Genomic DNA, 45,523 nt, shown 5'->3' with positions numbered 1-45,523 from the left:
GTCTCCTCTTCTATGCCAGTTATAACTGTTACCCATGTATCCGGTCTAAAGTGTTACCCATGTTTCCGGTTCATACCCTTCGCTTACCGGGCCTACGGGCGACTTTGTAGGCCGGGTAAGGCGAAGCCGCCACCCGGCAATGTTCAGAGCACCCACTCGCTCCCTTCAATCCCGTTCACCCGCAGCGTACGTTTTTCCCCCGCCGGTAATGACACCTTCAGCACTTTCCACGCCGGACGATAGTCACCGCGCGCATTCACCTTCAGGTTGATGGTTGATCCGTCACAAATCATCTCCCATTCCACCCACAGCGCGTTGCCGTTCCGGTAGCCCCAGCTTTCGCCGTCGTCTTCAAACAGCATCCCTGTGGTGGTGCCGACGCCTTTCACCGGGAACAGCTTCAGCTCACGGGTATCGTCTTTATCGGCGCTCATGTGACGGATGCGATCGCTGAGCGGCAAACCGGCCCCGGCGCGCACCAGCAGCGGCAGTTTTTCCAGCGGCGCGTCGAGAACGATCGACTGGCCGCCGGCGAACCACGCGTGGGTGTAAAAATCGTACCAGCCGGTGTCGTTGTCCGGCAGCCAGACGCGGCGCTTGCGCTGCCCGGCTTCGACGACGCTTGCCACCAGCAGGTCGCGGCCCAGCAGGAAGTCATCGCACTCTTCAAACGTCTGCGCGTCGTGCTCGTGATCGAGGAAGGTCGGGCGCAGCATCGGCTCGTCGTCGGCGTGCGCCTGCCAGAGCAGGGTGTAGAGATACGGCAGCAGGCGATAGCGCAGTTCAATGGCGCTGCGGATCGCAGGGGTCACGCCCGGGTACATCCACGGTTCGTTCACGGTGCGATCGTCATTCCAGGAATGGATGGTGAAGCGCGGATGCATCACGCCGTTCTGCACCCAGCGCACGAACAGCTCGGCGTCCGGCTTATCACCAGAGAAACCGCCCACGTCGTGACCGACGTTGAACAGCCCGGACAGGCTCATGCCCAGCCCCATGCGGATGTTATAGCGCAGGGTGTCCCAGTTGGTGCGGTTGTCGCCGCTCCAGGTCTGAACGTAGCGCTGCATCCCGGCGCAGCCGGAGCGGGAGATCAGATACGGACGCTTCTCCGGCGCAAAACGCTGCTGCGCTTCCAGCGAGGCGCGCATCATCAGCAACGGCATCACCGGACGAATGTGCTTGATGGCAATCTCCTTGCCGAAACCATAGCAGCGCGCTTCCCCGTCCCACACTTCGTACTCGTTGTTATCGTTCCAGGTGGAGTCGATGCCCATCTCCAGCAACTGCGTGGTCACGCCGTTCTGCCACCACTGCACCGTCTGCGGGTTGGTGAAGTCGAGGTGCGAGCCTTCGTCATCCCAGAAGCTTGAACGTTCAGGCGCATCGGTTTCTGAATCACGAATGAACAGGCCGCGTTCCGCCACTTCGCCGTAGCGGGGATGATCCTGCAACAGGCACGGCTTGATGTTGGCCGCAAGCTTCAGCCCCGCATCGTGGAATGCCTGGCTCATCTCCTTCGGCTGCGGCACCTTATCGTAATTCCAGTTGAAAACGTAGCGCTTGCCGTTAATCGAGGTATAGCCGGAGGAGAGCTGGAACGAGTCGCACGGAATGGCGTGCTCATCGCACAGGCGGATGAAGTTCATCAGCTGGTTCTGGGCGTCCGGCGCGTCGGTGTAGTGCATGGTCGAGCCGCTGTAGCCCAGGCTCCATTTCGGCCCGAACAGCGTTTTCCCCGTCAGGCGAACGAAGGCTTTGGTGACGTCCAGCGCGCGCTTGCCGGTAAAGAGGTAGTAGTCGATATCGCCCGCTTCCGCCTGCCAGCGGCGATAGGCGGTGTGATAGTTGTCGATCTCGTTACCCAGGTCCAGCCAGCAGCTGCTCAGGTTATCGTAGAACAGGCCGTAGCTCACGTCATCGCGGCGGGTGAGGGTGAACGGGATGTGCTTGTACAGCGGATCGGTGCTGGCGGCGTTGTAGCCCATCGCGTCCAGGTTACGCATCTCATAGCGTTTGCCGTTGCGCTGTAAATCACCCGCTTTCTCGCCCAGCCCGTAGAAACGCTCGTCCTTGCGGCGGCTGAGATAGTGCGCCACGCCGTCGCCGTGGGCATCCAGCAGGTAGGCGCTGGTCGGGCGATCCTGGACCAGCGGCTGCCATTCGCCCGCATCATTGCGGTAGTGCCACTCCAGCCACAGGGGCTGGTGGACGGTGACGCGCAGCTTCTCGGTTTCCACCGTTAACGTGTCATCCTGCTGCGTCAGGGTCCAGGCCGGGCAGGAGAAACCGCTTATATCGTCACGACGGCGGCCTTCCCACGGCACGTCTTGTTCCGGGGCGATACTCCAGGTGCGGTCCAGCGCCAGCTCGCCTTTGCGTTTGATTAGCACGCGGAACAGGTTCTGTTCCAGCACGTACAGGCACAGGCGGTGCTGATTATCCACCAGCAGTTCCAGATGATTCGCAGACTGCGTATCGACGGTCCAGTTTTTCAGGGTTTTCATATGCAATACATCCACTATCAGGCGCGCTTGGCGCGACGTTCAGCAATAAATGCCACCAGGAAGAGAGCGCCAATCAGGTCAAAGAACCCCATGGCGATAAAGAGCGGGTTGAAGCCGATTTTGTCGGCGGTCACCCCGATTAACAGGGAGAACAGGAAGCTGGCGATCCACGCCGCCGAGCCGCGCATGCCGTTGACGGTCGCCATCTGGCCCTTATCAAAGGACTCCACCACCAGCGCGCTCAGCATGCAGGAGATAATCTGGTGCCCGAAGCCGCCGATGGAGATCAGCACGATGGTGATATACGGGTCGCGAGTCACGGCGACGATGGCCAGCGAAATCATCAGGAACGCGCCGGTGACGGAGCTGGCCACCACCGAGTTGACGCGGGAGCAGCCGAACCAGCGGGTGTAGAGCCGGGTAAGGTAGCCGCTCGCCACGCTGCCGAGGTCGGCGGCCAGGAACGGCAGCCAGGCGAACATCGCGATCTGCTTTAAATCCATGCCGTGCTCTTTAGCGAGGTACAGCGGCACCCAGAAGCTCAGCACTGCCCAGGCCGGTTCCGCCATAAAGGCCGGAATGGCAATACCGTAGAAGCGTTTGTTCTTCGAGACGGTTTTCAGCGCGGTCAGAAAGGGCAGCCTGACCGGCGCAGGTTCGTTATCCTGCTTGATAAACGCCAGCTCGTCGCGGCTCAGGTTCGGGTGCTGTTCCGGGTTGTGGTAGAACGCCCACCAGAGGATCACCCACAGCAGCGCCAGCACGCCGGTAAACATAAACGCGCCCTGCCAGCCAAACGAGGCGTGGGCAAAGTAGATGATAGGCGGGGCCAGCATCGCGCCAATGGAGAAGCCCACGCCCGCCCAGCCGGCGGCAACGGGACGCTCTGATTTCGGGAACCATTCACCGATGGTTTTGGCGTTCGCTGGGGTGGCGGCAGCCTCAGAAGCACCCATAAAGAAGCGCAGGATCGCGAGATGCAGCCAGCTTCCGGCGCCCGCGTGGAAGATACACATCAGCGCCCAGATCCCGGCGCAGACCATAAAGCCAATCTTGAGGCCGATAACGTCGATCAGCCAGCCGCACAGGGGCTGGAAAATGGTGTAGGCAATCTGAAACGCGCCGACGATCCAGGAGTACTGCTCGGTGGTGATACCAAGGCTCTCCTTCAGCTCAGGGGCGAGAATACCTAACGAGTTACGGGTGATGTAGTTAACGGTCACGCCAAGAAGAAACAGCACCAGTACATACCAGCGCAGGTTCTTAATGACGCGACGGGTTTTGCTTGTCGCAACGGTGTTATTGATGTCCTGACTCATTTTCTTCTCCACAAGACGGACGGTAGGGGACGTGGGTTCAGGTGTCACACAGCGTTACGCGGTTGAAAGTTATCTGTTTTAGAGTGCTAAGCTGCTATACAACTAGTATGGAAGTTGTGTGACAGGTTCACCTTATGAAAGAAAATGAGCAGGGAATAGTGGATTTTGTGCAAACTTTCTCATAACTGAGGTTCGTTTTTCGGCATTATGGCGTTCAGCTAAGTTATTACCTGACAAAGATGTTGTGAAAATTTTTTCATTTCACATCTGGAGCCAGATCACAAAATGGATAAAAGGCTTAAAATCACCGAAATCGCCGCCCGCACCCAGCTCTCCATCAGCACCGTTTCTCGCGTGCTGGCGGGGAAGGCAAACACCAGCGAAAAGGCGCGGGCGAAGGTGCTGGCGTGCGCGCGGGAACTGGGGGTAATGGACGGCATGGCGGCGGGGCGTCTGCTGTTAAATAGCCTGGTGGTTTTTGCCCCGCAGCGTGCTTTTGACGAGCGGTCCGACATCTTTTACTACCGCGTCATCCAGAGCGTCGGTAAAGGCCTGGCTTCGCACGAGGTTCGCCTGCGTTACTGCGCGCTGGAGGAGAACGACAGCGACGCGCAGCTGTTTCTGGCCCGGATGAACGAGCCGGATACCCAGGCGGCCATTCTGCTTGGCATCGACGATCCGCATATCCACGATCTGGCGGTGGACGTGGGTAAGCCCTGCATGCTGATTAACTGCCGGGACCGCCACATGCGCCTGCCTGCCGTTGCGCCGGATCATCGCGCCATTGGCGAGCGGGCGGCGGCGTACCTGTTCGAGATGGGGCACCGCGAGGTGATGAACGTGCTCTGCCTGCGCCGGTACACCATGGAGCTGCGCCTGTCGGGGATCCGCGACGCGTGGCACGCCCATAATCTCAGGTTTAACGACAGGCGCGACCTGTTGGTGGTGCCGAGCTTCAGCGCCAGAGAGACCGAACAGCTGGTGAGCGAGTGGCTTCACCAGCAGACAGGGAAAGATCTGCCGACGGCGTTTCTGGTGGGCGGCGATTTTATGGCGGCAGGCACCATCAGCGCGCTGCAAAATCACGGTCTGCGCGTGCCGCAGGATGTCTCGGTGATGAGCATTGACGGTTTTAATCTGGCGGCGATTCAGGATGTGCCCTTAACGGCGGTGCATGTCCCGCGCGATGAGCTGGGAACGGAAGCGGTGCATATGCTCCAGCAGCGGCTGATGCGCCCGGACGCGCCGGTCGGAACATTGCTGCTGAACGGCACGCTGGCCGTGCGGGAATCGGTACGGCGGATACGTCAGGGAAAACGACGCACCGCCGTTGAGCGGGAAGGGCTGTACGACAGTTAAGCCATGCCCAGCGCGCGCTTGCCGTGAATGTTCAGATCGTTCACGGTGAAGCGGTCCTGCCAGCTTTTCTCATAATCCTCGCGCGGGAAATCGCCCGGTGACGCCCCGGTTTCCAGCGCTTCCTTGACCTTTTTCGCGTAGGCGAGGTTTTTCTCGCACATCGGCGCGGCAGGAATATACATCACGTTGCCCCAGCCCTGCTGATTGTCCACCGGCGCGACGGAGTGGATCACGTCGCAGTGCCACCAGACAGAATCACCGGCTTCCAGCGCCGGAATGCTGGTTAATGCTTCGATCAGCAGCGGGTGCCACTTCTCGGAAATCGGCAGTACGCGCCCCGGCGCCACACCGCAAAGCTCGTCTTCCGGCACGTCGTCCAGCAACGGACGCAGCAGAATGTACGCCATCGCTTCCGGGATCGGCACCACGTGCAGCAGCCCCTGTCCAGGGATCATATCCGACAGCGCCGTCCAGCCCTGGAAGGTGCGGAACACCGAGCATTTGGTGGTGTTATCCACGGTGTACTCTTCCACTTCGGTACGGTGTGCGGCGTTCCACGGATCGTATTTCTCGACGTTGCCGTCAAACACGCGGGCAAAGACCTGCTGATAAGCGGGCAGCAGCCAGCGCTCCAGCGCGCCGGAGTCGGTATGCGCGCCCAGTCCTTTGGAGGTGGTTCCCGGCGGACGACGGCGGATGCGGTCCGGGTAAATTACGCTCACGTCAGGATCGAACCACTGCTTGCCGTTGCTCTCGAATGTCCATAAACGGTTCAGGAACGACTGTACCTGCGCCATCTCTTCACTCTGGCGCGCCTGCATTTGCGCCTGTGACCAGTAGATCGGGTAAATCTCCGGACGGGAGGCGGTTAAGGTGCCGAAAAAGTTGTCGCCCGGCCCTTTGTACACCTCGTCAAACTTGTTCAGATCGAGGTAGTCGAGCATCGACTGATCCCATGCCAGCGCCTGCTCACGCGGGAAGTGGCCTTTAATCACCGCGCAACCGCGACGTTTAACGGCTTCGCGCTGGGCGTCGGTAATCGTGCCGTTTTTTACATCTGCAAAGGGAATTACCGGCCAGACGGTTTCGCCTTTATTCTTCAGCGCGTTGATTTCCGCCACGCGGGTGGCAATGCTGTCGCTGAGCCTGTCGAACACCGCCTGAACGTCGCCAATTTGGGCCCGTAGCTCGCGTTTCATCTGACGAATTGCCGCTTTGTGGTCCGCCGGCAAGGTTTCACTGGTAAAGGTCATAACTGCCTCGCATCTTTCATTCGAAAGTAAAAATGTCTACAAGTGATACTTTAAGTTAAAAATAAGTTAATGCAAGTTTAAAAACTTGACGCAAGCCACAGGACGGGAAAAGAGTGAGGAGCCGGAGCGAGGCTCCGGCGAGGAAAGGATCAGACGTCGAAAGGAGAGTGGTTGTCGAGCACGGCCTGAATCACGTTCAGCGCGCCCTGATGGTTGTTATCGTCGGTACTGTAGCGGCTAATGTCTTTAATGCTTTGCGCCGCGTTGCCCATCGCAAAAGCGTATTTCACCAGCTTCAGCATTTCCGCATCGTTGCCGCTGTCGCCAATAGCCACGCACTCCTGCGGGGAGATTTTCCAGCGTTTCAGCAGGCGGCTGATGCCGTTAGCTTTGTGCAGGCCGGGGATAATCAAATCGACAAAACCGAAGCCGCTGGTGACGGGCTTCATGATGCCGTCCAGGGAGACATGCAGTTTATCGACCAGGTTCGGGATATCGCTGTCCGGCAGGTTCAGGGAGAACTTAAACAGCACGTCGTCAATTTCACGGTAATCGCTGATGCGCTTTAAGCGATGATAGTGCTTTGACATGAGCGCCACGAAGGCGTCCGGGGCCTGGTCGCTGACGTAGGCGCTCTCCAGCCCACAGGCCACAAAGTTCAGCCCTTTATCCTTCAGTAGTTCGCCAATAACGATCTGCGACTCATGGCGCGTCAGCTCGCCGTGGAAAATTTGCTCACCGTGATCGAAGACCAGCGCGCCGTTTTCCGCCACGAAGGAGATCTGCTCTTTCAGCTCGGGGAAGAAGGAGATGAGCTGGTAATACTGGTTGCCGCTGGCGACAACGAATTCAATATTGCGGGCGTTAAGCTGTTCAAACTGTGCCTGGAAGCGGTCACGATCGTACTGCTTGGCATCATCAAGGAAAGTTCCGTCCATATCGGTGACGATAACTTTAACGGTCATACTGTGCTCCTGGGTCACTGCGTTTTGAAACATTCTAATAACAAGGTGACGGGGAGCACAAATTTAATTTCATTCGAAAGTAAAAGCAAAACGGCAACCTCGGTTGCCGTTTTTAGACTTGTAGGCCGGGTAAGGCGTAGCCGCCACCCGGCAAATATTTACAGCGTATGCTCAGTACGGGCAATAATATCGTCCTGCGCATCCGGCGACAGGGCGGTGAAGAATGCCGAATATCCCGCTACGCGCACCACCAGGTCACGGTACTGGTCAGGGTGTTTCTTCGCTTCCAGCAGCGTTTCGCGTGAGACGATGTTGTACTGAATATGCCAGCCTTTGTGTACCTCGAAGAAGGTGCGCAGCAGTACCATCAGCTTCTGACGGTCGCTGTCGTTTTCCAGGGTCGAGGGGTTCAGCTTCTGGTTAAGCAGCACGCCGCCGAGGATCGCTTCCGTAGGCAGTTTACCCACGGAGCCGATAACCGCCGTCGGGCCGAGGTGGTCCGTACCGGAGGCCGGGCTTGCCCCTTCCGCCAGCGGGGTGTGGGCTTTACGGCCGTCCGGCGTGGCCATTGTTGCCGCGCCAAACGGCACGTTCGCGGAGATAGACGACGTACCCGCGTAGTAGTTACCGCCAATCGGGCCGCGGCCGTAGCGCGGGTTGTGGTACTGCTTCAGCTCTTCAATGTAGGTTTCGTAAGCACGGGTCAGCAGCATGTCCACGCTGTCGTCGTCGTTGCCGTACTTCGGCGCGCCGTTGATCAGGCGCTGGCGCAGCTGCTCATGGGTCAGCCCGTCGAAATCATCCGCCAGCGCCGCCGCCAGCTGCTGCTGACCGATTACGCCCTGGTCAAACACCAGCTTCTTCACCGCCGCCAGGCTGTTGCCAAGGTTGGCGATCCCCACCTGTAGGCCGGAAACCCAGTCATACTTCGCGCCGCCCTGCTTGATGCTTTTCGCGCGTTCGATGCAGTCCTCCACCAGCGCCGAGCAGAGAATATCGTGGACGTTCTCTTCCAGCATGGTGTCCACCACGTACTCAATCTCAATGGATTTGCGGGTGTAGTAGCGGATCTGGTTATCCCACGCCGCCATCACCTCATCGAAATTGTCGAAGTTTCCGGCAGAGAGGGCTTTCTCCTGCGGCAGGAATACCTTGCCGCTGGTGGCGTCGCGACCGCCTTCAAGCGCCGCCAGCATCACGCGGGCAAAGTTGATAAAGCTCATGCCGGTGCAGCGATAGCCCCATTTTCCGCCCACTGCGGTTTCGATGCAGCCAATTGCGGCGTAGTCATACGCGTCGTCGCGCTCCACGCCAAGCTTGATAAATTCCGGGATCACGATTTCATCGTTGTTAAATGCCGGCATCCCGAAGCCGCAGCGGATCACCTGCACGCAGGCGTCGAGGAAGTCGTTGCTCATGCCGGCGTGGTAGCGCACGCTCAGGTTTGGCTGGGTGGAGCGCAGACGGCCGCAGGATTCCAGAATGGCGTAAGAGAGCGGGTTCACCGCGTCCATCGGCTCGCCGTTAACCAGCTTCTGGCCGCCAATAGTGACGTTCTGATACAGCGGGCTGCCCGCCGAGGCTTTGGAGTGCGAGCCGGAGCGGATCTTGTTCACTTCCAGCAGCTTCAGCCAGCAGCTGTGCAGCAGCTCGATGGCGTGCTCGCGATCAAGACTCTGGTCCAGCTCCACGTCGCGGCGATAGTACGGGTAAAGGTACTGGTCCATACGGGCGAAGGAAACGGAGTGACCGTTGGACTCAATTTGCAGGATCAGCTGAATGAAGTAGCACAGCTGAAGCGCCTGCCAGAAGGTTTTTGGCGGTTCGTGGGCGATGACGTCGCAGTTTTCCGCTATCGCCAGCAGTTCGTCGCGCCGGCTGTCGCGGGTTTCCGTGGCGGCCATTTCACGCGCCAGATCGGCGAAGCGCGAGATGTGCAGGCTTACGGCTTCCAGCACGATATCAATCGCCTTCAGGAACTGGTCGCCGTGCAGATCGTCCAGCACCGTCAGGTTGATGCGCGAGCGGCGCTCGGCCACTTTCGCACGCAGGCCGTCGAGGCCTTTTTCCAGCACCAGCGGGAAATTCACCGCCAGGTGCGCGTCACCGGAGGTCATGTTGCCTTCCGCCTTGATGATGCCGGTTTCCAGCAGGCCTTTCTGCTCGTCGGTGAACATGCCATAGCAGCGATCCTGCACCGTCTGGCCGCGCCACCACGGGCAGATCTCATGCAGAATACGTTTATTCTCTTCGCTCACCGCAAAGCCAGCACCCGGGCGGTCCGCCAGATCGTCAATCTCTTTCTCGATCCAGGAGACGGTGTATTCCGGGAATATCGGCGCGGCGCGGACTTCGCTTGCCTGGTTCCCAATAATCAGCTCGTCGTGCTTGATCCAGATGGTGCGTTTTGCCAGATGGTGAGCCAGGGCCAGCGCACGACGTACCGGGATCGGCTTGTCCATGTGCTGCTGATACATTTCGGTGTAATGCTGTGCGCGCTCGGTACAGACCGGCGGCTTAACGATATGCACCAGCGCCGTTTTGTGCGCCTTGATGCGCTCGCTGAGGGTGTTGAGATTCAGGGTGGTCATAGGTTTATCCTCGTAAGGTCGCAGTTAACCCTTTCTGGCAGGCATACTGCTGTGCGAAGTCCAGTAACGCAGGGTCATCCAGCGGTTTGTCAGGGGCAGAGTAGGGTTGGCCGAGCAGGGTGTATTTGTTCATGCCCAGCGTGTGATACGGCAGAAAATGAATATCCTCGACGCCGAGTTCGTCGGCGGCGAAATTGGTGATGGCGGTAACAGACGCTTCATCGGCGTTGAAGCCCTGGATCAGCGGCACGCGAATGGTGATGTTTTTCCCGGCGGCGGCCAGGCGCTTAAGGTTGTCCAGGATCCGTTTGGCCGAACCGTCGGTCCACTGTTTAAACACCTCGCTATCAACATGCTTGAGGTCGGCGAGGAACAGATCGACGAAGGGCAATGACGGTTCGAGGTAATGCCACGGTACGTGAAGGCAGGTTTCAACGGCGGTGTGGATCCCCTGCTCATGGCTGGCCTTAAGCAGGGCGTGCGCCAGGTCAGGGTTCATAAACGGCTCGCCGCCGGAAAGGGTGATCCCGCCGCCGCTGCGGTCGTAGAAGGGCTTGTCGCGCAGCACGGTGGCCATGATCTCTTCCACCTGCTTATCTTCCCCGCAGACGGTGAGCGCCTGGGTCGGACAGCAGTCGGTGAGGGCAGTGAGCGTCTCTTCGCTTAATTTTTCACGATGGATGACCAGCCCGTTCAGCGCACGTTCAATACACTCCGGCGCGGCCTGCTGGCACAGGTCACAGCCGTCCAGGCACAGCCGTGCATCAAACAGTACGTCCCGCGTACGGGAGCGGCTTTCCGGGTTCTGGCACCAGCGACAGCCCAGCGAGCAGCCTTTCAGGAATACCACGGTTCGAATACCGGGGCCGTCGTGGGTGGAGTAACGCTGTACATTGAAGATCATTTTTTTGCCCTCGAATTACATATGAAGATTAAATTACTTTCGAATGAAATTTATCTTGATATGGGTCAATTCATGAGCAGGTTTTCTCGTGATAGGGTAAGTGCAGGCTAATTTTGAGGGTGACATCATGGAACTTTATCTCGACACATCTGACGTTGCGGCAGTCAAAAAGCTGGCGCGCATCTTTCCGCTGGCAGGCGTGACCACCAATCCAAGCATTGTGGCGGCAGGGAAAACGCCCCTGGAAGAGCTGCTGCCCGCGCTGCACGACGCGCTGGGCGGCAAGGGCCGTCTGTTCGCTCAGGTAATGGCGACGACCGCCGAAGGGATGGTGGAAGACGCACGTAAGCTGCGCGCGATCGTTAACGACCTGGTGGTAAAAGTGCCCGTGACCGCTGAAGGGCTGGCGGCAATCAAAATGCTGAAAGCAGAAGGGATCCCGACGCTGGGTACTGCGGTATATGGCGCAGCGCAGGGGATGTTCTCCGCGCTGGCGGGGGCTGAGTATGTGGCTCCTTACGTGAACCGCGTGGACGCGCAGGGCGGAGATGGGATCCAGACGGTGGTCGAACTGCAACAACTGCTGACCCTGCACGCGCCGCAGTCAAAAGTGCTCGCCGCGAGCTTCAAAACACCACGTCAGGCGCTGGACTGCCTGCTGGCAGGGTGCGAATCCATCACGCTGCCGCTGGACGTTGCGCAGCAGTTTATTACCTCTCCGGCAGTGGATGCGGCGGTTGTGAAGTTTGAGCAGGACTGGCAGGGGGCGTTTGGACGGACGTCTATTTGATGCTGTTGCCGGGTGGCGCTGCCGCTTACCCGGCCTACGTTCGCATTGCTGTTGCCGGGTGGCGCCGTTCGAGCCGTTGTAGGTCGGGTAAGGCGAAGCCGCCACCCGACTTTTTACTGACTACACACCTCGCACCCCGGATTGCGCATCAGCTTCATCTCGCGGAACTGGCAGGTCATCGCGTCGTACATCACGATTTTACCCGCTGCCGGGGTGCCGTAGTGCGTCAGCACCTTAATCGCCTCGATCGCCTGTAACGAACCAATCACGCCAACGAGCGGCGCCATCACGCCCGCCTCGACGCAGGTCAGCGCATTCTCGCCAAACAGGCGGCTCAGGCATCGGTAGCAGGGCGCTCCCTCAGCGTAAGTGAAAACGCTAATCTGCCCCTCCATGCGGATGGCCGCGCCGGAAATCAGCGGCGTTTTATGGGCAAAGCAGCCCGCATTGAGCTGATTGCGAATGGCGACGTTATCTGTGCAGTCCAGCACCAGGTCATGCTGTGCAATCTGCGCAAACAGCGCGTCTTCATCCAGCAGAGCGTCAATCAGGGTGAACTGAACGTTGGGATTGATGCGCGCCAGCGCCGTGCGTGCAGATTCCACTTTTGGCTGACCAACCGTCGCGTCGCTGTGCAGCGTCTGGCGTTGCAGGTTGGACACCGACACGGTATCGAAGTCCAGCAGCGTCATGCGGCCGACACCCGCCGCAGCCAGGTATTGCGCCGCCGCGCAGCCCAGCCCCCCAAGGCCCACAACCAGCACGCTGGCTGCTTTGAGCGCCTCCTGCCCCTCGAAATCGAACCCGCGCAGCACAATCTGGCGGTTGTAGCGCATCATCTCCGGGTCGCTCAGTTCCACCGTCATGTCAGCCTCCGAACAGGTGGTTAAAGCGTTCCACTTCAACCCATTCGCCCGCCTCGACGTTGCCGCGCTCGCGCTCCAGCACGATAAAGCAGTTGCCCTGGCTGAAGGAGCTAAAGATATGCGAACCCTGATGCCCGGTGGTGCTCACTTCCAGATCACCGTCGGCGTTGCGCGCCAGAATGCCGCGCTGGAAATCGAGACGACCCGGTGATTTTTTCAGGCGCGTTGCCGCCCGCACGCGCAGACGTTCCGGCAGCGGGCTGGCCTTGTTGCCCGAAAGCTTCGCCAGCAAAGGGATCACCAGCTGGTAGAAGGTCAGCGCGGCGGAGACCGGGTTACCCGGCAGGCCGCAGAACCAGCTGTGCGGAAGCTTGCCAAACGCGAACGGTTTGCCCGGCTTAATCGCCAGCTTCCAGAAGGCGATTTCGCCCAGCTCTTCAAGCAGGGTTTTGGTGTAATCCGCTTCGCCAACCGATACGCCGCCGGAGCTGATGACCACGTCGGCGGATTTGTCCGCCTCGATAAACGCCGCGCGCAGTTTTTCCGGGTCGTCTGGAATGATACCGAGGTTAATCACCTCGCAGCCCAGCTGCTCCAGCATCAGGTGTACCGCCAGACGGTTAGTGTCGTAAATCTGCCCCTCGTGCAGCGGCTGGCCCGGAAGCTGAAGCTCGTCTCCCGTGGAGAACACCGCCACGCGTACTTTGCGGACAACGTCAATTTCCGCGATGCCAAGCGATGCCAGCACCGGCAGCTCAGCGACGGTCAGTTTTTGCCCGGCGGCAAAGACCGTCGCGCCGAGGGTAATGTCTTCCCCGGTGAGGCGAATGTTCTGTCCGGGTTTGACACTGGCGGTAAAACGCACGCCGTCGTCCGTTTGTTCGGTCTCTTCCTGCATCACCACGGCTTCACAGCCCTTTGGCACTGGCGCGCCGGTCATGATGCGTACGCAGGTGCCCGCAGGCCATTCACCGTTGAATGGCTGCCCGGCAAACGCTTTACCCGCCACCGGCAGCGGCTGACCCGTTTGCAGATCCACCAGACGTACGGCATAGCCGTCCATCGCCGCGTTATCGAACCCCGGCACGTTCATCGGCGAGACGATATCGCGCGCGGCAATACGGCCAAAACAGCGCACAAGCGGCAGCGTCTCAACGTCGTGCAGTGGGGTAATGCGGTTAAGCATCTGCGAGAGTGCCGTCTCAAGCGGCATCAGTCCGGCGGTAAAATCCATGGTGGGCTCCTGCGGAGTAACAACGAAAGCGCTCATTATGGCAGAAAAGTGCGGCTAACTGTATGACCCGATGGGTGTACGCTTTACATCACAGTTGCGTCTTTCTATATTCAAAAATCATCTGAAGATTCGTCGACGATAATGATATTTATAGAAAAAGCAGCCAGCCAGGCTGATGGGTGATGCGAAATGAGTAAAGCGGTTATCGCAATTCATGGCGGTGCCGGGGCAATCACCCGTGCACAGCTCAGTCCCGAGCAGGAGAAGCGTTACATTGATGCGCTGAACGCCATCGTGGAAACAGGCCAGCGCATGCTGGAAGCGGGCGACAGCGCGCTGGATGTGGTGACCGAAGCGGTGCGCCTGCTGGAGGAATGTCCGCTGTTTAATGCCGGCATTGGCGCGGTCTTCACGCGAGATGAAACGCACGAGCTGGATGCCTGCGTTATGGACGGCATCACCCTGAAAGCGGGGGCGGTAGCGGGCGTGAGTCGCCTGCGCAATCCCGTACTTGCCGCGCGTCTGGTGATGGATCACAGCCCGCATGTGCTGCTGGCGGGCGCGGGGGCAGAGAAATTTGCCGTTGAGCACGGGATGGACACGGTATCGCCCGATCTTTTTTCCACTGAGGAGCGTTACCGGCAGCTGCTGGAGGCCCGCACTGCGGGGATGACGCAGCTGGATCATGCCGCGCCGCTCGATGAGCGCAGCAAAATGGGCACGGTTGGCGCGGTGGCCCTGGATAAAGCCGGCAACCTCGCTGCCGCGACGTCAACGGGCGGCATGACCAACAAACTTCCCGGACGCGTGGGCGACAGCCCGCTGCCGGGGGCAGGGTGCTACGCCAATAACGCTACCGCGGCGGTGTCGTGCACCGGCACCGGCGAAGTGTTTATCCGCGCGCTGGCGGCCTACGACATTACCGCGCTGATGGATTACGGCGGTTTAAGCCTGAGCGAGGCCTGCGAGCGGGTGGTGATGGAAAAGCTGCCGGCGCTGGGCGGGGAAGGTGGCTTAATTGCCGTGGATCGGGAGGGTAACGTGGCGCTGCCGTTCAACAGTGAAGGGATGTACCGTGCGTGGGGATATGCCGGAGATGCGCCCAGCACAGGCATCTATCGTGAATAAGGGGGCATTGCGTGCCGCACAGTGAAGAGCTGGACAGCCGGGAAGTGTTGGCTGTTCATCAGCTGAATATTGCCTTTCAGGAAGAGCGGCAGTTTATCCCGGCAGTCCAGAATTTATCGTTTTCGCTCAATCGCGGCGAAACGCTGGCGATTGTCGGCGAGTCCGGTTCCGGTAAATCCGTCACCGCACTGGCGCTGATGCGTCTGCTTGAGCAGACGGGCGGGCAAATCACCAGCAAGCAGATGCTGTTGCGCCGCCGCAACCGTCAGGTTATCGATCTTAACGAGCTGAGCGCGTCCCAGATGCAGGGCGTGCGCGGGGCGGATATCGCGATGATCTTCCAGGAGCCGATGACCTCGCTGAACCCGGTCTTCCCGGTGGGCGAGCAGATTGCCGAGTCGATTCGCCTGCATCAGGGGCTGAGCGGCGATGAGGCGCTCAGCGAAGCAAAACGGATGCTGGAGCGGGTACGGATCCCCGAGGCGCACACCATGTTGTCCCGCTATCCGCATCAGCTCTCGGGCGGCATGCGCCAGCGGGTAATGATTGCGATGGCGCTGTCGTGTCGTCCGGCGGTGCTTATTGCGGACGAACCGACCACGGCGCTGGATGTCACCATTCAGGCCCAGATCCTGCAACTGATCAAGGTGTTGCAGCAGGAGATGGAGATGGGGGTGATATTTATCACCCACGATATGGGGGTGGTGGCGGATATTGCCGATCGGGTGCTGGTGATGCATCAGGGCAATGCCGTGGAAACCGGCACGGTGGAGCAGGTCTTTCATGCGCCGGTGCATCCCTATACCAACGCGCTGCTGGCGGCGGTCCCGCGTCTGGGCGCCATGAATGGCAGTGATTATCCGCGCCGTTTTCCGCTGATGTCCCAGACCGAACCGGGCCATCAGGAAGACGAAACCGAGCAGAATACGGTGGTTCCCGGCAGGCCGATCCTTGAAGTGCGTGACCTGGTGACCCGTTTCCCGCTGCGCAGCGGCATTCTCAATCGCGTGAAGCGCGAAGTGCATGCGGTTGAAAACGTCAGTTTTGACCTCTGGCCGGGCGAAACGCTGGCGCTGGTGGGGGAGTCCGGCTGCGGTAAATCCACCACCGGGCGGGCGCTGCTCAGGCTGGTTGAGTCGCAGGAGGGGAGCATCACCTTCAACGGTGAGCGCATCGACACCCTCCCCAACGGTAAATTGCAGGCGGTGCGGCGGGATATTCAGTTTATTTTCCAGGATCCGTATGCGTCGCTCGATCCGCGCCATACGGTGGGGTACTCGATTATGGAGCCGCTGCGGGTGCACAACCTGCTCGACGGTGAAGCCGCGCAGCGCCGCGTCGCGTGGCTGCTGGAGCGCGTGGGCCTGAAGCCGGAGCATGCCTGGCGTTATCCCCACGAATTTTCCGGCGGTCAGCGACAGCGTATCTGCATCGCGCGGGCGCTGGCGCTGAATCCAAAAGTGGTGATTGCGGATGAGTCCGTTTCAGCGCTGGATGTTTCTATCCGCGCGCAAATCATCAATCTCCTGCTCGATTTACAGAGGGATTTAGGCATTGCGTTTCTGTTTATCTCCCACGATATGGCGGTGGTTGAGCGGATCAGCCATCGCGTGGCGGTGATGTACATGGGACAAATTGTTGAAATCGGCCCCCGCCGGGCGGTGTTTGAAAACCCGCAGCACCCTTACACCCGCAAGCTGATGGCCGCCGTACCGGTTGCCGATCCTGAGCATCGTCACGCCCAGCGCGTGCTGTTGCAGGACGACATGCCGAGCAATATTCGTAAACGGGGCGAAACCCTGGAGCGCGTGGCGCTGCGTGAGGTGGGTCCCGGTCATTTTGTCGCACCACCGCGTCAGGGCAATGCATTCTCGCGGTTATAACTTACAACAGGCAGGAGAACACAATGGTTCCTTTTGTTGCTCGTAAATGGCTGCTGGCCGCGAGCGTGACGGCTGCGCTGGCCGCCGCTCCCGCGTTCGCGGCGAAAGACGTGGTGGTGGCGGTGGGGTCTAACTTCACGACGCTGGATCCGTATGACGCTAACGACACCCTTTCCCAGGCGGTGGCAAAATCCTTCTACCAGGGGCTGTTCGGCCTGGACCGGGAGATGAAGCTGAAAAACGTGCTGGCGGAAGGGTATACCGTGTCGGACGATGGGCTGGTCTATACCGTTAAGCTCCGTACCGGCGTGAAGTTCCAGGACGGCACCGACTTCAACGCCGAGGCGGTTAAGATCAACCTGGACCGTGCCAGCAATCCGGAGAACGGCCTTAAGCGCTACAACCTGTATAAAAATATCGCCAGCACCGAGGCGGTTGACCCGGCGACGGTGAAGATCACCCTGAAAGAGCCGTTCTCGGCGTTTATCAATATCCTGGCGCATCCCGCGACGGCGATGATTTCGCCCGCCGCCCTGAAAAAATACGGCAAAGAGATTGGCTTCCACCCGGTGGGAACCGGGCCGTACGAACTGCTCACCTGGAACCAGACCGATTTTGTGAAGGTGAAAAAATTCGCCGGATACTGGCAGCAGGGGCTGCCGAAGCTGGATACCATCACCTGGCGTCCGGTCGTGGACAACAATACCCGTGCCGCGATGCTGCAAACCGGCGAAGCGCAGTTTGCCTTCCCGATCCCTTACGAACAGGCGGCGCTGCTGGCGAAAAACAGCAAGCTGGAGCTGGTGGCCAGCCCGTCGATTATGCAGCGCTACATCAGCATGAACGTCACGCAGAAACCGTTCGATAACCCGAAGGTGCGCGAAGCCATCAACTACGCCATTAACCGTCAGGCGCTGGTGAAGGTGGCCTTTGCCGGTTACGCCACTCCCGCGACGGGCGTGATGCCGCCAGCCATCGAGTATGCGCAGAGCTACCAGCCGTGGCCGTACGATCCGGCGAAAGCGCGGGAGCTGCTGAAAGAGGCGGGCTATCCGAACGGCTTTAGCACCACGCTGTGGTCGTCGCATAACCACAGCACCGCGCAGAAGGTGCTGCAATTTACCCAGCAGCAGCTGGCACAGGTGGGCATTAAAGCCAGGGTCACGGCGATGGATGCCGGACAGCGAGCGGCGGAAGTAGAAGGCAAAGGGCAGAAAGAGAGCGGCGTGCGGATGTTCTACACCGGCTGGACGGCTTCAACCGGCGAAGCGGACTGGTCCCTGTCGCCGCTGTTCGCTTCCCAGAACTGGCCGCCAACGCTGTTCAATACCGCGTTCTACAGCAATCCGCAGGTGGATAAGGATCTGGCCGATGCCCTGAAAACCACCAAACCGGAAGAGAAAGCGCGCCTGTACAAAGAAGCACAGGACATTATCTGGAAAGAGTCGCCGTGGGTGCCGCTGGTGGTGGAAAAACTGGTCTCAGCCCACAATAAAGCGCTGACCGGTTTTTACATCATGCCGGATACGGGCTTTAGCTTTGACGACGCGGATCTAAAATAAAACTCATGCTGAATTATGTTTGTAAACGCCTGCTGGGGCTTATCCCGACGCTGCTGATTGTGGCCGTGCTGGTGTTTTTGTTTGTCCACATGCTGCCCGGCGATCCGGCGCGCTTGATTGCCGGACCGGAAGCGGATGCCACGGTTATCGAACTGGTGCGTAAACAGCTGGGTCTTGACCAGCCGCTGTACAGGCAATTTCTGCGCTACATGGGCAATGTCCTGCAAGGCGACTTTGGCATCTCAATGGTGTCGCGTCGTCCGGTGTCGGAAGAGATAGCCAGCCGCTTTATGCCGACGTTCTGGCTCACCCTCGCCAGCATGGGGTGGGCGGTGATATTTGGCCTGGGCGCCGGGATTATCGCCGCCGTCTGGCGCAACCGCTGGCCGGATAAGCTCGGTATGGCGCTGGCGGTCACCGGCATCTCTTTCCCGGCGTTTGCGTTGGGCATGCTGCTGATGCAGATTTTCTCCGTTGAGCTGGGCTGGCTGCCGACCGTTGGGGCCGACACCTGGAAGCACTACATTTTACCCTCCATGACGCTTGGCGCAGCCGTTGCGGCGGTCATGGCCCGGTTTACCCGCGCCTCGTTTGTGGACGTGCTGAGCGAAGATTACATTCGCACCGCGCGGGCAAAAGGGGTCAGCGAGAAATGGGTCATTCTGAAGCACGGTTTTCGTAACGCGATGATCCCGGTGGTGACGATGATGGGGCTACAGTTCGGCTTTCTGCTGGGCGGCTCTATCGTGGTTGAGAAGGTCTTCAACTGGCCGGGGCTGGGGCGCCTGCTGGTCGACTCGGTCGATATGCGCGACTATCCGGTGATTCAGGCTGAAGTCCTGCTTTTCTCGCTGGAGTTTATTCTTATCAACTTAGTGGTGGATGTGCTCTACGCCGCCATTAACCCGGCCATCAGGTATAAGTAAGATGCGATTACTGAACTGGCGTCGCCAGGCCATTTTTAACGCTATGCCGGGGATCAGACCGGATCATATTCGTACGCCGTGGGGGGAGTTCTGGCGGCGATTCCGTCGTCAGCCCGTTGCGATGGTTGCCGGATTGTTTGTGTTATTGCTGATCCTGGTGGCGATCGTCGCCCCCTGGATAGCCCCGTTTGATGCGGAAAACTACTTCGACTACGACCGTCTGAACGATGGTCCGTCGATGATGCACTGGTTTGGTGTGGACTCGCTCGGGCGCGATATTTTCAGCCGCGTGCTGGTCGGGGCGCAGATCTCGCTGGCGGCCGGGGTCTTCGCGGTGCTGATAGGCGCCGCGATTGGCACCGTGCTGGGGCTGGTGGCCGGGTACTACGAAGGCTGGTGGGACCGCATCATCATGCGCATCTGCGACGTGCTGTTTGCCTTTCCCGGTATTTTGCTGGCGATTGCCGTGGTGGCGGTCATGGGCAGCGGCATGGCGAACGTTATCATTGCCGTGGCGGTATTCTCGATTCCCGCTTTCGCTCGCCTGGTGCGTGGCAATACGCTGGTGCTTAAGCAGCAGACTTTTATCGAGTCGGCGCGCAGCATGGGGGCCAGCGATGCTACCATCCTCTTCAGCCATATACTGCCGGGCACGGTATCGTCCATCGTGGTCTATTTCACCATGCGCATCGGCGTGTCGATTATCTCGGCGGCCAGCCTGTCGTTTCTGGGGTTAGGCGCGCAGCCGCCGACGCCGGAGTGGGGCGCGATGCTGAACGAGGCGCGGGCCGATATGGTGATTGCGCCGCACGTGGCGATCTTCCCGAGTCTGGCCATTTTCCTGACCGTGCTGGCGTTTAACCTGCTGGGCGATGGGTTGCGCGACGCGCTGGATCCGAGGATTAAGGGGTAGTGCTGTGGAATGTGCCGGGTGGCGGCTACGCCTTACCCGGCCTGCAAAAGAGGTGTGGGGAAATTAAACCCGGCTACCCCACAAATCATACTCGTCCGCGTTCTCAACCTTCACGCGAATAATATCGCCCGGCTTGACGTTGGTTTCACCGTTCAGATACACCGCGCCGTCGATTTCAGGCGCATCCGCCATGCTGCGGCCAATCGCGCCTTCTTCGTCCACTTCGTCGATAATGACCAGAATTTCGCGGCCCACTTTCTCCTGCAAGCGTTCAGCAGAGATCTGCTGTTGCAGTTGCATAAAGCGGTTCCAGCGCTCTTCTTTGACCTCTTCCGGTACCTGGTCCGCCAGCTCGTTGGCCGTTGCGCCTTCAACCGGGCTGTACTTGAAGCAGCCCACGCGGTCCAGACGCGCTTCCTTCAGGAAGTCGAGCAGCATCTGGAAATCGTCTTCGGTTTCACCCGGGAAGCCGACAATAAAGGTAGAACGCAGGGTCAGATCCGGGCAGATCTCACGCCACTGCTTGATGCGCGCCAGCTGGCGGTCAACGGAGCCAGGACGCTTCATCAGCTTCAGAATGCGCGGGCTGGCGTGCTGTAGCGGGATATCCAGATACGGCAGGATTTTGCCTTCCGCCATCAGCGGGATCACGTCGTCAACGTGTGGGTAAGGGTAGACGTAGTGCAGACGCGTCCAGATGCCGAGCTTAGCCAGCTGCTCGCACAGGCCAACCATGCTGGTTTTCACCGGCTCGCCGTTGTGGAAACCGGAGCGGTGTTTGACGTCCACGCCGTAGGCGGAGGTATCCTGGGAGATGACCAGCAGCTCCTTCACGCCCGCGTCGGCCAGGCGTTTGGCTTCGGCCAGCACCTCGCCAATCGGACGGCTCACCAGATCGCCACGCATCGACGGGATAATGCAGAAGGTGCAGCGGTGGTTGCAGCCTTCGGAAATTTTCAGGTAGGCGTAGTGGCGCGGCGTCAGCTTCACGCCCTGTTCCGGCACCAGGCTCAGGAACGGGTTGTGCTTTGGCTTTGGTACGTAGTGATGAACATGTTCCAGCACCTGCTCGTAGCTGTGCGGGCCGGTGATCTCCAGCACTTTCGGGTGCACTTCGCGGATCTGATCCACTTTCGCGCCCAGGCAGCCGGTTACGATGACTTTGCCGTTTTCCGTCAGGGCTTCACCAATGGCTTCCAGTGACTCCTGGACCGCGCTGTCGATAAACCCGCAGGTGTTCACGATCACCATGTCGGCGTTGTCGTAGCTTGGCACCACGTCATAGCCTTCGGTGCGCAGTTCAGTCAGGATGCGTTCGGAATCCACCAGGTTCTTCGGGCAGCCCAGGGAGACAAAGCCGATTTTCGGCGGGTGCGTAACATTGCTCATAGGTTAAAAATTCATCAATTATGGAGTTATCAGGGCGGGATTTTACAGCGTATCGCGGGGGATTTATACACTCTTGATGGCGCAGTTGAGTCGGGCAATCGTTGTAACATTGTAAAGAATGTTAACTAGTTATCGTTTATTGATCTCAGGCATTACACTGTACAAAAAATGACCTTATTCTTAACAGGGTAACAAGGCTGACAGAGGAGGAAATAGCATGTCCGTTGACAGACTGAAACGCGATCTGCTTAACAAGCTGATCAACGCCCGAATCGACCTGGCCGCCTACCTGCAACTCCGCAAGGCGAAAGGGTATATGTCAGTCAGCGAAAGCGAAAATCTGCGTGATAACGTCTTTGAACTTTGCAATTTCATGCGTGAAAAAGCACCCGTCCTGAAAGCGCATTACGTTGAAAGCGAGCTGGCGGCACTGCGCCGCGCCGCCGAGGTGCTCTCCATCGCCGGGGTCTGTTTGATGAACGGACGTCACGACTGCCCGAATTTTATTGCCGTTAACGCGGAAAAGCTTGAAAACTGCCTGACCACGCTCTCTCTTTGCATCATGTGTCTGAACAAGCCTGAAACGCTTGCCCGCCATTGAACCCGGGGGAGGAAACTCCCCCTTTTGATTAAGCTTTTGTAAAAGTGCTAACGCGCCCGGACGAAGTGGCTAATCTTTAAGCCATAAGCCGACAAAGGAGCGTGTTATGCCTCGATCTTCGCTGATTTTCCTGCCTGCATTGTTCTTTCCCGTTTCGCTGCTTGCCGCCACTGAGCCGGTAAAAGTGGAAGTTTTACAGACAAAACTGGATCACCCCTGGTCGCTGGCGTTTCTGCCCGACAATAAGGGGCTGCTGGTCACGCTAAAAGACGGGCAGCTTAAGCACTGGCAGGCAGGGAAAGGGCTCTCCGATCCGATTGTTGGCGTGCCGAAGGTCTGGGCGAGCGGCTAGGGCGGATTGCTGGACGTGGTGCTGGCCCCGGATTTTGAACAGTCACGGCGGATCTGGCTAAGCTTCGCCGAGGCAGGTAATGATGGAAAAGCGGGCACCGCGGTGGGCTACGGGCGGCTGAGCGATGACCTGTCGCGCATCGAAGGCTTCCAGGTAGTGTTCCGCCAGATGCCGAAGCTCTCTACCGGCAACCACTTTGGTGGACGGCTGGTGTTTGACGGCAAAGGCCATCTGTTCATTGGTCTGGGTGAAAACAACCAGCGCCCGACGGCGCAGGATCTGGATAAGCTTCAGGGCAAGGTGGTGCGCCTGACCGAAGACGGGAAAGTGCCGTCGGATAATCCGTTTGTGAATACAGCCGGTGCGCGCCCTGAAATCTGGTCCTATGGCATTCGTAACCCGCAGGGGATGGCGATGAACCCGTGGAGCGACACGCTGTGGCTTAACGAACACGGTCCTCGCGGCGGGGATGAAATCAACATCCCTGAGAAAGGTAAAAACTACGGCTGGCCTTTGGCGACGCACGGGATCAACTATAGCGGCCTGAAAATCCCGGAAGCGAAAGGCGAGCATGTTGAAGGCACCGAAAAGCCGCTGTTTGTCTGGAAAGTGTCGCCCGCCGTCAGCGGCATGGCGTTCTACAATAGCGACGTCTTCCCGCAGTGGAAAAACAAGCTGTTTATTGGTGCGCTGAAGGAGAAAGACGTCATCGTCCTGAACGTGGAGGGCAACACCGTGACGGAGGACGGGCGCATTCTTGGCGATAAAAATCAGCGTATCCGCGACGTGCGCGTCGGGCCGGATGGCTATCTGTATGTGCTGACCGACGAGTCGGACGGGCAGCTGTTGAAGGTCAGCCCGTCCGGTACGTAATCAGGTCACCGGGATCATCACCACGTTGCGATATGCAGGGCGCTCGCTCAGCTGCTGGATCCAGCGCTCAAGGTGCGGGCGCGGGGTCCAGCTAAGCCCCATATTGGTCAGGTTCCAGACGAAGGGGGCGACGGCGATATCGCCCACGCCAAACGCGTCGCCGGAGAACCAGGTATGCTTCGCCAGCTCGTCGTCCATCATGGCAAACAGCGATTCGCAGGCGTCCTGGGCGGCATGAATGGCGGGATAATCACGATCGGCTTCCGGCGTGCGGATAAGCCCCATCAGGATCACGCGGTGCGTTGGGGAAAGCGTCTGGTTTGCCCAGTCCATCCATTTTTCGCCCTGTGCGCGCTGGGCCGGATTTTCTACCCATAGCCGACCCTGGCCGTACTGCGCGGCGAGGTAACGCACGATGGTGTTGGACTCCCACAGCGTGGCGTCTGTCTCATCATCGCGCAGCAGCGGCACCAGCCCGTTTGGGTTCATCGCCAGGTAGTCCGCGTCTTTATTCACGCCAAACTCCAGGCCCGCCATAACCTGCTTAAACGGTAAATCCAGCTCTTCCAGCGTCCACAGCACTTTTTTCACGTTGGTCGAATTGTTCCTGCCCCACAGCGTAATCATATTTACTCCCGATGAGATGTGAATCCGAGTCAGCTTTTCGCCATGGTGAGATAAACCTAACAATTACGCAACAGATGCTAAAAAAATCGCCGCAATCAAAGCGTATCTGAATGTTATTGCATAAACTTTAAAAACTTTACCTGAAACAGGTTTCTTTGAACGCTGTAGTGCGCTATTACTCATCGCTTCTTGCGACACGGTGATTGTGACGTGATTTTTAGAATGGACACTCGGGTGGCATTTATGACGCAAAAAACTTCCTCTCTGCGCAGCCTGGCGGCAGGCTCGGCGCTGCTTTTCCTTTTTGCCCCAACGCTCCACGCGGCGGAACAGACGGCGCCCGAAGCGCCGCCTGTCGATGCGCGCGCCTGGATCCTGATGGATTACGCCAGCGGGAAAGTGCTGGCGGAAGGTAACGCCGACGAAAAACTTGACCCGGCGAGCCTGACGAAAATTATGACCAGCTATGTGGTAGGTCAGGCGATTAAAGCGGGCAAAATCAAGCTGGACGACATGGTCACCGTCGGGAAAGATGCCTGGGCGACCGGTAACCCGGCGCTGCGCGGCTCGTCCGTTATGTTCCTGAAGCCTGGCGATCAGGTTTCCGTTTCCGATCTGAATAAAGGGATAATTATTCAGTCAGGAAATGACGCCTGCATCGCGCTGGCCGATTACGTGGCGGGCAGTCAGGACTCTTTCATTGGTTTGATGAATGGCTACGCGCAAAAGCTGGGCCTGACCAACACCACCTTTAAAACCGTTCACGGCCTGGATGCGCCGGGTCAGTTCAGCACCGCGCGTGATATGGCGCTGCTGGGCAAGGCGTTGATCCACGACGTGCCGGATGAGTACGCCATCCATAAAGAGAAAGAGTTCACCTTCAACAATATCCGCCAGCCTAACCGTAACCGTCTGCTGTGGAGCAGCAACGTTAACGTGGACGGCATGAAAACCGGGACAACCGCAGGCGCGGGCTATAACCTGGTGGCTTCCGCAACCCAGGGCGACATGCGCCTGATCTCGGTGGTGCTGGGGACGAAAACCGACCGCATTCGGTTTAACGAATCAGAAAAACTGCTGACCTGGGGTTTCCGCTTCTTTGAAACCGTCACGCCGATTAAGCCGGATGCCACCTTCGTGAGCCAGCGCGTCTGGTTCGGGGATAAAAGTGAAGTGAACCTGGGCGCGGGTGAAGCCGGTTCCGTGACCATTCCACGCGGTCAGCTGAAAAACCTGAAAGCCAGCTATACCCTGACCGAGCCACAGCTCACCGCGCCGCTGAAAAAAGGCCAGGTGGTCGGGACGATTGATTTTCAGCTTAACGGTAAATCCATTGAGCAGCGTCCGCTGGTGGTAATGGAAGCGGTAGAAGAGGGCGGCTTCTTTAGCCGGATGTGGGACTTTGTGCTGATGAAATTCCACGGCTGGTTTGGCAGCTGGTTTAGCTAAGTTTTTGCCGGGTGGCGCTGCGCCACCCGGCACAACCTCAATACATCAACTTCACCTGCTGCGCCTTTGCATACGACACCAGCTCTTCATCCGGGCGGCAATCGCTGACGATGGCGTCAAAGCGCGACAGTTCTCCCATCCTTGCCGGACGGACCTTGCCAAACTTACTGTGATCAACCACCAGCACATGCTGCTGCGCGGCGTTGAGCGCCCAGTGTTTCACCGGTAACTCTTCCAGATTAAAGCAGGTTGCGCCCTGCTGCACGTTCACGCCCGCCGCAGAATAGAAGGCGATGTCCGGGCATACATTGCTCAGCGTGTCCTGAATATTCAGCGGCTTAAAGATGGCATTGCTGGCATGAAACTCACCGCCACACAAAATCACCCGGCACGCCGGTTTTTCCTGCAAGGCCAGAAAGGTATTCAGGGAATAACAGACGGCGGTAAAGGGAACGCTGCTGTCGATGGCCTCGATGATCCACGGCGTTGTCGTCCCGCAGTCAAAAAACAGCGTTTGATGCGGCTGCACCAGCGAGGCGGCGAGCCGCGCGGCTTTGCGCTTCTCTTCCACCAGACGCGTTTTTTGATCGCTTAACAGGTAATGGCTGGCGCTGCGCGGCTCCAGGACAATGTACCCGCCAAGCAGCACAACGGGGGCGCTGTCGCTGTTCAGATCGCGACGAATGGTCATTTCAGACACGCCAAGCAGGGTAGCGGCTTCCTTGAGATGCAGCTTGTCGCTGCGCTTCAGCGCCTGAAGCAGCTGAGCAATGCGGTCATCGCGACGTGTTTCCATAGATCCTCGGGCTAAAAAAGTGAGCCCCCGCAGGGCGGGGGCTCAAGTGTAACCTGACGGACCGGGGTTAGTCACGTATCCATCCTTTGCGGATCGGGAGGGCAAACAGAACGCGATAGGCCTGCGATAATCCCCGGTAAAGGGCCGGACCAAAGAGGCTCCACATAATGGCTGCGCTGACGCAGCCCATCAGCCCCACCAGGAATCCGCCTACCATGTCCAGCGGCCAGTGCACGCCCAGATAGACGCGGGACCAGGCGATGGCGACGGCGACCCCCATCAGCACCACGCCGGACCACAGGCGATGCCAGAACAGGAAGGCCAGCGCGAAGGTGAAGATCACCGTGCCGTGATCGCTCGGGAACGAGTCATCCGGCGCGTGGTGCAGGAAGTTATAGCCGACGTGCTCGACAAAAGGACGATCGTGCGGGAAGGCGAGCCCCAGCACATAGCTTGCCAGCACGCTGACGCCGATGGCCATCGCCATTTTAATTACCAGGTGGCGCTGGGCGGTGACCTGTTTGCGCGGGCCCCATAGCCAGAGGATCGCGGCCAGCGCCGGCACGATGCTGATCAAATCCTTAGCAATGAAGGTGGCGAGATCAATCATCCATTCCGGCGACGCTGGCGTGGCGTTGAGCAGGTAAAACAGTCCGTAGTTCAGATTCTCTAGCATCGTATCGTTACTCTTTAGCAAACCAGGTAGAAACCAGCCCGTAAACCAGCACCTGGGAAAACCAGACCCACCACCCGGCCCACAGGTTGTGAGAGAAAAAATGCGCGCCGCGCATGACCTGCCCGAAGCCCATCAGCAGCCCCAGAGCGGCCCCCAACGCGACAAAGGTCCAGGCCAGGCGCGGACGTTCACGCCAGAAGGCAAAAAACAGCCCCATGACCATAAACCCGCTCGAGGCGTGGCCGCCGGGAAAGCAGCGTCCCGGTCCGCTGTCGGCCGGAATGGCGCTGAACAGGGGATATGAGACGGCTTTGCCGCCATACTCCACCAGATCCCACGGACAGCTGTGGTGGCTCATGCTTTTCAGGGCTCCTACAACGAGCGCACCCAGACCCATCAGAAGCGCGGCCGTCACCAGCCGGGCATTGCGTCTGTAAGCCCCGTAAACCAGCGCGATGACGGCCAGGGCAATGGCCATATATTTCGCCAGTCGATGGTTCAGCAGATCCAGCAGCGGATTTTGCTGTAGCGGAAAATGGTGCGTCGCAGCGTCATACCAGAAGCCGGTTAGCCATCGGTCGAGCGATTCATCGCGAGAAAGCCAGGTAAAAAGCACCGCGAGGGCGATCAGCACGAAAAGTTGATAACCATAAAAGCGGGCGGGCAACCGGTAAAGGCGTTTTGTCTTATTTATCGGTAAGGTAGATAATTCTGAAGGGCTGACGGCGTGTGTCATAATTTCGGTCAATAACGTGAAATAGCGCTATCTTAACGAGGGCAACTTAAGTAAACCTTAAACAACAACGATAAGTGCGTTATTTCTGTTTTCTCACGTTATTGTGCTATCTCAGACAGCAGCAATTCATTACACTCATCGCGATTTTTTCATACTAAAGAGATTGCATGATAAACCGTTCTTCTTCCGGTAATCGTCTGGGCCGTCAGGCGTTACTTTTTCCTCTGTGTCTGGTGCTTTACGAATTCTCTACCTACATCGGCAACGATATGATCCAGCCGGGCATGCTGGCCGTGGTTGAGCAGTACAACGCAGGTATTGAGTGGGTGCCAACATCCATGACCGCCTATCTCGCGGGCGGCATGTTTTTACAGTGGCTGTTAGGGCCGCTGTCGGATCGTATTGGCCGCCGTCCGGTGATGCTGACGGGCGTGGTGTGGTTTATCGTCACCTGTCTCGCCACGCTGCTGGCGCAGAACATTGAGCAGTTTACGCTGCTGCGCTTCCTTCAGGGCGTGAGCCTGTGCTTTATCGGCGCCGTGGGCTATGCCGCCATTCAGGAGTCGTTTGAGGAGGCGGTGTGTATCAAGATCACCGCGCTGATGGCGAACGTGGCGCTGATTGCACCGCTGCTGGGGCCGCTGGTGGGGGCCGCATGGGTGCACGTTGCGCCGTGGGAAGGGATGTTCGTCCTCTTTGCCCTGCTTGCGGCTATCTCTTTCTTTGGCCTGCACCGCGCGATGCCGGAGACCGCGACGCGTCTGGGAGAAAAGCTCTCGCTTAAAGAGCTGGGCCGTGATTATAACGCGGTGCTGAAAAACGGTCGTTTTGTCTCAGGCGCGCTGGCGACGGGGTTTGTCAGCCTGCCGCTGCTGGCGTGGATCGCCCAGTCGCCGGTCATTATCATCAGCGGCGAGCAGCTTAGCAGCTATGAGTATGGCCTGTTACAGGTACCGATTTTTGGCGCGCTGATTATCGGAAACCTGGTGCTGGCGCGTCTGACGGCGCGCCGTACCGTGCGTTCACTGATAATTATGGGCGGCTGGCCGATTGCGGCAGGGCTGATCGTTGCGGCGGTAGCGACCGTTGCCTCGTCGCATGCGTACCTGTGGATGACCGCGGGGCTGAGTGTTTACGCGTTTGGTATTGGCGTGGCGAATGCCGGTCTGGTGCGCCTCACGCTGTTTGCCAGCGAAATGAGTAAAGGCACGGTATCCGCCGCGATGGGGATGCTGCAAATGCTGATTTTTACCGTCGGTATTGAGGTGAGCAAGCATGCTTACGCGTTTGGCGGCAACGGGCTCTTCAGCCTGTTTAACCTCGCCAACGGCGTGCTGTGGGTAGGGCTGATGGTGGTGTTCCTGAAGGACAAACGCGTCGGAAGCGCACTGCAACCGTAATCCTTATTCCCTCTCTCTGCGGGGTGAGGGCATCAGGCCGCAGTAAATTTTGCCCGGTGGCGCTGCGCTTACCGGGCCTACGGGCTGGGTGTTCTCCCTCTCCCTGTGGAGCGCAAGGAATCAATTAAACGGCGCCTTCCCATCCAGCACCTTATCAATCACGTCCAGTACGCCTTCGTCATTATTGTTCGGCGCTTCATAGCGGGCCACCGCCTTAATGTGCGGTTTGGCATTCGCCATCGCGAAGCCATACCCTGCCTGGCGCAACATCTCCACGTCGTTACCGCTGTCGCCAAAGGCCACCACTTCGCTGTCTTCAATGCCCCAGCGCGCCTGAAGGATCCGCAGGCCGTTAGCTTTATGCACGCCGGGGATGATCAGGTCGATACTGCCGTGTCCGGTGGTCACCGGCACCATGATGTCGCCGAGCTTTTCGTGCAGCAGCGCCTGAATACGCGGGATCTCTTCATCAGAGACGTTAAGCCCGAACTTGAAGAAGATATCGTTGAGATGGTCAAAGCTGCTGACGCTTTCAAGGCGGTGATAGTACTTCGCGGCGACCGCTTTGAAGAGGTCGTCATAGGTTTGCAGCGTGTAGGCGCTGTTTTTACCGCAGGCGATAATTTCAATGCCGGGCACCTCATTCAGCAGGGTGGCGACGGTCAGGAAGTGCGCTTTCGACAGTTCGCCGTTGAACACGTCTTCGCCGGCATCCACCACCCAGCCGCCGTTTTCGGCCACGAATGCGATTTCATGGGCGATCTCGGGGAAAAACGAGATCAGCTGGTAGTACTGGTTTCCGCTGGCAACCACAAAACGGATGCCTTGCTCTTTCATGCGCGCGTACTGCGCCAGAAAACGCGCACGATTATAGGTTTTCGCATCGCTCAGGAAGGAGCCATCCATGTCGACTGCAATCAGTTTAACGCTCATATCCCTTCTCCATTGACGTTGTTTCTGCTTCCGGTTTTGCCACCGCACGCGCCACCAGTGCGGCAATAATAACTAACCCTAATACCACCAGCATCGCGCTGCGTAATCCGTAGTGCTCACCGAGGAACCCAAGCAGCGGCGGCCCCACCAGGAAGGCGAGGTAGCCGGTGGTTGCCACCACGCTCACGCGCGTCGGCGCATCCGGGCCGGTATCGCTGGCAGCAGAAATGGTCAGCGGGAAGCCAAGGGAGGCGCCAAGTCCCCACAGGATCACCGACACGCCGGCAATCCAGTCAACATCCACAAAGATGATCATCGCGATGCCCAGCCCGCCCAGCAGAGCGCTGGCACGCACCACCGCCACGCGGCTGTAGCGGTCGATAAACCAGCCGCCGGTGAAGCGCCCGACGGTCATGCCGAGCGTAAACCCGGCGTAGATCAGCGAGCCGGAGGTGGGGCTAAAGCCGTGTCCGTCCACCATCAGCAGCGGCAGCCAGTCGTTGGCGGAGCCTTCAGCAAACGCCATCGCCAGCACGACCACGCCAATCAGCATTAGCTGGAAGTCACGGTAGAAGGGCAACCCTTTTGCCGCAGACTTCTGTTCATCCGAGGCGTTTTGTCCCGTACCGGCGGGGATAGCCCTGATGCCGGTGAGGATAGGGATAATGCAGACCAGCGCCGCCAGCAAAATATGCACGTTAGCCGCAATGCCCAGCGCCGTCAGCGCCATCCCCACGCCCGCGCCCGCCAGCGTGCCGAGGCTGTAAAAGCCATGCATCATCGGCAGCACCGTTTTGTTCATCTCCTTCTCGACGGCGGCGCCTTCAACGTTAATGGCGACTTCTGCCGCACCAAAGCTCCCGCCGAACACCATCAGCCCGAGGGCGAACATCAGGGGCGAGGCAAACCACAGCGCCACGCTCAGCGCGACCATTCCGACCACGGCGAAGCACATGGTCGTGCGGATCACCGTACGGGTGCCAAAGCGCTTCACCAGCCAGGCCGAGCACAGGATGCCGCTCATCGAGCCAATCGACAGGCCAAACAGCACAATCCCCATCTCTGCCGTCGAGACGGATAGCGTATCGCGGATGGCCGGGGTGCGCGTCGCCCAGGAGGCCATCAGTAGCCCGGGTATGAAGAAGAACATAAACAGCGCCCACATGCGCAGATGCAGGGCTTTGCGGGGAGAAGATAACGTCATTGGGATCAGCACCAGAAGAACAACAATAGCGACAACACTAGCAACTTTGTGTACATTTGTACACAAACCGGATGAGGAATTTATGAGCAGACCACCGAACGACCCTAACCGTCGGGAGAAGATACTTCAGGCGACGCTGGACACTATTGCAGAGCACGGTATTCATGCCGTCACGCACCGCAAGATTGCCACCTGCGCAGGCGTACCGCTGGGGTCGATGACCTACTATTTCGACGGCATGGAGTCGCTGCTGGAAGAGGCATTCACGTGGTTTACGCAGCAGATGTCCCGGCAGTACCGGGATTTCTTCGCGGGCGTTACCGGGCGGGAGAGGGCATGCGAGGCCATTACCACGCTGATCCACAGCTCAGCCGTGACCACGCCACACAATATGGCGCTGATGTATCAGCTGTACGCCTTTATGCACCGCAGCGCCGCGCTGAAAACGGTCATGCAGGACTGGATGAAGATGAGCCAGACCACGCTTGAACAGTGGTTCGATCCGGCGACCGCCCGCGCGCTGGATGCATTCATCGAAGGGATGACGCTGCACTTCGTGACCGACCGCGCGCCGCTAACCCGGGAGGAAATCCGGGCGATGGTGGGACGCATCGCGCAGGAGCAGGTGCCCTGCGATTAACCACAGGGCAACCGCGACGTTATCGTCCCTGTATTTTTTTGCCGGAAGCGTCTACAACCGCTTCGCCATCCTCTTTGGTGAACGCCCCTTTTTGTGCGTCGGGCAGAATATCCAGTACGCGCTCCGACGGACGACACAGCCTCGTCCCCAGCGGAGTAACGACAATCGGGCGATTGATCAGAATCGGATAGTGCAGCATGTAGTCAACAAGCTGGCTGTCGCTAAACCTGTCTTCCGCCAGGCCAAGGTTTTCGTAAGGCTCCACGTTTTTTCGCAGCAGATCGCGGGGTGAAATGCCCATCTCAGCCAGCAGCTTCACCAGTTCGTCGCGAGACGGCGGCGTCTCCAGATACAAAATAATCTCGGGTTCGGTGCCGCTGTTGCGGATCATCTCCAGCGTATTGCGCGACGTGCCGCAGGCGGGGTTGTGGTAAATGGTAATGTTGCTCATATCAGGTACTCACTACAGTGTAACGGAGAGACGTAACGCCAGCGCGGCAAGCGTTACAAACAGGACCGGCAGCGTCATTATCAAGCCCGTCCGGAAATAGTAGCCCCAGGAAACGATCATGTTTTTCTGCGCCAGTACATGCAGCCAGAGCAGGGTGGCCAGGCTACCGATGGGGGTGATTTTCGGCCCCAGATCGCAGCCAATCACGTTCGCGTAAATCATCGCCTCTTTTATCAAACCTGTTGCCGAACTGCCATCAATTGAGAGCGCGCCAATCAGTACCGTTGGCATATTGTTCATTATGGATGACAGCAAGGCGGTGATGAATCCGGTGCCCAGCGTGGTGGCCCAGAGTCCATAACCGGCTAAGCGATCCAGAACGTATGAGAGATGCTCCGTCAGCCCGGCGTTGCGCAGGCCATACACCACCAGATACATTCCCAGCGAGAAGATAACGATCTGCCACGGTGCGCCGCGAAGCACTTTTCCGGTATTAATAGCGTGCCCGCGTTTTGCGACGGCAAACAAAATCAGCGCGCCCACGCTCGCGATGGCGCTCACGGGAATGCCGAGAGGCTCAAGCACAAAGAATCCGACGAGAAGTAGCAGCAGCACGATCCAGCCCGTCCTGAAGGTTGGCAGATCGTTAATGGCCCGTGCCGGCTCCCGGAGTTTCGCCAGTTCGTACGTTGGAGGAATTTCCCTGCGAAAGAACAGGTGCAGCACGATGAGCGTTGCGGCAATCGCGGCGATATCAACCGGGATCATCACCGAGGCGTATTCGCTGAACCCCAGCGAGAAGAAGTCTGCCGACACAATGTTGACCAGGTTGGAGACAATCAGCGGCAGGCTGGCGGTATCGGCGATAAAGCCTGCCGCCATCACAAACGCCAGCGTGGCTTGTTGACTAAACCCGAGTGCCAGCAGCATGGCGATAACGATAGGCGTGAGGATCAGCGCCGCACCGTCATTGGCGAACAGCGCCGCAACGGCCGCACCCAGCAGCACGATCCAGGTAAACAGCAACCGCCCCCGACCGTTCCCCCAGCGAGCAACGTGCAGCGCCGCCCACTCGAAAAAACCGGACTCATCCAGCAGCAGGCTGATAACGATCACCGCGATAAACGTGGCCGTGGCGTTCCAGACGATATTCCAGACCACCGGAATATCGTTAATATGAATAACGCCGCTCGCCAGCGCCAGCGCGGCGCCAATGGTCGCGCTCCAGCCGATGCTGAGTCCTCTGGGTTGCCAGATGACCAGCACCAGCGTGAATAAAAAAATCGCTCCTGCCAGAAACATTGTTTACTCCATTGTATCTGATTTTGTGAATATGTTTTGCTTAGCATGCACCCGGAACTTTACCCTTCAGCTTCAGGCGGGTGTCTTCACGCAGGCAGTTCCAGCTGTTATCGATAATGGACGCTGCCCACGCGGGCATGTTCGGAGATAAACGGTAATGGACCCATTTCCCTTCACGTCGGTCGATGACCAGCCCGGCCTCGCGGAGCAGTGCCATATGGCGGGAGACTTTCGGCTGTGGCTCGTTGGTGGCGGCGCAGAGATCGCAGACGCACAGTTCCCCCGCTTCACGCAGCAGCATGACGATGGCGAGCCGCGTTTCGTCGGAGAGGGTTTTGAAAAGCTGAAGGGGGTGAAGCATTTGGTCATCCTGAGGGTATCTCATTCATATTCGCTAAATCATATATGTTTATGGCGGGCGAGGGAAGGGGGATAAGGGCAAATAAATGCCCTTAAAGAAGTGAAGTTATTTTACGCCGTCGCGCGTTCATTCCAGGCGTCGCTGTGCTGGATGTTCCCATCAACAATGCGCCAGGTGATCTTCTCATACTGCAAGCTGATGCTTTCCACATGGTTAATTTTATCGTTGGCTGCGATTTTCACGTTAGGCACGCTACAGTTAACCCCGGTCACCTTCACGTTCTCCATAAAGACGGTGTAATAGCAGACCTCCTGACCAGCATCGTTAATATGATAAAACTTTATTTCTGCGCTTTTCAGCGCCTGGCCGGTGGCGGCTGCTTTATAAAGATAAGGGGTAGAGCTATCCACCTCTTTTTCGATCCTCATGGAAGAGTGCTGACGTGTACCGGTTATCGCTCCGTTTGCGCTGTTAACCGGAAGATTGATACCGTGACTTAAACCGATTATCTCAATGCTTCCTTCGCGGTCCTGGACATCTACTGAGCCTTTGATATCCGCGCCGCCGTCGTCTTTGAGCCACATATAGGGAGGGATTGGCATGTTATTTGTTCCTTTTTTTGTTAAATAACTTCATTGTTAAGAAATAGAAGACCGTTGTGAGAGTAACCAGGATTAAAATATCGGCGTTTATATATGTTTCGTACATTGTCTCCGCATTCACATCATCATAGATGAATTCGCAAATAGCAGTCGCAATGTCATGATTAATGTAAGCTGTTGAAGGACCCAGAGTGCGACCTACCAGGAAGCTAATTAAAACAAACCAGACGGCCTTTAGCAGCCTTGAGGCCCATTTACGGGCAGGTGTAGCTATATCCACTGTCAATAACCTCAATGCAACCGCGAGCCATGAGTGAACGCATACACGGAACTTGAATAAGCTCTGTATTCATCAAAGCGCTATGAATCGCTGCATAATCGGACTTATGAGCGATTGTTATACATCCTTCTGACACTGTACCCGGATGGAGTCTAAACAGCCCCCGATAGACGTGTTCAACCCATGTTCCATCGTCGATCCCCCAATCATCCCTATATAAAGCAAACCACTCATCACGGCCAAATTCCGCACCGGATCTTATTTTGTTCCACTGGTCCTGAACATGAGCCTTTAATGAAGATAAGAAACCGCCTGAACCTCGATCGACAATCCAATATTTACCTGGGGGAATTGGGCCTGCACCTTGTATTGCGCCGCAGGCTCCTTGATTACGGTAAGCTCCCTGACCGGAATGCGCCATAAAGATGCCAACCCCATATAAATTAAATGGGGCGTAGTCAGCACCGTTTAGCGTCATTGTTCCATTTATAGCCATACATATCCGCCTTTCGTTTTAGCGACGGATTTGATGTCTGGCATGTACTGCGCCTTTTTATCAGGGCTCAAACAAGTATATGGGGAGACCGATGTTACCTGCGTTATTGACATTACTGCGCTTAAAAACTCCATTCCTTTTCCTGCCATCAGGTAGTTTATTCGTTTCAGCTTAAGCCCGCTGCCTGTATGGAAGGTCAAACCCGATCATGTTTCCGCTCAATCGGTGTTGTTTTAAGATATTGACCAGGCAAATTTTAACCGCATGAGACGATCAGCGATGCCGCCACGCTGTCGCCATGGGCATAAAGGTAGGGTTATAAGCTAACTGATTGGGAAGGGGATGAATCTCAGGCAACAAAAAACCCATCAACCTTGAACCAAAACGGCGGGGTTGATGGGCTCCACAAATTGGGGACATCAAAGAAAAGCAGTGGCAATAGTTATGACTGTGACCTGTGTAAAAAGTTCTGCGCGTAACGAAAATTTTTTCAGCCACGCGCAAACTTGAGACTTATCCGAGTCCAGGCCAGATAATGACGATCAGCGTACCTGCCAGCGTCAGCAGCACGTTTGCGATCGCGTATGTGCCTGCATAGCCCAGCGCCGGAATATTGCTGCGCGCGGTGTCGCTGATGATTTCCATCGCCGGTGCGCAGGTACGCGCGCCCATCATCGCGCCGAAGAGCAGGGCGCGGTTCATGCGTAACACGTAGGCACCGAACAGGAAGCAAATCACCACCGGCACCAGGCTGACGACAAGTCCGGAAAGCAACATTTGCCAGCCGACAGCGCCCAGGCCGTTGCCAATGCCGCTCCCGGCGCTTAAGCCGACACCCGCCATAAAGACCATCAGGCCGAACTCTTTCACCATGTTCAGCGCCCCCTGAGGGATATAGCCGAAGGTCGGATGGTTCGCTCGCAGGAAGCCCAGCATGATCCCGGCGAACAGAAGGCCGGCAGCGTTACCGATGCCGAAGCTAAAGTTGCTGAACTGGAAGGTGATCATCCCAATCATCAGGCCGACAATGAAGAAGGCGCAGAACGCTAACAGGTCCGTCACCTGGCTGTGAATGGAGATAAAGCCGATACGATCGGCAACGGTTTTGACACGTCGGGCATCGCCGCTGACCTGCAACACGTCGCCTTTGTTGAGCACAATGTTATCGTCGATAGGCATTTCAATCTGGCTGCGGATCACGCGGTTGAGGAAACAGCCGTGGTCGGTCAGCTTCAGCTGTGCCAGACGGCGGCCCACGGCGTTGTGGTTTTTCACCACAATCTCTTCGGTGACGATACGCATGTCCAGCAGGTCGCGGTCGAACACCTCTTTCCCGTTGCGGAAGCTGGGATCGAGACGCGCGTGGGCGTCCGGGTACCCGACAAGGGCGATGTCATCGCCCATCTGGAGCACCGCGTCACCGTCCGGGTTAGCCAGAATACCGTTACGACGAATTCGTTCGATGTAGCAGCCGGTCTGACGGTAGATCCCAAGTTCGCGCAGGTTTTTCCCGTCGGTCCAGGCAACCAGCTCCGGGCCGACCCGGTACGCGCGGATCACCGGCAGGTAAACCTTACGTTTGGAGTCCGTGTCCAGGCCGCGCTCGCGGGCAATGGTCTGGGCGCTGGTCTGGAGATCCTGATGCTGAAGTTTCGGCAGATAGCGCGCGCCAACAATCAGGCTTACCAGACCAATCAGATAGGTCAGGGCATAGCCCAGGCTCAGGTTGTCCAGCGCGACGGAAAGCGGCGTGCCTGCCATGCCAGAATGACGAAGCGTATCCCCGGCACCCACAAGCACCGGCGTGGAGGTCATCGAGCCGGCCAGCATACCGGCCGTTAAGCCGATGTCCCAGCCAAACAGTTTGCCCAGCCCTAACGCAATTAGCAGCGCACTGCCGACCATCACCAGCGCCAGCATCAGATAATTTTTGCCGTCACGGAAGAAAATCGAAAAAAAGTTCGGGCCGGCTTCCACGCCTACGCAAAAAATAAACAGCATGAAACCTAAGTTAAGCGCGTCCGTGTTAATACTGAAATGTTGCTGACCTAATAACAGCGAGACGACTAAAACGCCAATGGAATTACCAAGTTGAACTGAACCCAGGCGCAATTTACCCAGACAAAGGCCCAGTGCCAGTACCACAAATAATAACAGGATGTAATTCCCATTTAACAAGTCTGCGACGTTTATATTCACGGAGGCTAACTTCTTGTTTACCAGTAAGTTGTTGAATGAAAGGACTATTTGGGCTACTGTTTTCAGAGTCAGGGAATCACTGAGACTCTCCCTGCTTCCTGATAAATACCCTAAACACTAGCAGGCGGTTAGTTTAATCGTAATAGCTACCGACAGCCACCTATTATCGCACGACTTCCGTGCGTGTTTTGGCAAGGATTGCCGCAATGCTTTATCTGACTGGGCGTCCACCGGACGATTTTTGTATTTGATAGAGATAAGTCAGGAGGATAGTTTGAACTTTAAACGAAACTGGGCTGGCGTAATCAGCTGTTTTTTACTGTTTACGGTCGTTTGCATGTCGCTTGCATTTAACGTGAAGGGCGCCTTCAGAGCGTCCGGTCATCCGGAGCTGGGCCTGCTGTTTTTCATTCTGCCGGGGGCTGTGGCCAGTTTTCTCTCTCGCAAAGGCGAGGTGGTGATGCCGCTTCTGGGGGCAATCCTTGCGGCGCCCATCTGCTTGCTTCTGATGCGCGTGCTGTTTCTCTCGTCGAGAAGCGTCTGGCAGGAAGTGGCGTGGTTGTTGAGCGGCGTTTTCTGGTGTGCGCTGGGCGCGCTGTGTTTCTTATTTACGCGCAGTCTGCTGCAACAGCGGAAGCACCGTTAATAAAAACGCCCTCAGGGTGAGGGCGTCTTCGGATTGCCTTACTGAGCGGCAAACAGGCCAAGGTGCTCTTTGGCGTAGGCTTCAAAATCGGTGCAGCCGCCGATGTGTTTCTGGTCGAGGAAGATCTGCGGCACGGTTTCAACCGGTTTACCCACGGTTTTTTCCAGATCGGCTTTGCTGATGCCTTCCGCGTGGATATCCACGTAGCGGAAGTTAAAATCATCACGTTCTTCAGTCAGTTTCTCAGCCAGCTCTTTCGCGCGCACACAGTAAGGGCATCCTGGACGACCAAAAATTACTGCAAACATTTCTCTCTCCTCAAAAAACAAGCCTGACGGCGAATAATGCCTATAGTGCACGATAACCTGTCGTCATGGAAAGAAGGTTTCACCTGTCACTTTGATACAGTCAGGCTATGTTTCGCCAATTACATCATGGGGATCATTGCCTATACTGGCTGCCATACGTTTTACGCAATACAAAGAGAGACAAAATGACGCCAACCATTGACCTGCTTCGTTCCCACCGTTCCATTCGCCATTTTACCGATGAGCCAATTACTCAGGCGCAGCGGGAAGCGATCATCGACAGCGCGCGCGGTACCTCCAGCTCCAGCTTTTTGCAGTGCAGCTCGATTATCCGCATCACCGATCCGGCGATGCGTGAACAGCTGGTGACGCTCACGGGTGGACAAAAGCACGTTGCCCAGGCGGCCGAGTTCTGGGTGTTCTGCGCCGATTTTAACCGTCACCTGCAAATCTGCCCTGAGGCGGAGCTGGGGCTGGCGGAACAGCTGCTGCTGGGCGTGGTCGATACGGCGCTGATGGCGCAAAACGCCTTCACGGCGGCGGAATCGCTGGGGCTTGGCGGGGTGTATATCGGCGGGCTGCGCAACAACATCGAAAGCGTGACCGAGCTGCTGAAGCTGCCGAAACACGTGCTGCCGCTGTTTGGCCTGTGCCTCGGCTGGCCGGCGGATAACCCGGATCTGAAGCCGCGTATTCCTGCCGCGATGCTGGTGCATGAAAACCACTACCAGCCGGTCGACCAGGACGTTCTGAATCAATACGACGAAGAGCTGGCGAACTACTACCTGACGCGCGACAGCAACAACCGTCGCGACACCTGGAGCGACCATATTCGTCGTACCATTATCAAGGAGAGCCGCCCGTTCATTCTTGATTACCTGCACAAGCAGGGCTGGGCAACGCGGTAGTCCATTCCTCCCACGCCTCGTGTATGATAGGCAGGCTTTTACCATGTCTTTAGAGAGGTGCAGGGTGAAGATTGCCATATTGTCCCGGGATGGAACGCTCTATTCATGTAAACGTCTGCGAGAAGCGGCGGCGAAGCGCGGGCATCAGATTGAGATCCTCGATCCGATGTCCTGCTATATGAACATCGACCCTGCGGCGTCGTCGATTCACTACAAGGGCCGCAAGCTGCCGCACTTCGATGCGGTGATCCCCCGCATTGGCTCCCAGATCACCTATTACGGCACGGCTGCGCTGCGCCAGTTTGAAATGCTGGGAAGCTATCCGCTCAACGAGTCCGTGGCGATTTCCCGCGCCCGCGATAAACTGCGCTCGCTACAGCTGCTGGCGCGCCAGGGGATCGATCTGCCCGTCACCGGGATTGCCCACTCCCCAGACGACACCAGCGATTTGATCGACATGGTGGGCGGTGCGCCGCTGGTCATAAAGCTGGTGGAAGGCACGCAGGGAATCGGGGTAGTACTGGCGGAGACGCGTCAGGCGGCTGAAAGCGTGATTGACGCGTTTCGCGGTCTGAATGCCCATATTCTGGTGCAGGAATATATTAAAGAGGCCAAAGGGTGCGATATCCGCTGCTTTGTGGTGGGCGACGAAGTGGTGGCTGCCATTGAGCGGCAGGCGAAAGAGGGCGACTTCCGCTCGAACCTGCACCGCGGCGGCATTGCGCGGGTGGCCATTATCAGCGAGCGCGAGCGTGCGATCGCGGTGAAAGCCGCACAGACGTTAGGCCTGGACGTTGCGGGGGTCGATCTGCTGCGCGCCGAGCGCGGGCCGCTGGTGATGGAGGTCAACGCCTCGCCGGGGCTGGAAGGGGTGGAAAAAACCACGGGCGTCGATATTGCAGGTAAAATGATCGCGTGGATTGAACGTCACGCGACGCCGGGATTTTGCCTGAAAACGGGCGGTTAAATGGATCGGCGCGCACTTTTTGCGTAATCTGGACAACGTTTTTATTTAAGAGGCTGCACAGCGATGGATTTACAGGTCGTACCTACACTGGATACGTTACGTCAATGGCTCGATGATGCCGGTATTACTTTCTTCGAATGCGACTCCTGCCAGGCGCTGCATCTGCCTCACATGCAAAATTTCGACGGCATTTTCGATGCCAAAATCGATTTGATTAACGACGTCATTCTTTTCTCGGCGCTGGCCGAAGTGAAGCCTTCCGCGCTGCTGGCGCTGGCGTCCGATCTGTCTGCAATTAACGCCAGTTCTCTGACGGTCAAAGCGTTTCTCGACATACAGGATGATAACCTGCCGAAGCTGGTGGTTTGCCAGTCTTTATTCTCCGGCGCCGGGCTCTCCTTCAAGCAGTTCGCCTGGTTTATGCGCCTGAGCGAAGAGCAGATTTCCATGGTAATGATGGAAGCCAACGCACACCACCTGCTGTACAGCGCGGAAGATGATGCTGAGAATAATGATGCATCTCCCAATTTTCTCCACTAAGGCCGTCTGACTTTTGCGCAGTCGCTGCCAGAGCGGCTGCATAACACCGTTTTTTCTGCTGCTTTTAACCTTTCTTTAAAGAATTTTTCACCTCCTCTCAGGCCGTTTCGGCTTATCACGTAGACATAATCTGCATAAAAAATTGATAAAAGGCGTTTTTTCGTCTGGGCTATAGCCGGAGACACGGGCTACAGTTATCCTTGCGATGCTTAAAAAAGCGAGCGGATCCTGCCGGAAAAAGGGGGTTATATTTATTTCGGGCAGAGCGACAAACTATGCATGATTATTGCATATCTTCAGGCTGCACAGTTTTGGTTCGTTTGTTAACGAGCTTTCAGAAGGAATAACAATATGATCGCCTTGAATAAAAAATGGTTATCGGGTCTGGTTGCGGGTGCTCTGATGGCCGTCTCTGCCGGCACGCTCGCTGCGGAACAAAAAACGCTGCACGTCTATAACTGGTCTGACTATATTGCGCCGGACACCGTCGCCAATTTTGAAAAAGAGACCGGCATTAAAGTGGTCTACGACGTATTCGATTCAAACGAAGTGCTGGAAGGCAAACTGATGGCGGGCAGCACCGGCTTTGACCTGGTTGTGCCGTCGGCAAGTTTCCTTGAGCGTCAGCTGACCGCCGGCGTTTTCCAGCCGCTGGATAAGAGCAAATTACCCAACTGGAAAAACCTCGATCCGGAGGTGCTGAAGCTGGTGGCTAAGCACGATCCGGAGAATAAATACGCGATGCCATACCTGTGGGCGACCACCGGCATCGGCTTTAACGTGGATAAGGTCAAAGCCGCGCTGGGCCCGGACGTCAAGCTGGACAGCTGGGACGTGGTGCTGAAGCCGGAAAACCTTGAAAAGCTCAAAAGCTGCGGCGTCTCTTTCCTCGATGCGCCGGAAGAAATTTTTGCCACCGTGCTTAACTACCTTGGCAAAGATCCCAACAGCAGCAAGGCTGACGACTACACCGGTCCGGCAACCGACTTGCTGCTGAAGCTGCGTCCGAATATTCGCTACTTCCACTCCTCTCAGTACATCAACGACCTGGCGAACGGCGATATCTGCGTGGCGATCGGCTGGGCGGGTGACGTCTGGCAGGCGGCGAACCGTGCGAAAGAGGCGAAAAACGGCGTGAATGTTTCCTACTTCATTCCGAAAGAGGGCGCGCTGGCGTTCTTTGACGTCTTCGCCATGCCGGCTGATGCGAAAAACAAAGAGGAAGCGTATCAGTTCCTCAACTACCTGATGCGTCCGGAAGTGATTGCCCACATTAGCGACCACGTTTACTACGCTAACGGTAACAAGGCCTCCGTGCCGATGGTCAGCGAGGATATCCGCAATAACCCGGCGATCTATCCGCCAGCGGACGTCTTTGCCAAGCTGTTCACCCTGAAGGTGCAGGAGCCTAAGATCGACCGCGTGCGCACCCGCGCGTGGACGAAGGTGAAAAGCGGTAAGTAACGGCGTTTGATATCGTTGCCCGGTGGCGCTAACGCTTACCGGGCCGACACAACCCGTAGGCCGGGCAAGCGTTAGCGCCGCCCGGCGATGCGCACCCTGACGGTGCGTTTGCACCAGTGTTGATCTATGCCGGAGAGCACCCCGTGAATGACGCGATCCCCCGCCCGCAGGCGAAAGTCCGTAAAGCGCTGACCCCGCTTCTTGAAATTCGTAACCTCACCAAATCCTTCGACGGCCAGCATGCCGTGGACGACGTCAGCCTGACGATCTACAAAGGCGAAATATTCGCCCTGCTCGGCGCATCGGGCTGCGGTAAGTCCACGCTGCTGCGCATGCTCGCCGGGTTTGAACAGCCGACCGCCGGGCAGATAGTGCTGGACGGCGTTGATCTCTCCAGCGTGCCGCCGTACCAGCGGCCCATAAACATGATGTTTCAGTCCTACGCGCTGTTTCCGCACATGACCGTCGAGCAGAATATCGCCTTCGGCCTGAAGCAGGACAAGCTGCCGAAAGCCGAAATCACCGCGCGCGTGGCGGAGATGTTGAGCCTGGTGCACATGCAGGAGTTCGCGAAGCGCAAGCCGCACCAGCTTTCCGGCGGCCAGCGTCAGCGCGTGGCGCTGGCAAGAAGCCTGGCGAAGCGTCCGAAGCTGCTGTTGCTCGACGAGCCGATGGGCGCCCTGGATAAAAAGCTGCGCGACCGGATGCAGCTGGAAGTGGTGGATATCCTCGAGCGCGTGGGCGTGACCTGCGTGATGGTGACCCACGACCAGGAAGAGGCGATGACCATGGCCGGGCGCATTGCGATCATGAATCGCGGTAAGTTCGTGCAGATTGGCGAGCCGGAAGAGATCTACGAGCACCCGACCACCCGCTACAGCGCGGAGTTTATCGGCTCGGTGAACGTCTTTGAAGGGCTGCTGAAGGAGCGTCAGGACGATGGCCTGGTGATAGAATCGCCGGGGCTGGTGCACCCGCTGAAGGTTGACTCTGACAACTCCGTGGTGGACAACGTGCCGGTCTACGTGGCCCTGCGCCCGGAAAAAATCATGCTCTGCGATGAGCCGCCCGCCGATGGCTATAACTTTGCCGTGGGCGAAGTGGTGCACATTGCCTATCTCGGCGACCTGTCGATTTATCACGTTCGCCTGAAAAGCGGGCAGATGCTCAGCGCCCAGCTACAGAACGAGCACCGGTATCGCAAGGGACAGCCAACCTGGGGCGATGAAGTGAGCCTGTGCTGGGATGCGGACAGCTGCGTCGTACTGACGGTATAAGGAGCGGCCATGAGTACACTTGAACCTCCAGCCCGCGTCAAAACACCGGGCGGCTTCGCGCGTTGGCTGGCGCGCGTGCAGATGGCGCATGGCCGCAAGCTGGTCATCGCCATGCCGTATATCTGGCTGATCCTGCTGTTTCTGCTGCCGTTCCTGATCGTCTTTAAGATCAGCCTGGCGGAGATGGCGCGGGCGATCCCGCCGTACACCGATCTGTGGGAGTGGGCCGACGGGCAGCTGACGCTGACGCTGAATCTGGGCAACTTCCTTCAGCTCACCGAGGATCCGCTCTATTTCGAAGCCTATTTACAGTCGTTGCAGGTGGCCGCCGTCTCGACGATTTGCTGTCTGCTGATGGGCTACCCGCTGGCGTGGGCGGTGGCGCACAGCAAGCCGTCAACGCGAAACATTTTGCTGCTGCTGGTGATTTTACCGTCGTGGACGTCGTTCCTGATCCGCGTATACGCCTGGATGGGGATCCTGAAAAATAACGGCATCCTGAATAACTTTCTGCTGTGGCTTGGCGTCATCGACCAGCCGTTGACCATCCTGCACACCAACCTCGCGGTGTATATCGGGATTGTTTACGCCTACCTGCCGTTTATGGTGCTGCCGATTTACACCGCCCTGACGCGCATTGACTACTCGCTGGTGGAAGCCTCGCTGGATCTCGGCGCGCGGCCGCTGAAGACCTTCTTCAGCGTGATCGTGCCGCTGACCAAAGGCGGGATCATTGCCGGGTCGATGCTGGTGTTTATCCCGGCGGTCGGGGAGTTTGTGATCCCGGAACTGCTCGGCGGTCCGGACAGCATCATGATTGGCCGCGTGCTGTGGCAGGAGTTCTTCAATAACCGCGACTGGCCGGTGGCCTCGGCGGTGGCGATCGTCATGTTGCTGCTGCTGATCGTGCCGATCATGTGGTTCCACAAGCATCAGCAGAAACAGATGGGAGATCGCGGATGAACAACTTGCCGGTAGTACGCTCTCCGTGGCGCATTCTGATCCTCGTGATTGGCTTCACCTTCCTGTACGCGCCGATGCTGATGCTGGTGATCTACTCGTTCAACAGCTCAAAGCTGGTGACCGTCTGGGCGGGCTGGTCAACGCGCTGGTATAGCGCGCTGTTCCACGACGAGGCGATGATGAGCGCGGTCGGATTAAGCCTGACCATTGCAGCGCTGGCGGCGACGATGGCCTGCGTGCTGGGCACGATTGCCGCGCTGGTGATGGTGCGCTTTGGCCGCTTCCGCGGGGCCAACGGCTTTGCGTTTATGATCACCGCGCCGCTGGTGATGCCGGACGTGATCACCGGCCTGTCGCTGCTGCTGCTGTTTGTGGCGCTGGCGCACGCCATCGGCTGGCCGGCGGATCGCGGGATGCTTACCATCTGGCTGGCGCACGTGACCTTCTGTACGGCGTACGTGGCGGTGGTGATCTCCTCGCGTCTGCGCGAGCTGGACCGCTCCATTGAAGAGGCGGCGATGGATCTCGGCGCCACACCGCTGAAGGTTTTCTTCATCATCACGCTGCCGATGATTATGCCGGCGGTCATCTCCGGCTGGCTGCTGGCGTTCACGCTCTCGCTCGACGATCTGGTTATCGCCAGCTTTGTCTCGGGGCCGGGCGCGACGACGCTGCCGATGCTGGTCTTCTCCAGCGTGCGCATGGGGGTAAATCCGGAGATTAACGCCCTGGCGTCTATCATTCTCGGCGTGGTCGGAATTGTCGGATTTATCGCCTGGTATTTGATGGCGCGCGCGGAAAAGCAGCGCGTTCGCGATATCCAGCGTGCAAGACGCGGCTGAAGGAATTATTATTTCCAGTGATGTGCCGCGTATGACGCGGC

The 45,523-nt window shown here is 57.8% G+C and carries 41 protein-coding genes and 1 pseudogene; 20 read left to right on the top strand and 22 right to left on the bottom strand.

Features of this window, described 5'->3' with window-relative positions:
- Positions 1–143 precede the first annotated feature (143 nt).
- Both INF58_RS18340 and INF58_RS18335 read right to left on the bottom strand, forming a co-directional pair.
- Positions 144–2,507, bottom strand: coding sequence for a TIM-barrel domain-containing protein (locus tag INF58_RS18340; RefSeq protein ID WP_193528256.1), 2,364 nt, complete (start codon positions 2,505–2,507; stop codon positions 144–146).
- Positions 2,508–2,524: 17 nt separating this feature from the next.
- A complete protein-coding gene (locus INF58_RS18335) occupies positions 2,525–3,826 on the bottom strand; it encodes an MFS transporter (protein ID WP_107534987.1) in 1,302 nt (433 codons plus the stop codon).
- A gap of 285 nt (positions 3,827–4,111) precedes the next feature.
- On the opposite strand from INF58_RS18335, the gene INF58_RS18330 reads away from it, so the two are divergent.
- On the top strand, positions 4,112–5,185 hold the full coding sequence (locus tag INF58_RS18330; RefSeq protein WP_193528255.1) for a LacI family DNA-binding transcriptional regulator: 1,074 nt from the start codon (positions 4,112–4,114) through the stop codon (positions 5,183–5,185).
- On the opposite strand, the gene INF58_RS18325 is transcribed toward INF58_RS18330, so the two are convergent.
- The 4 genes from INF58_RS18325 to INF58_RS18310 all read right to left on the bottom strand — a co-directional run bounded on the left by INF58_RS18325 (position 5,182) and on the right by INF58_RS18310 (position 10,898).
- The gene (locus tag INF58_RS18325) at positions 5,182–6,438 is read right to left on the bottom strand and encodes a DUF1479 domain-containing protein (protein ID WP_131636234.1); all 1,257 of its coding nucleotides are present in this window, start codon (positions 6,436–6,438) and stop codon (positions 5,182–5,184) included. The genes INF58_RS18330 and INF58_RS18325 overlap by 4 nt on opposite strands.
- A gap of 149 nt (positions 6,439–6,587) precedes the next feature.
- Positions 6,588–7,403 (bottom strand): Cof-type HAD-IIB family hydrolase, encoded by an 816-nt coding sequence (locus INF58_RS18320; RefSeq protein WP_112792553.1) that lies wholly within the window; start codon positions 7,401–7,403, stop codon positions 6,588–6,590.
- A gap of 158 nt (positions 7,404–7,561) precedes the next feature.
- Positions 7,562–9,994, bottom strand: a complete 2,433-nt coding sequence (locus INF58_RS18315; protein ID WP_193528254.1) for a formate C-acetyltransferase/glycerol dehydratase family glycyl radical enzyme — start codon at positions 9,992–9,994, stop codon at positions 7,562–7,564.
- Positions 9,995–9,998: 4 nt separating this feature from the next.
- Positions 9,999–10,898, bottom strand: a complete 900-nt coding sequence (locus INF58_RS18310) for a glycyl-radical enzyme activating protein (protein WP_193528253.1) — start codon at positions 10,896–10,898, stop codon at positions 9,999–10,001.
- A 127-nt stretch (positions 10,899–11,025) separates the two neighbouring features.
- Here INF58_RS18310 and fsa point away from each other — a divergent pair, with 127 nt between their 5' ends.
- Positions 11,026–11,688 carry a fructose-6-phosphate aldolase gene (gene fsa / locus INF58_RS18305; protein WP_063866200.1) on the top strand — a complete coding sequence of 221 codons (663 nt, stop codon included), beginning with the start codon at positions 11,026–11,028 and terminating at the stop codon, positions 11,686–11,688.
- Positions 11,689–11,801: 113 nt separating this feature from the next.
- On the opposite strand, the gene moeB is transcribed toward fsa, so the two are convergent.
- Together moeB and moeA are read right to left on the bottom strand one after the other, a co-directional pair.
- Positions 11,802–12,554, bottom strand: coding sequence for a molybdopterin-synthase adenylyltransferase MoeB (gene moeB / locus INF58_RS18300; protein ID WP_193528252.1), 753 nt, complete (start codon positions 12,552–12,554; stop codon positions 11,802–11,804).
- Position 12,555: 1 nt separating this feature from the next.
- A complete protein-coding gene (moeA, locus tag INF58_RS18295; RefSeq protein WP_193528251.1) occupies positions 12,556–13,788 on the bottom strand; it encodes a molybdopterin molybdotransferase MoeA in 1,233 nt (410 codons plus the stop codon).
- Between the two features lie 189 nt (positions 13,789–13,977).
- On the opposite strand from moeA, the gene iaaA reads away from it, so the two are divergent.
- Genes iaaA through gsiD form a run of 5 tightly spaced genes read left to right on the top strand, consistent with a single transcriptional unit; the run spans position 13,978 to position 20,200 of the window.
- On the top strand, positions 13,978–14,916 hold the full coding sequence (iaaA, locus tag INF58_RS18290) for a beta-aspartyl-peptidase (protein WP_193528250.1): 939 nt from the start codon (positions 13,978–13,980) through the stop codon (positions 14,914–14,916).
- Between the two features lie 11 nt (positions 14,917–14,927).
- Entirely contained in the window at positions 14,928–16,799 is a 1,872-nt protein-coding gene (gene gsiA / locus INF58_RS18285; protein WP_107534996.1) for a glutathione ABC transporter ATP-binding protein GsiA, read from the top strand.
- A gap of 23 nt (positions 16,800–16,822) precedes the next feature.
- Positions 16,823–18,361, top strand: coding sequence for a glutathione ABC transporter substrate-binding protein GsiB (gsiB, locus tag INF58_RS18280; protein ID WP_112792545.1), 1,539 nt, complete (start codon positions 16,823–16,825; stop codon positions 18,359–18,361).
- A 5-nt stretch (positions 18,362–18,366) separates the two neighbouring features.
- Positions 18,367–19,287 carry a glutathione ABC transporter permease GsiC gene (gene gsiC / locus INF58_RS18275; RefSeq protein ID WP_063449252.1) on the top strand — a complete coding sequence of 307 codons (921 nt, stop codon included), beginning with the start codon at positions 18,367–18,369 and terminating at the stop codon, positions 19,285–19,287.
- A 1-nt stretch (position 19,288) separates the two neighbouring features.
- Positions 19,289–20,200, top strand: coding sequence for a glutathione ABC transporter permease GsiD (gene gsiD, locus INF58_RS18270; protein ID WP_063866206.1), 912 nt, complete (start codon positions 19,289–19,291; stop codon positions 20,198–20,200).
- Between the two features lie 63 nt (positions 20,201–20,263).
- On the opposite strand, the gene rimO is transcribed toward gsiD, so the two are convergent.
- Positions 20,264–21,589, bottom strand: coding sequence for a 30S ribosomal protein S12 methylthiotransferase RimO (gene rimO / locus INF58_RS18265; RefSeq protein ID WP_063449250.1), 1,326 nt, complete (start codon positions 21,587–21,589; stop codon positions 20,264–20,266).
- 217 nt (positions 21,590–21,806) lie between these two features.
- Here rimO and bssR point away from each other — a divergent pair, with 217 nt between their 5' ends.
- The gene (gene bssR / locus INF58_RS18260; RefSeq protein ID WP_063866207.1) at positions 21,807–22,190 is read left to right on the top strand and encodes a biofilm formation regulator BssR; all 384 of its coding nucleotides are present in this window, start codon (positions 21,807–21,809) and stop codon (positions 22,188–22,190) included.
- A 106-nt stretch (positions 22,191–22,296) separates the two neighbouring features.
- Positions 22,297–23,415, top strand: a pseudogene (locus INF58_RS18255) (PQQ-dependent sugar dehydrogenase).
- On the opposite strand, the gene INF58_RS18250 reads toward INF58_RS18255, so the two are convergent.
- Complete coding sequence (locus INF58_RS18250; protein WP_107535001.1) at positions 23,416–24,042, bottom strand: glutathione S-transferase family protein; 627 nt, start codon at positions 24,040–24,042, stop codon at positions 23,416–23,418.
- Between the two features lie 243 nt (positions 24,043–24,285).
- Between INF58_RS18250 and dacC the strand changes: the two genes are divergently transcribed.
- Positions 24,286–25,491 (top strand): serine-type D-Ala-D-Ala carboxypeptidase, encoded by a 1,206-nt coding sequence (gene dacC, locus INF58_RS18245; RefSeq protein ID WP_063866509.1) that lies wholly within the window; start codon positions 24,286–24,288, stop codon positions 25,489–25,491.
- Between the two features lie 37 nt (positions 25,492–25,528).
- Here dacC and deoR read toward each other — a convergent pair whose 3' ends face one another.
- From deoR to INF58_RS18230, 3 genes are all read right to left on the bottom strand, one after another.
- Entirely contained in the window at positions 25,529–26,287 is a 759-nt protein-coding gene (deoR, locus tag INF58_RS18240; RefSeq protein ID WP_063449246.1) for a DNA-binding transcriptional repressor DeoR, read from the bottom strand.
- A 67-nt stretch (positions 26,288–26,354) separates the two neighbouring features.
- Entirely contained in the window at positions 26,355–26,963 is a 609-nt protein-coding gene (gene ybjG / locus INF58_RS18235; RefSeq protein ID WP_063866210.1) for an undecaprenyl-diphosphate phosphatase, read from the bottom strand.
- 7 nt (positions 26,964–26,970) lie between these two features.
- Complete coding sequence (locus tag INF58_RS18230) at positions 26,971–27,699, bottom strand: phosphatase PAP2 family protein (protein WP_063866212.1); 729 nt, start codon at positions 27,697–27,699, stop codon at positions 26,971–26,973.
- Positions 27,700–27,866: 167 nt separating this feature from the next.
- On the opposite strand from INF58_RS18230, the gene INF58_RS18225 reads away from it, so the two are divergent.
- Positions 27,867–29,099 (top strand): MFS transporter, encoded by a 1,233-nt coding sequence (locus INF58_RS18225; RefSeq protein ID WP_193528249.1) that lies wholly within the window; start codon positions 27,867–27,869, stop codon positions 29,097–29,099.
- A 120-nt stretch (positions 29,100–29,219) separates the two neighbouring features.
- On the opposite strand, the gene INF58_RS18220 is transcribed toward INF58_RS18225, so the two are convergent.
- Positions 29,220–30,032 (bottom strand): Cof-type HAD-IIB family hydrolase, encoded by an 813-nt coding sequence (locus tag INF58_RS18220; protein ID WP_112792539.1) that lies wholly within the window; start codon positions 30,030–30,032, stop codon positions 29,220–29,222.
- The gene (locus INF58_RS18215; RefSeq protein WP_063866215.1) at positions 30,022–31,236 is read right to left on the bottom strand and encodes an MFS transporter; all 1,215 of its coding nucleotides are present in this window, start codon (positions 31,234–31,236) and stop codon (positions 30,022–30,024) included. Before INF58_RS18215 ends, INF58_RS18220 begins: the two co-directional genes overlap by 11 nt.
- Before the next feature lie 82 nt (positions 31,237–31,318).
- On the opposite strand from INF58_RS18215, the gene INF58_RS18210 reads away from it, so the two are divergent.
- Entirely contained in the window at positions 31,319–31,876 is a 558-nt protein-coding gene (locus INF58_RS18210) for a TetR/AcrR family transcriptional regulator (protein ID WP_131636246.1), read from the top strand.
- A gap of 19 nt (positions 31,877–31,895) precedes the next feature.
- Here the strand turns inward: INF58_RS18210 and arsC are convergent, their stop codons facing one another.
- The 6 genes from arsC to INF58_RS18180 form a co-directional block, all read right to left on the bottom strand.
- Positions 31,896–32,327 (bottom strand): glutaredoxin-dependent arsenate reductase, encoded by a 432-nt coding sequence (arsC, locus tag INF58_RS18205; RefSeq protein ID WP_063866218.1) that lies wholly within the window; start codon positions 32,325–32,327, stop codon positions 31,896–31,898.
- A 12-nt stretch (positions 32,328–32,339) separates the two neighbouring features.
- Positions 32,340–33,629, bottom strand: a complete 1,290-nt coding sequence (locus INF58_RS18200) for an arsenic transporter (RefSeq protein WP_193528248.1) — start codon at positions 33,627–33,629, stop codon at positions 32,340–32,342.
- A gap of 40 nt (positions 33,630–33,669) precedes the next feature.
- Positions 33,670–33,990: a metalloregulator ArsR/SmtB family transcription factor gene (locus INF58_RS18195; protein WP_193032582.1), complete on the bottom strand. Its 321-nt coding sequence runs from the start codon at positions 33,988–33,990 to the stop codon at positions 33,670–33,672.
- Positions 33,991–34,100: 110 nt separating this feature from the next.
- Complete coding sequence (locus INF58_RS18190) at positions 34,101–34,592, bottom strand: type VI secretion system tube protein TssD (protein ID WP_063866221.1); 492 nt, start codon at positions 34,590–34,592, stop codon at positions 34,101–34,103.
- Positions 34,593–34,846: 254 nt separating this feature from the next.
- On the bottom strand, positions 34,847–35,368 hold the full coding sequence (locus INF58_RS18185) for a DUF2778 domain-containing protein (protein WP_193528247.1): 522 nt from the start codon (positions 35,366–35,368) through the stop codon (positions 34,847–34,849).
- A 513-nt stretch (positions 35,369–35,881) separates the two neighbouring features.
- Positions 35,882–37,567, bottom strand: a complete 1,686-nt coding sequence (locus INF58_RS18180) for an aspartate:alanine antiporter (RefSeq protein ID WP_063866223.1) — start codon at positions 37,565–37,567, stop codon at positions 35,882–35,884.
- A 274-nt stretch (positions 37,568–37,841) separates the two neighbouring features.
- Between INF58_RS18180 and INF58_RS18175 the strand changes: the two genes are divergently transcribed.
- Positions 37,842–38,213: an inner membrane protein YbjM gene (locus tag INF58_RS18175; protein WP_193528246.1), complete on the top strand. Its 372-nt coding sequence runs from the start codon at positions 37,842–37,844 to the stop codon at positions 38,211–38,213.
- A 38-nt stretch (positions 38,214–38,251) separates the two neighbouring features.
- Here the strand turns inward: INF58_RS18175 and INF58_RS18170 are convergent, their stop codons facing one another.
- Entirely contained in the window at positions 38,252–38,521 is a 270-nt protein-coding gene (locus INF58_RS18170; RefSeq protein ID WP_014169305.1) for a GrxA family glutaredoxin, read from the bottom strand.
- Positions 38,522–38,706: 185 nt separating this feature from the next.
- On the opposite strand from INF58_RS18170, the gene nfsA reads away from it, so the two are divergent.
- The 7 genes from nfsA (at position 38,707) to potI (ending at position 45,482) form a co-directional block, all read left to right on the top strand.
- Complete coding sequence (gene nfsA / locus INF58_RS18165; protein WP_063449232.1) at positions 38,707–39,429, top strand: nitroreductase NfsA; 723 nt, start codon at positions 38,707–38,709, stop codon at positions 39,427–39,429.
- Between the two features lie 64 nt (positions 39,430–39,493).
- The gene (rimK, locus tag INF58_RS18160) at positions 39,494–40,396 is read left to right on the top strand and encodes a 30S ribosomal protein S6--L-glutamate ligase (RefSeq protein WP_064910791.1); all 903 of its coding nucleotides are present in this window, start codon (positions 39,494–39,496) and stop codon (positions 40,394–40,396) included.
- 63 nt (positions 40,397–40,459) lie between these two features.
- On the top strand, positions 40,460–40,936 hold the full coding sequence (locus INF58_RS18155; RefSeq protein ID WP_003858385.1) for a YbjN domain-containing protein: 477 nt from the start codon (positions 40,460–40,462) through the stop codon (positions 40,934–40,936).
- 351 nt (positions 40,937–41,287) lie between these two features.
- The gene (gene potF, locus INF58_RS18150; protein WP_063866227.1) at positions 41,288–42,400 is read left to right on the top strand and encodes a spermidine/putrescine ABC transporter substrate-binding protein PotF; all 1,113 of its coding nucleotides are present in this window, start codon (positions 41,288–41,290) and stop codon (positions 42,398–42,400) included.
- A 143-nt stretch (positions 42,401–42,543) separates the two neighbouring features.
- Positions 42,544–43,677 (top strand): putrescine ABC transporter ATP-binding subunit PotG, encoded by a 1,134-nt coding sequence (gene potG, locus INF58_RS18145; protein ID WP_017693732.1) that lies wholly within the window; start codon positions 42,544–42,546, stop codon positions 43,675–43,677.
- Between the two features lie 9 nt (positions 43,678–43,686).
- A complete protein-coding gene (potH, locus tag INF58_RS18140; RefSeq protein ID WP_063866228.1) occupies positions 43,687–44,640 on the top strand; it encodes a putrescine ABC transporter permease PotH in 954 nt (317 codons plus the stop codon).
- The gene (gene potI, locus INF58_RS18135; protein ID WP_063449228.1) at positions 44,637–45,482 is read left to right on the top strand and encodes a putrescine ABC transporter permease PotI; all 846 of its coding nucleotides are present in this window, start codon (positions 44,637–44,639) and stop codon (positions 45,480–45,482) included. Before potH ends, potI begins: the two co-directional genes overlap by 4 nt.
- Positions 45,483–45,523: the final 41 nt, after the last annotated feature.

Origin of the sequence: Enterobacter cloacae complex sp. P24RS (assembly GCF_014982165.1) — a bacterium.
GTDB classification, from domain to species: Bacteria; Pseudomonadota; Gammaproteobacteria; order Enterobacterales; family Enterobacteriaceae; genus Enterobacter; species Enterobacter quasihormaechei.
Note: the sequence above shows the minus strand (reverse complement) of the source record. Positions and strands in the feature narration are given on the sequence as shown.

Bases quoted from the DNA above. Each gene is read 5' to 3' on its own strand.
- INF58_RS18340 (WP_193528256.1), bottom strand. From the start codon at position 2,507: ATGAAAACCCTGAAAAACTGGACCGTCGATACGCAGTCTGCGAATCAT.
- INF58_RS18335 (WP_107534987.1), bottom strand. From the start codon at position 3,826: ATGAGTCAGGACATCAATAACACCGTTGCGACAAGCAAAACCCGTCGC.
- INF58_RS18330 (WP_193528255.1), top strand. From the start codon at position 4,112: ATGGATAAAAGGCTTAAAATCACCGAAATCGCCGCCCGCACCCAGCTC.
- INF58_RS18325 (WP_131636234.1), bottom strand. From the start codon at position 6,438: ATGACCTTTACCAGTGAAACCTTGCCGGCGGACCACAAAGCGGCAATT.
- INF58_RS18320 (WP_112792553.1), bottom strand. From the start codon at position 7,403: ATGACCGTTAAAGTTATCGTCACCGATATGGACGGAACTTTCCTTGAT.
- INF58_RS18315 (WP_193528254.1), bottom strand. From the start codon at position 9,994: ATGACCACCCTGAATCTCAACACCCTCAGCGAGCGCATCAAGGCGCAC.
- INF58_RS18310 (WP_193528253.1), bottom strand. From the start codon at position 10,898: ATGATCTTCAATGTACAGCGTTACTCCACCCACGACGGCCCCGGTATT.
- fsa (WP_063866200.1), top strand. From the start codon at position 11,026: ATGGAACTTTATCTCGACACATCTGACGTTGCGGCAGTCAAAAAGCTG.
- moeB (WP_193528252.1), bottom strand. From the start codon at position 12,554: ATGACGGTGGAACTGAGCGACCCGGAGATGATGCGCTACAACCGCCAG.
- moeA (WP_193528251.1), bottom strand. From the start codon at position 13,788: ATGGATTTTACCGCCGGACTGATGCCGCTTGAGACGGCACTCTCGCAG.
- iaaA (WP_193528250.1), top strand. From the start codon at position 13,978: ATGAGTAAAGCGGTTATCGCAATTCATGGCGGTGCCGGGGCAATCACC.
- gsiB (WP_112792545.1), top strand. From the start codon at position 16,823: ATGGTTCCTTTTGTTGCTCGTAAATGGCTGCTGGCCGCGAGCGTGACG.
- gsiC (WP_063449252.1), top strand. From the start codon at position 18,367: ATGCTGAATTATGTTTGTAAACGCCTGCTGGGGCTTATCCCGACGCTG.
- gsiD (WP_063866206.1), top strand. From the start codon at position 19,289: ATGCGATTACTGAACTGGCGTCGCCAGGCCATTTTTAACGCTATGCCG.
- rimO (WP_063449250.1), bottom strand. From the start codon at position 21,589: ATGAGCAATGTTACGCACCCGCCGAAAATCGGCTTTGTCTCCCTGGGC.
- bssR (WP_063866207.1), top strand. From the start codon at position 21,807: ATGTCCGTTGACAGACTGAAACGCGATCTGCTTAACAAGCTGATCAAC.
- INF58_RS18250 (WP_107535001.1), bottom strand. From the start codon at position 24,042: ATGATTACGCTGTGGGGCAGGAACAATTCGACCAACGTGAAAAAAGTG.
- dacC (WP_063866509.1), top strand. From the start codon at position 24,286: ATGACGCAAAAAACTTCCTCTCTGCGCAGCCTGGCGGCAGGCTCGGCG.
- deoR (WP_063449246.1), bottom strand. From the start codon at position 26,287: ATGGAAACACGTCGCGATGACCGCATTGCTCAGCTGCTTCAGGCGCTG.
- ybjG (WP_063866210.1), bottom strand. From the start codon at position 26,963: ATGCTAGAGAATCTGAACTACGGACTGTTTTACCTGCTCAACGCCACG.
- INF58_RS18230 (WP_063866212.1), bottom strand. From the start codon at position 27,699: ATGACACACGCCGTCAGCCCTTCAGAATTATCTACCTTACCGATAAAT.
- INF58_RS18225 (WP_193528249.1), top strand. From the start codon at position 27,867: ATGATAAACCGTTCTTCTTCCGGTAATCGTCTGGGCCGTCAGGCGTTA.
- INF58_RS18220 (WP_112792539.1), bottom strand. From the start codon at position 30,032: ATGAGCGTTAAACTGATTGCAGTCGACATGGATGGCTCCTTCCTGAGC.
- INF58_RS18215 (WP_063866215.1), bottom strand. From the start codon at position 31,236: ATGACGTTATCTTCTCCCCGCAAAGCCCTGCATCTGCGCATGTGGGCG.
- INF58_RS18210 (WP_131636246.1), top strand. From the start codon at position 31,319: ATGAGCAGACCACCGAACGACCCTAACCGTCGGGAGAAGATACTTCAG.
- arsC (WP_063866218.1), bottom strand. From the start codon at position 32,327: ATGAGCAACATTACCATTTACCACAACCCCGCCTGCGGCACGTCGCGC.
- INF58_RS18200 (WP_193528248.1), bottom strand. From the start codon at position 33,629: ATGTTTCTGGCAGGAGCGATTTTTTTATTCACGCTGGTGCTGGTCATC.
- INF58_RS18195 (WP_193032582.1), bottom strand. From the start codon at position 33,990: ATGCTTCACCCCCTTCAGCTTTTCAAAACCCTCTCCGACGAAACGCGG.
- INF58_RS18190 (WP_063866221.1), bottom strand. From the start codon at position 34,592: ATGCCAATCCCTCCCTATATGTGGCTCAAAGACGACGGCGGCGCGGAT.
- INF58_RS18185 (WP_193528247.1), bottom strand. From the start codon at position 35,368: ATGGCTATAAATGGAACAATGACGCTAAACGGTGCTGACTACGCCCCA.
- INF58_RS18170 (WP_014169305.1), bottom strand. From the start codon at position 38,521: ATGTTTGCAGTAATTTTTGGTCGTCCAGGATGCCCTTACTGTGTGCGC.
- nfsA (WP_063449232.1), top strand. From the start codon at position 38,707: ATGACGCCAACCATTGACCTGCTTCGTTCCCACCGTTCCATTCGCCAT.
- INF58_RS18155 (WP_003858385.1), top strand. From the start codon at position 40,460: ATGGATTTACAGGTCGTACCTACACTGGATACGTTACGTCAATGGCTC.
- potF (WP_063866227.1), top strand. From the start codon at position 41,288: ATGATCGCCTTGAATAAAAAATGGTTATCGGGTCTGGTTGCGGGTGCT.
- potH (WP_063866228.1), top strand. From the start codon at position 43,687: ATGAGTACACTTGAACCTCCAGCCCGCGTCAAAACACCGGGCGGCTTC.
- potI (WP_063449228.1), top strand. From the start codon at position 44,637: ATGAACAACTTGCCGGTAGTACGCTCTCCGTGGCGCATTCTGATCCTC.